General features: G+C 45.2%; 42 protein-coding genes and 2 pseudogenes (1 of these 44 cut by a window edge). 33 read left to right on the forward strand and 11 right to left on the reverse strand.

The window, feature by feature from the left end; genetic code table 11:
* From BCT11_RS05845 to nirD, 10 genes and pseudogenes are all read left to right on the forward strand, one after another.
* Positions 1–1108 carry the 3' portion of a nitrate reductase gene (locus BCT11_RS05845; RefSeq protein ID WP_102387578.1) on the forward strand. The gene continues 1556 nt to the left of window position 1, outside the view, so 1108 of the gene's 2664 nt are visible here — the last part of the coding sequence; its start codon lies off the left edge, out of view; the stop codon is at positions 1106–1108.
* Between the two features lie 20 nt (positions 1109–1128).
* On the forward strand, positions 1129–2034 hold the full coding sequence (gene cobA / locus BCT11_RS05850; RefSeq protein WP_102387579.1) for a uroporphyrinogen-III C-methyltransferase: 906 nt from the start codon (positions 1129–1131) through the stop codon (positions 2032–2034).
* Complete coding sequence (locus BCT11_RS05855) at positions 2031–2984, forward strand: glycosyl transferase family protein (protein WP_061034606.1); 954 nt, start codon at positions 2031–2033, stop codon at positions 2982–2984. Before cobA ends, BCT11_RS05855 begins: the two co-directional genes overlap by 4 nt.
* 228 nt (positions 2985–3212) lie before the next feature.
* Entirely contained in the window at positions 3213–4130 is a 918-nt protein-coding gene (locus BCT11_RS05860; protein ID WP_005375880.1) for a dienelactone hydrolase family protein, read from the forward strand.
* 73 nt (positions 4131–4203) lie between these two features.
* Complete coding sequence (locus tag BCT11_RS05865) at positions 4204–4785, forward strand: ANTAR domain-containing protein (protein ID WP_198593921.1); 582 nt, start codon at positions 4204–4206, stop codon at positions 4783–4785.
* 281 nt (positions 4786–5066) lie between these two features.
* Positions 5067–6431 carry a CmpA/NrtA family ABC transporter substrate-binding protein gene (locus BCT11_RS05875; protein ID WP_102387581.1) on the forward strand — a complete coding sequence of 455 codons (1365 nt, stop codon included), beginning with the start codon at positions 5067–5069 and terminating at the stop codon, positions 6429–6431.
* A gap of 80 nt (positions 6432–6511) precedes the next feature.
* A complete protein-coding gene (locus tag BCT11_RS05880; RefSeq protein WP_102387582.1) occupies positions 6512–7477 on the forward strand; it encodes an ABC transporter permease in 966 nt (321 codons plus the stop codon).
* 11 nt (positions 7478–7488) lie between these two features.
* A complete protein-coding gene (locus BCT11_RS05885; protein ID WP_102387591.1) occupies positions 7489–8325 on the forward strand; it encodes an ABC transporter ATP-binding protein in 837 nt (278 codons plus the stop codon).
* 10 nt (positions 8326–8335) lie between these two features.
* A pseudogene (nirB, locus tag BCT11_RS05890) lies at positions 8336–10856 on the forward strand (nitrite reductase large subunit NirB).
* Entirely contained in the window at positions 10857–11192 is a 336-nt protein-coding gene (nirD, locus tag BCT11_RS05895; RefSeq protein ID WP_102387592.1) for a nitrite reductase small subunit NirD, read from the forward strand.
* Positions 11193–11294: 102 nt separating this feature from the next.
* On the opposite strand, the gene BCT11_RS05900 is transcribed toward nirD, so the two are convergent.
* Together BCT11_RS05900 and BCT11_RS05905 are read right to left on the reverse strand one after the other, a co-directional pair.
* Positions 11295–11699, reverse strand: coding sequence for a PPC domain-containing DNA-binding protein (locus BCT11_RS05900; protein WP_102387593.1), 405 nt, complete (start codon positions 11697–11699; stop codon positions 11295–11297).
* A 1-nt stretch (position 11700) separates the two neighbouring features.
* Entirely contained in the window at positions 11701–12276 is a 576-nt protein-coding gene (locus BCT11_RS05905) for a TetR/AcrR family transcriptional regulator (protein WP_102387594.1), read from the reverse strand.
* A 283-nt stretch (positions 12277–12559) separates the two neighbouring features.
* Here BCT11_RS05905 and BCT11_RS05910 point away from each other — a divergent pair, with 283 nt between their 5' ends.
* From BCT11_RS05910 to BCT11_RS28320, 5 genes are all read left to right on the forward strand, one after another.
* Positions 12560–13174, forward strand: coding sequence for a glutathione S-transferase (locus BCT11_RS05910; protein WP_005450075.1), 615 nt, complete (start codon positions 12560–12562; stop codon positions 13172–13174).
* A 254-nt stretch (positions 13175–13428) separates the two neighbouring features.
* A complete protein-coding gene (locus tag BCT11_RS05915; protein ID WP_038878106.1) occupies positions 13429–13689 on the forward strand; it encodes a hypothetical protein in 261 nt (86 codons plus the stop codon).
* 26 nt (positions 13690–13715) lie between these two features.
* On the forward strand, positions 13716–15374 hold the full coding sequence (locus BCT11_RS05920) for a SpoIIE family protein phosphatase (RefSeq protein WP_102387595.1): 1659 nt from the start codon (positions 13716–13718) through the stop codon (positions 15372–15374).
* A 47-nt stretch (positions 15375–15421) separates the two neighbouring features.
* Positions 15422–15697, forward strand: coding sequence for a hypothetical protein (locus BCT11_RS28315; protein ID WP_241908987.1), 276 nt, complete (start codon positions 15422–15424; stop codon positions 15695–15697).
* A gap of 78 nt (positions 15698–15775) precedes the next feature.
* The gene (locus BCT11_RS28320; protein ID WP_241908988.1) at positions 15776–15982 is read left to right on the forward strand and encodes a hypothetical protein; all 207 of its coding nucleotides are present in this window, start codon (positions 15776–15778) and stop codon (positions 15980–15982) included.
* A 93-nt stretch (positions 15983–16075) separates the two neighbouring features.
* On the opposite strand, the gene BCT11_RS05930 is transcribed toward BCT11_RS28320, so the two are convergent.
* The 3 genes from BCT11_RS05930 to BCT11_RS05940 all read right to left on the reverse strand — a co-directional run bounded on the left by BCT11_RS05930 (position 16076) and on the right by BCT11_RS05940 (position 19678).
* Positions 16076–17077, reverse strand: a complete 1002-nt coding sequence (locus tag BCT11_RS05930; protein WP_102387603.1) for an NADH:flavin oxidoreductase — start codon at positions 17075–17077, stop codon at positions 16076–16078.
* Positions 17078–17351: 274 nt separating this feature from the next.
* Entirely contained in the window at positions 17352–18344 is a 993-nt protein-coding gene (locus BCT11_RS05935) for a cytochrome d ubiquinol oxidase subunit II (protein WP_102387604.1), read from the reverse strand.
* A gap of 2 nt (positions 18345–18346) precedes the next feature.
* The gene (locus BCT11_RS05940) at positions 18347–19678 is read right to left on the reverse strand and encodes a cytochrome ubiquinol oxidase subunit I (RefSeq protein ID WP_102387605.1); all 1332 of its coding nucleotides are present in this window, start codon (positions 19676–19678) and stop codon (positions 18347–18349) included.
* A gap of 766 nt (positions 19679–20444) precedes the next feature.
* On the opposite strand from BCT11_RS05940, the gene BCT11_RS05950 reads away from it, so the two are divergent.
* The 6 genes and pseudogenes from BCT11_RS05950 to BCT11_RS05975 all read left to right on the forward strand — a co-directional run bounded on the left by BCT11_RS05950 (position 20445) and on the right by BCT11_RS05975 (position 29118).
* Positions 20445–21002, forward strand: coding sequence for an ATP-binding protein (locus BCT11_RS05950; RefSeq protein ID WP_102387606.1), 558 nt, complete (start codon positions 20445–20447; stop codon positions 21000–21002).
* A 216-nt stretch (positions 21003–21218) separates the two neighbouring features.
* Positions 21219–22538, forward strand: a complete 1320-nt coding sequence (locus BCT11_RS05955) for a peptidoglycan DD-metalloendopeptidase family protein (RefSeq protein ID WP_102387607.1) — start codon at positions 21219–21221, stop codon at positions 22536–22538.
* A 224-nt stretch (positions 22539–22762) separates the two neighbouring features.
* On the forward strand, positions 22763–23641 hold the full coding sequence (locus BCT11_RS05960) for a helix-turn-helix domain-containing protein (protein ID WP_102387608.1): 879 nt from the start codon (positions 22763–22765) through the stop codon (positions 23639–23641).
* A 123-nt stretch (positions 23642–23764) separates the two neighbouring features.
* Positions 23765–24626, forward strand: a pseudogene (locus BCT11_RS05965) (hypothetical protein).
* An 832-nt stretch (positions 24627–25458) separates the two neighbouring features.
* Positions 25459–28347 (forward strand): Ig-like domain-containing protein, encoded by a 2889-nt coding sequence (locus BCT11_RS05970; RefSeq protein ID WP_102387609.1) that lies wholly within the window; start codon positions 25459–25461, stop codon positions 28345–28347.
* Positions 28348–28485: 138 nt separating this feature from the next.
* Positions 28486–29118 carry a cytochrome b gene (locus BCT11_RS05975; protein ID WP_102387610.1) on the forward strand — a complete coding sequence of 211 codons (633 nt, stop codon included), beginning with the start codon at positions 28486–28488 and terminating at the stop codon, positions 29116–29118.
* A gap of 119 nt (positions 29119–29237) precedes the next feature.
* Here BCT11_RS05975 and BCT11_RS05980 read toward each other — a convergent pair whose 3' ends face one another.
* Positions 29238–29810, reverse strand: a complete 573-nt coding sequence (locus BCT11_RS05980) for a YceI family protein (RefSeq protein WP_042602864.1) — start codon at positions 29808–29810, stop codon at positions 29238–29240.
* A gap of 308 nt (positions 29811–30118) precedes the next feature.
* Here BCT11_RS05980 and BCT11_RS05985 point away from each other — a divergent pair, with 308 nt between their 5' ends.
* From BCT11_RS05985 to BCT11_RS06005, 5 genes are all read left to right on the forward strand, one after another.
* Positions 30119–30748 carry a DJ-1/PfpI family protein gene (locus BCT11_RS05985; RefSeq protein WP_039977452.1) on the forward strand — a complete coding sequence of 210 codons (630 nt, stop codon included), beginning with the start codon at positions 30119–30121 and terminating at the stop codon, positions 30746–30748.
* Positions 30749–30983: 235 nt separating this feature from the next.
* Positions 30984–32114 (forward strand): AI-2E family transporter, encoded by a 1131-nt coding sequence (locus BCT11_RS05990; RefSeq protein WP_042603037.1) that lies wholly within the window; start codon positions 30984–30986, stop codon positions 32112–32114.
* A gap of 360 nt (positions 32115–32474) precedes the next feature.
* Positions 32475–33800, forward strand: a complete 1326-nt coding sequence (locus tag BCT11_RS05995) for a diguanylate cyclase (protein WP_102387611.1) — start codon at positions 32475–32477, stop codon at positions 33798–33800.
* 120 nt (positions 33801–33920) lie between these two features.
* Positions 33921–34607 (forward strand): winged helix-turn-helix domain-containing protein, encoded by a 687-nt coding sequence (locus BCT11_RS06000; RefSeq protein ID WP_054755272.1) that lies wholly within the window; start codon positions 33921–33923, stop codon positions 34605–34607.
* Positions 34604–35065 (forward strand): hypothetical protein, encoded by a 462-nt coding sequence (locus BCT11_RS06005; RefSeq protein WP_038878050.1) that lies wholly within the window; start codon positions 34604–34606, stop codon positions 35063–35065. The genes BCT11_RS06000 and BCT11_RS06005 overlap by 4 nt, the downstream gene beginning before the upstream one ends.
* Before the next feature lie 68 nt (positions 35066–35133).
* Here BCT11_RS06005 and BCT11_RS06010 read toward each other — a convergent pair whose 3' ends face one another.
* Positions 35134–35739 (reverse strand): transcriptional regulator, encoded by a 606-nt coding sequence (locus tag BCT11_RS06010; RefSeq protein WP_038871729.1) that lies wholly within the window; start codon positions 35737–35739, stop codon positions 35134–35136.
* 375 nt (positions 35740–36114) lie between these two features.
* Here BCT11_RS06010 and BCT11_RS06015 point away from each other — a divergent pair, with 375 nt between their 5' ends.
* Positions 36115–36555: a YtoQ family protein gene (locus BCT11_RS06015; RefSeq protein WP_042604139.1), complete on the forward strand. Its 441-nt coding sequence runs from the start codon at positions 36115–36117 to the stop codon at positions 36553–36555.
* A 65-nt stretch (positions 36556–36620) separates the two neighbouring features.
* Here BCT11_RS06015 and BCT11_RS28325 read toward each other — a convergent pair whose 3' ends face one another.
* Together BCT11_RS28325 and BCT11_RS28330 are read right to left on the reverse strand one after the other, a co-directional pair.
* Entirely contained in the window at positions 36621–37196 is a 576-nt protein-coding gene (locus BCT11_RS28325) for a zinc-binding dehydrogenase (protein ID WP_241908989.1), read from the reverse strand.
* Positions 37193–37606: an alcohol dehydrogenase catalytic domain-containing protein gene (locus tag BCT11_RS28330; RefSeq protein WP_241908990.1), complete on the reverse strand. Its 414-nt coding sequence runs from the start codon at positions 37604–37606 to the stop codon at positions 37193–37195. The genes BCT11_RS28325 and BCT11_RS28330 overlap by 4 nt, the downstream gene beginning before the upstream one ends.
* A 326-nt stretch (positions 37607–37932) precedes the next feature.
* On the opposite strand from BCT11_RS28330, the gene BCT11_RS06025 reads away from it, so the two are divergent.
* Together BCT11_RS06025 and BCT11_RS06030 are read left to right on the forward strand one after the other, a co-directional pair.
* Entirely contained in the window at positions 37933–38778 is an 846-nt protein-coding gene (locus BCT11_RS06025) for an enoyl-CoA hydratase/isomerase family protein (protein ID WP_102387615.1), read from the forward strand.
* A 205-nt stretch (positions 38779–38983) separates the two neighbouring features.
* Entirely contained in the window at positions 38984–39613 is a 630-nt protein-coding gene (locus BCT11_RS06030; RefSeq protein ID WP_102387616.1) for an SGNH/GDSL hydrolase family protein, read from the forward strand.
* A 186-nt stretch (positions 39614–39799) separates the two neighbouring features.
* Here the strand turns inward: BCT11_RS06030 and BCT11_RS28230 are convergent, their stop codons facing one another.
* A complete protein-coding gene (locus BCT11_RS28230; protein ID WP_162998339.1) occupies positions 39800–39961 on the reverse strand; it encodes a hypothetical protein in 162 nt (53 codons plus the stop codon).
* A gap of 347 nt (positions 39962–40308) precedes the next feature.
* On the opposite strand from BCT11_RS28230, the gene BCT11_RS06040 reads away from it, so the two are divergent.
* Positions 40309–40659, forward strand: a complete 351-nt coding sequence (locus tag BCT11_RS06040; RefSeq protein ID WP_005440716.1) for a DUF3147 family protein — start codon at positions 40309–40311, stop codon at positions 40657–40659.
* Here BCT11_RS06040 and BCT11_RS06045 read toward each other — a convergent pair.
* A complete protein-coding gene (locus BCT11_RS06045; protein WP_102387617.1) occupies positions 40646–41485 on the reverse strand; it encodes an AraC family transcriptional regulator in 840 nt (279 codons plus the stop codon). The genes BCT11_RS06040 and BCT11_RS06045 overlap by 14 nt on opposite strands.
* 110 nt (positions 41486–41595) lie before the next feature.
* On the opposite strand from BCT11_RS06045, the gene BCT11_RS06050 reads away from it, so the two are divergent.
* The 3 genes from BCT11_RS06050 (at position 41596) to BCT11_RS06060 (ending at position 43660) form a co-directional block, all read left to right on the forward strand.
* Positions 41596–42072 carry a YHS domain-containing (seleno)protein gene (locus BCT11_RS06050; RefSeq protein ID WP_102387618.1) on the forward strand — a complete coding sequence of 159 codons (477 nt, stop codon included), beginning with the start codon at positions 41596–41598 and terminating at the stop codon, positions 42070–42072.
* Between the two features lie 276 nt (positions 42073–42348).
* A complete protein-coding gene (locus BCT11_RS06055) occupies positions 42349–43098 on the forward strand; it encodes a phosphatase PAP2 family protein (RefSeq protein ID WP_102387623.1) in 750 nt (249 codons plus the stop codon).
* Positions 43099–43282: 184 nt separating this feature from the next.
* Positions 43283–43660 carry a VOC family protein gene (locus tag BCT11_RS06060; RefSeq protein WP_045405248.1) on the forward strand — a complete coding sequence of 126 codons (378 nt, stop codon included), beginning with the start codon at positions 43283–43285 and terminating at the stop codon, positions 43658–43660.
* The last annotated feature ends 119 nt before the right edge of the window (positions 43661–43779 follow it).

Genomic DNA, 43779 nt, shown 5'->3' on the forward strand with positions numbered 1-43779 from the left:
ATTGAAGCTAGATCTTTCTCAATACGCCAACTTAACCGAACAAGAATACGAAGAGTGGGTGCCAACACAATGGGGAGGAGAGCGTCCTTTTGCTGATGACGTCTATTCGCACCCAGATGGTAAAGCGCGTTTTGTCGTGACCAGTGAATCTCCAACGCGTTTAGAGAGAACAAAAAGCTGGTGGCTCAATACGGGCAGGCAACGCGACCAATGGCATACCATGACGCGCACAGGGCATATCGTACACCTTGCCGCCTCTGAGTTAGAACCAACCGTGTACATGAACACACTCTCTGCTACTCAAAACCGCTTAAAAGCAGGACAACTCACCAAGCTGTTTCAGCCTGCTTCAAACACTGGTATTTATGCCAAAGTTGCCATTGATGAGGGTTTGGGTTTTCAGGAGCTGTTTATGTCAATGCACTGGGCGGGTCGATATGGCGGTGAAAGTAGTGTTAACGCGATAGTAAACAGCGCAAAAGACCCTATTTCCGGGCAGCCTGCGTTTAAGTCATCTTATGTTGAAGTGCAAGACGCAGCGGTCAAAACCTACGGTATGTTCATCGGTACGCAGTTTGATTCCGGCAAGTTTCTCTACAGCGCATTTCAAGCAGAAAGCAATTTGGGCATTTGGCGCTTTGCACACGATAAGAGACCAAAGAAGCAGAGTTTTTGTCGAACGGAAAAGAGCCGCAGAATTACGATAGATATTGCCCAAGGTTGGCTAGCGGTGGATTACGACCTTGTTGGAGACGTTCGTATCATTCGCTCTGTTTTGGTGGTGTCTAGTGAACCGATTCAAACCGACTACACCAACTTTACCGGCTTGATTGGCAAACCGATGGAGCTATCGCAACTGCTTACCATCACTCAATCGCAAAGCAGTGCCAAACTGGTTTGTAGTTGTTTCCGTGTTACTGATAAACAAATACATGACGCGATGGAGAAACAAGACTGCACGTCACTGACTCAACTTCAAAACAAACTCAAATGCGGTACTAACTGTGGTTCGTGCGTCTCTCAAATCAAACAAATGCTCGACAGCCATCAGCATCAAAAGGGCAAACCGCAAGCGAATCAGCAAAGTTTGGCTATTCAAATAAAGTAAGTCTTAAAGAGGATAAGCACATGGAAGCGCCTTATCAAAAGTCTTGGTTTAAGAAAGGACAAGCGAGTCAGAAACAAGAACGCTCGTCTCGCTTTTCTAAGCATGATCAAGCAAGCAAACTGAACCAACTTTTAGAAAATCACTCCACAGATCTAGATGCGAACCACAAAGGTTTTGTCTCGATTGTCGGAGCAGGGCCGCACGATCCTGACTTGTTAACGGTAAAGGCTGTAAAAGCGATTATGTCGGCAGAGGTTCTGCTGTACGACCGTTTGGTTAACAAAGATATTTTGGAGTTGGCTTCGCCACAAGCCGATTGGATTTACGTGGGCAAACGATGCGGACAACCTAGTATTGGTCAGGAAGAAATCTGTGATTTGATGGTGTCGCTCGCTCAGCAAGGAAAGCGAGTTGTGCGCTTAAAAGGGGGAGACCCATTCGTATTTGGCCGTGGAGGTGAAGAGGCATTAGCACTCGTCAAACACTCAATCGCTTACGAAGTCATCCCCGGTATTACTGCTGCGATTGGATGTTCAGCAAACAGCTTGATTCCGCTGACTCATCGTGGCGTTGCTCGCAGTGTTACCTTTGTTACGGGGCAAGTGGTAACAGGTGCATTTGAAGCGTGGAGCCAACTGATGCAAAGCGGACAAACGTTAGTCTTCTATATGGGGTTAGAAAAGTCATCGCAAATACAAACGGGTTTAATCAATTCCGGTTTGAGAGCAGATTTCCCAGTCGCGATCATCACTCATGGTTGCAGCCCTCAGCAACAAGTTCATGTTACCCAACTCAATCAGCTCAATGATTTATCGATTACACTTAAAGGCGTGAGCCCAGCATTGATTGTGATGGGAGAAGTTGTCAAACTGCGCGAACAACTAATAGAAACCGTACAGTCAGTGACGGAATACGAGGGAATATGAGCAGCATTTTGGAATGTATTAGAACAGTCGGTCGTGGCGAACGTGGTAGAAAACCACTGAGCTTTGACCAAGCGTTTCGAGTTATGGATGAATACCTAAACGGTGAGTGCGACGACGATCAGATGGCAATGCTGTTGATGCTGATCCGCGTACAGAACGAGACTCAACAAGAAATCGCTGGCTTTGTGAAAGCATTCCAATCCCGCATGCCAGCTATTGGTGCAGATATTGATTGGCCATGTTATGCAGGCAAACGTGAAGCGGCAGGTCAGCCTTGGCATCTGTTGGCAGCGAAGATCCTTGCCGATAATGGCCATAAAGTGCTGATGCACGGCTATCACGACCGTCAATCTGGTCGTTTACACGCTGAAGACTACCTCGACAAATTTGCTATTACGAAAGCGGAATCAGCAGAAGAAGCAAAGCGTGTGTTAGAAACACAAAACATTGTGTATCTACCGCTGAGTGCGTTTGCTCCTCAAGCAGAAACCATGATCGGTTGGAAGAATCGTTATGGGCTTAGAACGCCGATTAATACCGTGGTTCGAGCATTGAATCCGGGGCAGGCGACGGTTGGTATTCGTGGTAGCTTCCATCCTGGGTTCCAACAACTTCATGCTGAAGTCGAATACGAGATTGGTCAAACCGCTCACGCCGTTGTGTCATTCAAAGGACAATCGGGTGAGTCAGAATACAACCCGAAAGTAAGTCAAACCGTATGGTTAAGCCAAACAAGCGGCGTGACATCGCACTACTGGACGGAGCAAATGCTGTCTGAGGTGCCAATGCCTGCGAACTGCCCGTTTGGGACGTCAGAAGACGACATGAACCAAATGGCAAATACGGTTCTCGCTACCATGACAGTGGTCTTGTTTGCACAAATGCACGACAGAGAAAAAGCATTCGAACGCGCTTTCTCTTACTGGCAAGCCTATTGCGGCCAACAATAACGCACTATTGTCAATTAGTGTAAAACCAACGACGCAAAGTTGTTGAATCTGAATCCATTATCTATTGTTTGAAGAAGGTAAAAGATCCTAGCTCGCCAATGATGTGTTCACCACCTTGCTCCGTATCAGAGTGGTGAAACCGCAGTTTTAGCCTCGATAGCGTTCGTTTCTCGCTGCGCTTTTGAGAATGAGAAATTCCCATATGGTAAGACACAGAGGACATGGATAATGGTTCTAAAGCATACCACTCCTAGTGAAAAGGCTTCTCATCCGATCCCGCAAGAAGCCTTCGATTGGTACGATGAATACGCCCACGGAAAAATCACGCGCCGTGAGTTTCTAAATAGGCTGGGTGGCCTTGCTGTGCTTGGCTTTAGCATGACAGCACTGGTCGATGCGTTAACCCCGAATTACGCACTCGCAGAACAAGTTTCATTTAACGATCCTGACATCAAAGCAACTTACGAAACCTTTCCATCTCCAAATGGGCATGGAGAAGGGCGTGGTTATTTGGTGATGCCACAGAAGAAGACCTTGAAATCGCCGACCGTGTTGGTGATTCATGAAAACCGAGGTCTGAACCCTTATATCAAAGATGTCGCAAGACGACTTGCAAAGGACGGCTTTATTGCTTTCGCTCCAGACGCGCTTTATCCACTCGGCGGCTATCCGGGGAACGACGATGAAGGTCGCGCCATGCAGAAAGAGATGGACAGAGCCAAGATTGAACAAGACTTTATTGCAGCCGCTAACTTCCTCAAACAATACGAGGGTGGCAACGGTAAATTGGGCGCGGTTGGATTCTGCTTCGGTGGATACATAGTCAACATGCTTGCAGCGGTAATGCCAGAAGAGCTCGATGCAGGTGTGCCTTTTTATGGAACACCAGCTGCGCAAGAGATCCAAAAGCAAGTCAAAGGACCGTTGATGATTCACTTTGCAGGGCTCGATAAGCGTGTTAACGACACATGGCCTGCTTATGAGCAGCAATTGATCGCAACCGACGCACAGTATCAAGCGTTAATGTATGAGAACGTCAACCACGGCTTCCATAACGACTCAACAGCACGCTACGCACCGGAAGAAGCAGCACTCGCTTGGGAGCGCACACTCGGCTTCTTCAAAGAACATCTCGCCTCTAGTTAAAACGCGTCTACTTTAGTTGGCACATACCTTGTTATGTCTCTCTTAGTGAGAGAGATATAAACAAGGAATGTGCATGACTCAATCAACGTCAAAAACACCCATCATAGTATGTTGTGATAGCCTCCAAGAGCAGGCTCGATTGTCCGGCTTATTGAGCAAAGATTACGACAACATCATCGGCTGCCAATTGGCACAACTAGAAACGTTAATGCAACGAGAACCGTCGACAAGCGTTGTGGTTGGATGGCAGCAACCAACCGCGGAACTGCGTTTGATCGTCGATTTCTGCCGCAGAAAATCGGCACCACTTCTTATTGTTTTAAAGCAGTTATCATCCAATGATATCAATCGGTTATCAGAAAAAATGGACTATGTGCTCATGCCGCACGATAGTGAATTTGCACTTCAACCTTGGATTGAGCATGCGACATTAGTGAGAGCGAAATTCGAAAGTATGCAATCGGAAATTGAATCGCTTACCCATAAGATCGAAGAGCGCAAGCTGGTGGAAAAAGCCAAAGGTCTGCTGATGAAGATGCACAGCGTTGATGAAGAACAGGCTTATAAAGCGCTTAGAAATTCAGCCATGCAATCAAGCCAAACGCTCGCACAAGTTGCCAAGAATTTGATAACAACTTTGGAGGTGTTGGATTAGTTGCTCTACTACTTTGGGGTTAGGGTGCACTTTCTAACGTGGTGCGTGTTGCACTATCAGCAAGCAATAACGGGTGATAACGAACTGCGGAATATACTAATTTATTGTATTTACTGTGAAAAATAAGTTGGCACAGTAATTGATTATCTTAATAGTGAAAAAGTTAGAATTGGGTTTATTGTTGAATCGCTTATCTCAATTATCAACGGCGGTAATTGTAGACTTAGCAACGGCGCTACTGCTCTTCGGAGTAGTGGCGCTTTTTTTATGGGAGCAAACCAATGAAATGGAGTTCGATGCTGAAAGTGTCAGCAATTTCGTTATCGGTATTCACCACGGTCAGCGTAAAGGCAGAGTTGGGTGAGCCAGAAATTGAAGACCTGAAGTTTGGTTTTATTAAGTTAACCGATATGGCACCGCTGGCGGTTGCTTATGAGAAAGGCTTTTTTGAAGACGAAGGCTTGTACGTCACTTTAGAAGCGCAAGCAAACTGGAAGGTGCTTTTAGACCGAGTCATCGATGGTGAGCTTGCTGGCGCGCACATGCTGGCTGGTCAGCCACTAGGCGCGACGATTGGTGTTGGCACAAAAGCAGAAGTGATTACTGCGTTCAGTATGGATTTGAACGGCAATGCAATCACGGTTTCCAATGATACTTGGGAGCAAATGAAGCAATACATTCCAAAGCAACCAGATGGCAAGCCAGTTCACCCAATCAAAGCGGATGCACTGAAGCCTGTGGTCGACAGCTATCTGGATAAAGGCAAACCGTTCAACATGGGGATGGTGTTCCCTGTATCGACGCACAACTATGAGTTGCGATACTGGTTAGCGGCAGGTGGGATTCATCCAGGCTTTTACGCACCAGACTCAGGCGATAACAGTGGCCAGTTGGATGCTGACGTTCTTTTGAGTGTTACACCGCCACCACAAATGCCAGCCACAATGGAAGCGGGCACGATCAAAGGGTACTGCGTAGGCGAACCATGGAACCAACAAGCTGTATTCAAAGGCATTGGTACGCCAGTCGTGACCGATTACGAGATCTGGAAGAACAATCCAGAGAAAGTATTTGGTGTTTCCAAAGCTTGGGCTGAGAAGTATCCAAACACGCACATTCGCGTAGTGAAAGCCTTGATTCGAGCGGCACATTGGTTGGATGAAAATGACAACGCCAACCGCCAAGAAGCAGTGAAGATGTTATCAAAAAGCGAGTACGTTGGAGCCGATGCCGAAGTTATCGCCAACTCAATGACCGGTACATTTGAATACGAGAAAGGCGACAAACGAGACGTGCCAGATTTCAACGTGTTCTTCCGTCATAACGCCACTTATCCGTATTACAGCGATGCGATTTGGTATCTGACCCAAATGCGCCGCTGGGGGCAAATCTCAAGCGAGAAATCCGATGATTGGTACATGGATGTGGCGAAAGAGGTTTACCGTCCAGATATCTACCAACAAGCGGCTCAAGCACTGATTGAAGATGGTGTGTTGAGCAAAAAAGACTTCCCAGATTTCAGTGCTGAAGATGGTTTTCGTACGCCACAAACACACTTTATCGACAACATCGTTTATGACGGTCGCGAGCCAAATAAATATCTAGAGAAGTTCTCTATCGGGCTTAAAGGAAAAGACAAAGTTTAGGGTTAGCCGTCCTACAAAAAATACAGCGGGCAGGTGAGTCTGCCCGCAATAACAAGGATGTAAATTTCTTAGGAGTGAGTATGTCTAGTAATGTCATTTCCCTTTTTCCTGCTAAGCAGGTAGTGAACCGAAGTCGGTTGGTGCTTTTGCCCGCCATTGGTTTGCTGATCTTTTTGGCAATGTGGCACTTAGCGGCGAGAGAAGTGCAAACTTCATTAGGTACGCTACCGGGACCAGTGCAAACTTTTCAGCAGTTTAGCAACCTTGTCGATGACCATTGGCAAGAGCGAGAAAAGGAACAAGCGTTTATCGAGCGTCAGGAAAAGCGCAATGCTGCGAAGTTAGCCAAGAATCCAGACGCGGAAGTGAAGATTCGTCCTTACACAGGTAAACCGACATTCTTCGACCAAATCATAACAAGCTTAGTGACTGTAACTGCGGGCTTTTTGTTGGCGACGATTATCGCGATTCCGCTTGGCATCGTGCTTGGTCTGAATCAAGGGCTGTATCAAGCGTTCAACCCAATCATTCAATTGCTCAAGCCCGTATCACCTTTGGCTTGGCTGCCTATCGTCACTATGGTGGTGAGTGCCACTTATGTGAGTGATGACCCGATGTTTGCTAAGTCGTTCATTAACTCTCTGATCACTGTGGCGCTGTGTAGCTTATGGCCGACGCTGATTAACACCGCTGTGGGTGTAACAAGCGTTGATAAAGACTTAATCAACGTGAGCAAAGTGCTCCAACTTTCGTGGTGGCAGCACATTCGCACCATCGTTTTACCTTCTGCCATTCCAATGATCTTCACAGGTTTACGTCTCTCTTTAGGTATCGCTTGGATGGTGTTGATTGCGGCAGAAATGCTCGCTCAGAACCCAGGGTTAGGCAAGTTCGTTTGGGATGAGTTCCAGAACGGCAGTTCAGCATCATTGGGGCGCATCATGGTGGCAGTCATCACCATTGGTTTTATCGGTTTGATGCTCGATAGAGGCATGCTGCAACTTCAAAAGTGGCTGTCTTGGAATAAACAACAAGCGTTGAGATAAGGGAAAAGATCATGGAAAAAGCATTATTAGATCTAACGCGTTTAGGGATGCGATTCCCAACGCCAGATGGCGAGTTCATCGCGCTTAAGAACGTTGATTTACAAATCAATAAAGGTGAGTTTGTATCGCTGATTGGCCACTCTGGCTGCGGTAAATCAACGGTATTGAACTTAGTCGCAGGGCTGCACATGCCAACAGACGGCGGCGTGATCGTCGATGGACGAGAAGTAGCTGGACCAGGACCAGACCGCGCAGTGGTGTTCCAAAACCATTCATTATTGCCTTGGTTAACCGTGTATCAAAACGTTGAGCTCGCAGTAAAACAAATTGCCGGCAAAAAGGGCAAAGCGTGGATTCAGGAAGAAGTGAATCACTATTTGGAGTTGATTCAAATGCAGCATGCCGCGCACAAAAAGCCGGATGAAATCTCGGGCGGTATGAAGCAGCGGGTCGGTATTGCCAGAGCACTGGCACTTCAACCGAAGGTTCTACTGATGGATGAACCATTTGGCGCGTTGGATGCGTTAACACGTGCACACCTACAGGATGCACTGATGAAGATTCAAGCCGAGCTAAACAACACTGTCATCATGATTACCCACGATGTGGATGAAGCGGTGTTGCTATCTGATAAAATCGTGATGATGACTAATGGACCGGCGGCAACTATTGGTGAAGTGTTAGAAGTGAATCTACCTCGCCCTCGTGAGCGTGTCGCACTGGCGGATGATGCGCAGTATCAGAAGTGTCGACAAGCAGTGCTGAAGTTCCTTTACGAGAAGCAATCCAAAGTCGAGATTCCTGCTTCGAAAGAAGACAAACCCAAAACCGCAGCGCAAACGGCATAAGGAGGCAGCAATGAACAGTCCTTTAACGATTCCAGTTAAGAACGCATTGAGCCACATCGTTGTGGTTGGCAACGGTATGGTCGGGCAACACCTCGTCGAGCAATTAGTGCAGAAAAACGCGCATATTGAGCACCGAATTACCGTGATTGGTGCAGAGCGCTTTATCGCGTATGACCGTGTGCAATTGTCGTCTTTGTTTGCGGGTAAGTCTCATGATGATTTGATGCTGAGTAATCAAGAATGGTTCGACATGCATGGCATCCAACTCGTACTTGGCAGCCAAGTAACAGGCATCGACAGAGAACAAAAGCGCATTCTGCTTGATGGTGAAGATGTGCTGGGTTACGACACAACTTGTGCTCGCGACTGGTTCTTACCCGTTTGTGCCGCCAATTGAAGGTAAAGACCGCGATAACGTGTTTGTCTACCGCACGCTTGATGACCTTTCACAAATCAAAAAGGCATGTGAAGGCGCAAGAACAGGCGCAGTGATTGGCGGTGGCTTGTTGGGTTTAGAAGCGGCAAACGCACTCAAACTATTGGGGCTAGAAACTCACGTCATTGAGTTTGCACCTCGCCTGATGCCCGTACAGTTAGATGATGGTGCTGGCTTAGTGCTAAAAGAGAAGATTGAAGCACTAGGGCTAACCGTTCATACCTTAACGGGTACGGAACGAATCTGCGATGGTGAAACGGCTAAGCATCGTATGGTGTTTAAAGACAAAGATCCTCTCGAAGTGGATGTGATTGTCTTCTCCGCAGGCATTCGTCCTCAAGATGAGCTGGCAAAAATGGCTGAGCTAGAAGTCGGCGAGCGAGGCGGTATTGTGATTAACAACCAATGCCAAACCAGCGATGAGAATATTTACGCGATTGGCGAATGTGCTCTTTGGGAGCAGAAGATCTTTGGTTTAGTCGCACCCGGTTACACCATGGCGAGAACCACTGCCGATGTCTTGACTGGTATGCCAAGCGAAGGTTTTAAAGGCGCAGACATGAGTACCAAGCTCAAGCTGCTTGGGGTGGATGTGGCGTCTATCGGCGATGCACAAATGCAGACCGAAGGCGCACAAGAAATGGTATTGCAAGATGCGGTTGCAGGCATCTACAAAAAGCTGGTGGTTGATGCGAGCGGCACCCAATTACTTGGTGCGATTCTCGTCGGTGATAACAGCGATTACGATGCGCTCTTACAGTGTTATTTGAACAAAACAGTCTTGCCAGACCACGCGGCGAACCTGCTATTTGATACTGGAATGCTAGATGGAGAGATGCCAGACAACGCCATTATCTGTTCTTGTCACAACGTCACAAAAGGTGACTTAGTTGCCGAGATACAAGCTGGCACCACCAACCTGACGGACCTTAAAGCCAACACCAAAGCCGGTACTGGCTGTGGTGGGTGTAGCAATATGGTGAAGTCGGTATTGGATACTCAACTGGCAGCCATGGGGGTAGAGGTCAACAACCACCTTTGTGAGCACTTTGAGCTCAGTCGACAAGAGATGTTCCATATTTGCCAAGTGGAACAAATCAAAGACTTCGACACCTTAATTGCACTGCATGGCAAAGGGCATGGGTGTGATATCTGTAAGCCGACAGCAGCATCTGTGTTTGCTTCTTTGTGGAATGAACACATCATGGAGCTGCAGCATCAATCTCTGCAAGATTCTAACGATGCCTTTATGGCAAACCTGCAAAAAGATGGTTCTTACTCGATTGTACCTCGTGTTCCGGGCGGTGAGATCACGCCAGACAAACTTATCGTGCTAGGCGAAGTCGCTCAGCAATACGATCTGTACACCAAAATCACTGGCGGTCAGCGCGTGGATTTATTTGGCGCGCAGTTAGAACAGCTTCCTGAAATCTGGCAAACCTTAATTGATGCCGGTTTTGAAACAGGGCACGCCTACGGCAAGTCGGTCCGCACCGTGAAATCTTGTGTGGGTTCTACTTGGTGTCGTTATGGTGTTGATGATTCAGTTGGATTAGCCATTGAGCTAGAGAACCGCTACAAAGGATTGCGAGCGCCCCATAAGCTTAAGTTTGCCGTATCGGGCTGTACTCGCGAGTGTGCAGAAGCGCAAAGTAAAGACATTGGGGTGATCGCCACCGAAAACGGCTGGAATCTATACGTTTGCGGTAATGGCGGCATGAGACCAAGACACGCGGATTTGTTTGCATCCGACCTATCCAAATCAGAGTTGATCACCATGATTGATCGAGTTTTGATGTTCTACGTCAGCACCGCTGATCGCTTGCAGCGCACGTCGGTGTGGATGGAGAACATGGAAGGGGGCCTAGATTACCTTAAACAAGTGATTTTGGATGACTCTCTGAATTTATGTGATTCTTTGGATGAACAAATGGCGCGCGTCGTAGATACCTATCAATGTGAGTGGAAGAGTACGCTGGATAATCCTCAAAAATTGCAACGCTTCCGTCCTTTCTTGAACAGCACGTCGGGCAGCAAAGTCTTACCGTACCAACGTGTGCGCGGTCAGCGTATTCCCGTGAAACAGGAGGTGTAAATGGCAGCTTTAACCAAAGTGAAATTGTGTCAGCTTGATGACTTAATGCCGTTTATCGGTGCCACTGTATTGATTGAAGGCGAGCATGTCGCGTTATTCTACATTCCTGATAGTGGTGTTTACGCCGTTCAAGATTGGGACCCAATCGGTAACGCTTATGTGATGAGTCGAGGGATTGTCGGTGATATCGATGGTGAGATGTGTGTTGCGTCACCACTGTACAAACAGCATTTCAGCTTAAAGAGCGGGCAATGTTTGGAAGACGAAGCGCACTGTCTAAAAACGTGGCAAGTAATGGTCGACGACAATCAGGTTTGTTACTTAGCCGAGGAATGATTTCCGAATATTACTAGGTTGCTAGGTATCAATGAATTCCTAGCGTAAGAGACAAGCGAATAAAGCTCCAGAGACAGTACAGTATGGCTCTGAAGCTTTTTACTATTTGGAAGGATTCACTTGTAGTTCGATATAGCCAGTCGAGTCGTCCATCGCTCTAGTGAACTCAAGTTCTGAGTAAGAATGGATGATCAATTCTGCGGTGGTATCAATAACCGTGCCTTCCATTAAATGCCCGCCCCAGACTCGTCCTTCACGATCAGACACCGAGATATGAACGTGTTGATGTTCAGGCGTTAGGGTTCCCATCACAGAGACGATTTCAAATGGCTCTTGCTTGGTTAACGTACTCTCTGCACTTGCCAAACGAAGGTTGAGGTCAGAGACACAGCCAACGCATGAGGCAATCGAGCCAGCTTTGATACCATGCTGCTCGACCAATTTCGCAAGGCTGAGCTTTAAGTCCATGCCTTTGGTAAGACGTACCGCTATCACTTCAATCGACATGTCATTTCCTAATCAAAACCAGCAAGCAGGAAAGCGCCGTATCCAAGTCGGCATAACGTTTGGCTTTGCCAAGTACGCGCATGCCTTGCATGTTGTTGAGAACAAAACGAGCAAGCTCTTCTGGTTTCAGCGTTTTCGGCACTAAGGTTTCTTTTTGTGCATTGGTCAGCGCATCCGCAATGATGTCGATAAGATGGTCAAACAAAAAATGCCCTTTGCGCAGTACATCACCGTCTTCCCCAGCGTGCTCAATCAACGCATTTTGGATAAAACACCCACAGTTGCGTTTGCGCTGCAGCTCAGCAAAAGATTTAAGGAACGATTCCAACTCAGGTAAAGACGCGTCGTCTTTTTCCAAATCATTCAGTGACGGTAGCGAGACCTTTTTCAAGTAGGTATCGAGCGCTTCGTAGTAGAGCTGTTGCTTGTCACCATAGGTGTTGTAAAGACTGAAGCGGTTGATGTTCAACTCGTCTGTGAGATCCGAGATAGACGTGTTCGCAAAGCCCTTGCGCCAAAACACATCCATAGCCACGAGAAGCTTTTCATCTCGGTCGAAATTGGCTTTTCTTGCCATAAATTACCTGCCTGGGCCTGCTTATCGGATAATTAAATTGCTTTGGAGGGATGGTACAGAGAACCTCTAGCGTTCGAACTGAACCAATATGATGAATACCCATCTATTTTGGGTATCAGCCCCCAAATTCATGTGAACTCACAAACGGCATCAAAAATCTCGCTCAGCAAACAGACCCACAGCTGTTTGAAAATTTTTGATAGTGAAGTTCTTGACTGATCGTTTATAAACTGGCTACAGTATATCCTAACCAATCGGTTAGAAAAAGATAAAAGGATGTGAAATGAAGCTCTATGAAACCGCAATGACTCCAAGTTGTAAGCGAGTTAGCATTTTTCTAAAGGAAATCGGTGGCGAGGTTGAGCGAATTGCGCTGAACGTTCGTGAGGGCGATAACCTATCTGAACCGTTTAAATCGAAAAGCGTGAATGGCAAAGTGCCTCTGCTAGAACTGGATGATGGCACGACGATCTGTGAAAGCGTGGCGATTTGTCGCTACCTAGATGAAGCGTTTGAAAATGATCTGGCGCTGTTTGGTGCTAACCAACTCGAACGTGCTCAGGTGGAAATGTGGCATCGCGTTGTCGAATTCCAAGGCTTGTACACGGCTTTTCAGGCGTTTCGCAATATCACAGCAATTTACCAAGATCGTGAAAACTGTGTTGCTGCGTGGGGTGACGAGTCGAAATCTCGCGTATTAGAATTCCTGCCAATTCTCGACAAGCGCCTATCAGAAAGCGAGCATATCGCCACGGACAACTTCACCATCGTAGACATTACCGGCTACATTTTTGTTGGTTTTGCCGTAAATGGCTTGAGTATTGAAGTGTTCGAAACCTACCCAAATATTGCGCGTTGGTTTGAACAAGTATCGGTGCGTGAAGCGTTTCAAGGTTAACTTCTAGCGTGATTTTTCTGAGCAGCAAGGCTTTTGTAGACTTGCTGCTTTTTGTCGTTTTAAGCGCAAAGATCTTCAATTTTATCGGGTTTTCTCTTCTTTTTCTGCCTTTCTCCTATAATTAACTCTATTAATGAAACAACATCAATTGGCTCTCACGGCGTTTTGGAACCTTGAGTTCTTAGTTTGTAGACGTCCCAATCATTATTGGACTTCACCAAGTAATGAAGGACACCAAGCGACAAGGAGAGGTTATGCGTGTTCGAAGTAAAACCATCAATGGCGTGTTGTGTACGCTGCTCGTAGCGTCTGTGTGTGGATTAGTTGCGATGTATCAAAACCACACTCAACAACATCAACAAATTGAATTGCTGCGCGGGCAACTGGTGGAAAAAGAAAACCAAATCGTTGTCTCGAATGAGGCGTTGTCTTATACCCGTTACCAACACCAACTATTATCAGAAGATTACACTCGATTTAGAGACGAACAGTCCACTAACGCCATCCTTCGTTAGGCACTGCGTCATAAGCAGGGAGCATTATGAAATCAATTTTGTTGGTCGATGACAGTAAAACGGTGTTGCTCTATATGACCAGCGCACTGCAAAAGCAAGGGTACGAGGTCATTGCCGTTGAAGATGGTGAGTCTGCGTTAGAAGTGCTGACTCACCGAACTGACATTCAGTTTGTCCTCAGTGATTTGATGATGCCGGGCATCAGTGGCATTGAGCTTTGCCGTGAGCTTAAATCGTCGGCGTTTTCTCGCTATATCTTCTTTGTGCTTCTCTCTTCCCGTAACGATCAAGAATCCATCATCAAAGGCATGGACGCAGGCGCCGATGACTTTGTCGACAAGAAGACATCTGTAGAGGAACTACAAGCGCGCATCCGAGCGGGTTTTCGTACCTTAGAACTGCACAATACGCTCACGACAAAAAACCAAGAGCTCGATTTAGCCTATCAAACTATTCAACAAGATCTCGACGCTGCGAGTGATTTGATGACTCAGTTATTACCAATGGAAGAACAAATTCACACGGCAAAATTCAGCTTTACTTATGTGCCTTGTTCCAAGATCGGTGGCGACATGTTTGGTTATGTCGAGCTTGATGAGCAACATGTTGCTTTCTACGTATTTGATGTATCGGGCCATGGTATTTCTTCAGCACTGATGGCATTTTCAGTCCAGCAAACTTTGTCACAACGTCACCAATCGGAGTCCATAACGTTAGACTGGAGCGACAATGAATACCGCATCAGTGAGCCTGCCGCTGTGATTGAAAGGCTTAATCGGCGCTACCAACAAGCGCAAAACAGCAAGCTTTACTTCACTATCGAATACGCCGTGTTGAACACCGAAACCGGTGAGCTGAATTATTGCACTGCAGGACACCCTAAATTCGTTTGGCAACAGACGGAACAAAACCGCTTGGAACTTGTTGGCGACAACAACTTCATTGTCGGGGCATTAGAGCCGATGACGTACCAAGGTGGACGTATTCAACTTAAGCCTAATGACGCCCTTTGGTTTTTCTCCGATGGCCTAATAGAGGCCAAGCAAGGTGAGGAGCTTTACGGCATTGACCGACTGCTATCCAACATTGAAGGGAGTCAAGCGATGCCAGAAAAGGCACAAACCAATGCCGTTTTGGAGCAAGTGCAAAACTGGCAAGGAAAACTGGAACTCGACGATGATGTGAGCGTGTTGAAAGTGCAATGGTTGCGTTCTAGGCAGTCGCAAGCCGTCAATTCGCCGAGTGCGGTATTCCAGAAATCCTATCAAGCGTCTTTAGAAGTTTCACGCCAAGCGAGTCTCGAATTGGTTGAGTTCCTACAACAACATTCGGTTTCTTCTCATGCCATGCAAACCCTAGAGTTGTGTGTGGTTGAGTTGATGAACAATGCTTTCATCCATGCCTATCAAGAACAAACCGGAAAAACGGTCGAGTTAGAGTGCGAACTAACACAAGGTGAGCAGCACAACATAGAAGTGCGTGTATTTGATTATGGCAATCGCATTTCTGATGAAACCTTCCAAAGTTACACCTCAAAGCAAATTGAGACGCCAAATCTATTTGATGAACAGAGTTGGATGCCTTCAGGGCGAGGTTTGATGCTCATTGCCCAGATGACGGATGCGTTTACAGTCTCTCATAAAGCGGGTCGAAGTTGTTTTTCTGTAGTTAAAAAAGTCAGTTAACTCACAACAACTATACTCTCTACATGTCATTTATTGGAGCTGGGGCCATGTCCAAAATTGAGATAATAAAAGAGCGGCCGCGTGTTGAATTGCTGTTTGCTAAATATAAAGACCAGATTGGTGATGACTTTCCTGGCTATCGAAATCATGTTTATCGAACCATTACGTATGCAATGCATTTTTTGGGGAACGATGAGCAATATGAACAGCTGGTGGAAACGGCGTTTGTTTATCACGATATTGGATTATGGACAGATCATGAACTTGCGTATTTGGAGCCTTCGGAAGCATGCGCACTTGCTGACAACGAACATTTTGAGTGAGGACTTGACCCGGATGCTCTTAGTGGCGCGATTCATTGGCATCACAAGATATCGCCTTATAAAGGTCCGAATGAGAAAGTGATTGAAGCGTGTCGGAAAGCTGATTGGGTAGATGCAACCAAAGGCAGTGCACGTAAAGGATTAAGCAAAGAGGTCATCGCAGAAGTAGAGGCGGCCTTTCCGAATCTAGGCTTTCACGACACTTTGCTGCGCTTGGCGAAAGGCTATGGTGGCTCGACGTTGGTTGGCGGCATTAAAGTTACGTTGGGCATTGTGAAGTGGTAAATCTTCTCTTGCATTTAGCATGCGAAAAAAACATGCTGAAGTGATGCAGTTCGCTTCGGCATTTACGTGTTTTTTGGGGAGAAGAGCTTACTGTTAAGCACTGACCTCTTTTTGCATGATCTGCTGATTAAAGGCGAGGGGATCTTTCAATATGGCACGACCGACGGCAGCCAAATCGAGCCAACCGTTGTTGACCGCTTGGTCGAGGTATTCGGCACTCTCGATACCACCCACACCAATGATTGGGATACCCAAGTCAGCTTGTTTTAGAAAAGCGGATTCTGAGACTAAAAAGCCTTCGCCGCGGCGGTCTTTAGGACGGTTCCAACCACCAATACCCGATGAGACGTTAATCAAATCCAAGCCAGCGTTAATGAATAACTTACACACTTTCACCATGTCTTCTTGCGTTAATCCTTCTGGGTAAAGGTCCTGACCTGGAATGCGCACCATCATGCCAATATTGCTCTTGGCTTTGATTGCTTCGATGATCTCGACCACTAAACGAGAGCGGTTCTCTAATGAACCACCGTATAGGTCATCACGTTGGTTCGTGACTGGAGAGAGAACTTGGTTTAATCCATAGCCGTGTGCGCAGTGCAGTTCAACAAAATCAAAACCGGCTTTGTCGGCACGAAGCGCTGCATCGATGAACTGCTTACGCCAAATATGCATGTCTTCCAACGTCATCGCTTTCGGTTGCGGTAACACACGGTCGTAAGCGGGTACGGTTATTCCGGAAGGTCCCATTAAATTTGGACAGGTTTCTAACGTTGCCTTGCCACCGCAATGCGTGATTTGAAAGCCTGCTTTTGCGCCGTGATCGTGGATAACTTGGGCGATCGCTTTCATTCCTTCCACGCAGTCATCACTGTGCGCGCCCAATTGGTTCGGTTCACTTCGTCCAGAAAAATCGACAAAACTGTATTCAACCATAACAAGACCTGCACCGGATTGTGCCAGTTTGCCGTAGTGTTTTATGGTGCTTGAAGTTGCGAGACCTTCGGTAGTGGAGGTTTGAGATGCCATTGGTGGCACAACAACGCGGTTTTTCAAGTGGTGGTGCGCAACTGTCAATGAAGAGAAGCGGGTCATACGGTCCCTCGTAATATCTGTAATTCCGTCGTCATTTTAAGCCAGAGAGTGTTATTCATTAAGTGAAACTTAAGAACTAAAGGCCTAGCGTTATTACCCAAGAATTTTGAGGTTACTTGAGTATAATCAAAAAGCAGCCAATATTGACTGCTTTTCAGAGGCTTATCTTACGTAATCAGCGTTTCATGAGATCACCAGTTAATCGTTGAGCTATCAAAGCTTGAAAGGGTGTTGTTAAAACGCCGCTAGATCAGCGGCGTGTCTACTATGGTCGTTATTTGTAGCTGAGCTCTGTCGCTTTGCCCTTGAAAATTCGGTACACCATGAAGGTGTAAAGCAATATCATCGGCATAACAATCATCACACCGTAGCCCACAATCATTAACGTTGCCGGCGAGGAGGCTGCTTCTTGTGCGGTCATCAACCCCGGCACAACTTCTGGGAAGAAGCTGTACGCAAGACCGAGAAAGCTCAAGGCGAAAATGACGGTGACACCAAAGAAAGGCCAGCGCACACCCAGATCATTCACCATTGGAACCTGACGCAAATAGCGATCAACGAGGAAGATAGTTGCCAGCACAATCAACGGAATGGGTGCAAGCAACAAGACTTCTGGGAAGCTGAACCAACGCAGGGCGACTTGTTGATTTACAATCGGGTTTACAACGCTCACGACTAAGATTCCCAAAGCCGCCAACCAACCAGCACGACGAGACCAACGGGCCGAACGTATCTGTAAATCACCTTCCGTTTTTAGTACCAACCATGCGCCACCAATGTAAACGTACGCCGCTGTTACACAAAGTGCGCTTAACCATGCAAAGCCAAATGCTTCGGTTGATTGCTCAAAACCCATGATGTAACGACCGACCATGTAACCCTGAGTCAGAGCAGTGACTAACGAGCCAATTCTAAAACACCAATCCCAATGAGGTTTATGATCCGAGTTCGCTTTGGCGCGGAAGTCGAACGCCACGCCACGCATGATCAGAGCGATCAGCATGATGGCGGTCGGCATATAAAGCTCAGTCAAAATCAAGCTATGAGCGGTAGGAAAGGCAATCAGCAGAATACCAACGGCTAACACCAACCACGTTTCGTTTGCGTCCCAGAAAGGGCCAATAGACGCTATCATTCTGTCACGCTGAGCTTCATTGTCGCTCGGTAAAAGGATACCGACGCCAAGGTCGTAGCCGTCGAGCACGGCATACATAAAGACCGAGAAGCCAAGCAGCAGAAGATAAATTTCTGGTAGATAGTCGAGCATGATTAGGCCTCTTGTTGTGTCAGTGGGACTTCATGGGCTGCAACGTCTTTGCGCGCCAAATAGAACAGGGTATGGATGTACGCAACCAGCAGTGCAGCGTAAATGGCCAAATACATAATGAGCGAAGTCATCACGCTACTGCTCGCAACCGTGGTGACCGCCTCTGATGTACGTAGCACCCCGCTGACCAACCAAGGTTGTCGACCAATCTCAGTAACATACCAACCCGCAAGTGTGGCTATCCAACCAGAGAACGTCATGGTTAATACCGTGTACAGGTAAGGTTTAGGTAGCGCTTTTTTGCGTGCCAGCTTCACCGCGCCATACCAGCTAACCAGCAACATAAGGACACCTACACCAACCATCACGCGGAAACCAAAGAACAAGGGCTTCACTGGCGGGTGGTCAGGCGCAAACTCGTTAAGTCCTTGGATTTCGCCTTCTAAATCATGAGTAAGAATCAAACTCGCCAGCTTAGGGATGCCCACTTCAAAATCATTGCTGCGAGTTTCTTCATTTGGCATCGCAAACAGAAGAAGAGGCGCGCCTTGCTCGGTCTCCCACACGCCTTCCATTGCTGCAATTTTTGCAGGTTGATGTTCAAGCGTGTTTAACCCGTGAAGGTCACCGACAAAGATTTGAATTGGGATGAATCCAGCCGCAGCAAACAGCGCGACTTTTAGGCCAAGTTTGGCTGAGCGATGATCTGGCTTTTTCATTATTTGATAAGCCGAGATACCTGCAATCAAGAAGCTGGCAGTCAACGCCGATGCTAATAGCGTGTGTAGAAGACGGTATGGCAAAGAAGGATTGAAAATGACCTCTTTCCAACTGGTTACATGCACAATGCCGTCAATCACCTCATAGCCACTTGGGGTGTGCATCCAACTATTGAGAACCAAAATCCAAAATGCGGACATGCTCGTACCGACAGCGACGAGAACGGTGGCAAGAGTGTGAACCCATTCTGGCACGCGTCCTCGCCCAAAAAGCATCACGCCAAGGAAGGTCGCCTCCATAAAGAAGGCGGTCATGACTTCGTATCCGAGCAATGGTCCTGCTACGTTTCCGACTCGTTCCATAAAGCCTGGCCAGTTGGTACCAAACTGGAAACTCATGGTGATGCCAGACACCACGCCTAGGGCGAAGGTCAATGCAAAGACTTTGACCCAGAAGTAATAAACATCAAGCCAAACGGGGGCTTGAGTGCGGATATATCTCCATTTGAAAAACACCAACATCCACGCCAGTGCGATCGTGATGGTAGGGAAGAGAATATGAAAGCTGATATTGGCCGCGAACTGGATCCGCGACAACATGAGGGTATCTAACATCTTGGTTCCTCAAAAACGTGCCGTGCTAAAAAATCGTGTCTATCTGTAATTTAGTTACGAAAAATCGGGCAGTTTGGATTCATGTATAGAGAAATACAGGTAATTCTGTTTTCTTCTAACCATGATTTATATCAATTAAGACATAGAAAGGAGTGTAGGAAATTGTCTCAAAATGCCGCCAATAGTCGCGAGAAGTGAGTAAAAGAAAGGAAATGTAACGAGGTGGTTTTTGATGATAATGGATTCGAATTATCCTTAGTCTCACTTCGTAATATGTGAAATAAAATTACAAAAACAAGGTTTTTAGTAAGGATATTTCGCTTTGGGCTTTCATTTTCTACTCGCACATACGCTTGGAGTTGCAGCAAATATAGGGTTACATAGCGATAGGTTGCGAAGGAAAGTCAAATACTCGTGTTCTCTTATCAAACGGGACGAGCAAGATTATTTAAAATGAATAAATAGGGGTTGAAATCCGATTCTTCGAAGGCTAACTTCAACGCTCATTAATATTCTGATGCCTTCTTCCCAGTCGCCATTGTCATGACGACAGTCGCTATTCATCCTACGGTTACCTCCAGCACAGGCTTACCCAAGCAAAATATGGATGTGTACGCCTATTACCTCTATCAAACTCAAGATACCCCATTGATTAACTGGCTTCTTTCAGAGACCAAACTTCTTCTACAACACCGATTCGAGAATAACCAACGACCGATATAAAAGGGCGGAAGGCGAACATTACGCTTTAACAATCGAGGTTTACATGAACAACCTAATCGTATTTACAGGTGGCCCAGGTGCGGGCAAAACCTCTGTAATAGAAAAACTGATTGAGCTTGGCTACGTTTGCGCGCCAGAGGTGGGGCGCAAAGTGATCAAACATCAAGTTGCCATCGATGGTGACGCATTACCATGGAAAGACAAAGTCGCTTTTAGAGATGAAATGATAGTAGAGGAAAAGAAAAATCATGAGGCTTACAAGTGCCGTGATGATTTGGTCTTTTTCGATCGTTGTATTGTGGATTCATACGGTTATAGCCAATTAGAAAACTTACCCATTCCACAAGCATTAATGGATGCGTGTCAGCGTATACGTTACGCCAACCCTGTCTTTATCTTTCCGCCTTGGGAAGCCATTTTTGCTAATGATAAAGAACGAAAACAAGACTTTGCTGAAGCCGTAAGAACTTATCAAGCCATCGTAGCGGCATATCAGCAATATGGTTATGAGTTGATAGAGGTACCGACGGTGAGTATCGAACAACGCGTAGATTTTATTCTCGAACGCTTAAAAGATCGGCAGTTGATAAAGAATTCATAGAAGTTGCGAGTAGTAGAGTGAACTAAACCGGGATCACGCAATCATAGAGAGGGTAAGAGGAATTTACCCTTTTTACAGTAAGGTTTATTTAAGCAAAATAGGCGCTTAGCGAGACTAGAAAAGCTTAGAAACAAAGTTCTCAAATACGCAATGTTTAAATTTTTAGATTCAGATGTTATAACATAACAATTACTGTTTCCTATTATCCCAAGTACTATGAAGTTTGTTCGTTATTCACTCATTGCTGTCGCTGCTACCGCATTCTCTCTTGCAGCTTATCTCACCTATCAAGCAGAAACGAAACCAGAAGAAATCACCATTAAGGTCACGCCTTATTCCGAGCTAGAGAACGCTCACGTATATGAGGCTCAGACAGACGACACGGCACCAAGCGCCGAACTGGCAACACAAGATCACGACAACATTGCACGTATTCACTACTTCGTTAAAGTAGGTGACACACTCAGCACTATCTTCTCCTCATGGGGCGTCCCATACGACACCACGCAAAAGCTTCTTGAAGCCGATTTAACCTCCTTGAAACTCGACACCATCAAACCTGGTGACCACCTTGAGTTTGTGGTGGATAGAGACACCAAGACACTGCAACAAGTGATCTTCCACGAAAGCCTTGTCGAACGTTCGATTTATACACAAAACGACGATGGCACATTCGCTTATGACTTTGTTGAAGAGCCGGGTGAATGGCGCGAGGAAATGTACTCCGGTGAAATCAACGGCAGTTTCTCATCTTCTGCGCACCGACAAGGATTAACTACTACCCAGATTGCCAACATTACGCGCGTGCTTCGTGACAAAGTGAATTTTGCCCGCGAGCTGCGTGCTGGCGATAGCTTTCATGTGTTGGTGCGTCGTCAGTACGTGGATGACCACTTAACCGGCAATACCGAAGTGCAGGGCATTGCCATCAAGATGCGTGGTAAAAATGTAGAAGCGTTTTTGGCTGAAGATGGTCGCTTCTATGACCGTGATGGAAACAGCCTAGAGCAAGCCTTTAACCGTTATCCAGTCGACAAACAATTCCGACGTATTACGTCTCCGTTTAACCCGAACCGAAGACACCCTGTAACAGGCCGAATTCAACCGCATAATGGCACCGATTTCGCGACGCCTGTGGGTTCGCCAGTTTACTCAACGGGTGATGGCAAAGTGATTGCTGTTCGTAACCACCCTTACGCAGGCAAATACTTGGTGATTGAGCACAATAGTGTGTACAAAACTCGTTATCTGCACTTGAGCCGTTTCTTAGTGAAGAAAGGCGATCATGTTAAGCGTGGACAAAAGATTGCGCTTTCGGGTGCGACAGGTCGTTTAACAGGTCCACACTTGCACTTTGAAGTACTTGTGCGCAACCGTGCTGTGGATTCGATGACCGCCGATTTGCCGTTGGCAAGTTCGATTCCAAATAAAGACAAACCAGCCTTCTTAGCACGAGTTTCTGAGTTTGATGACATGGTTGCTACCGAGCAAAATGCAAGCAACGCAAAAGCGAGCGAGGGTAAAAAGACGTCTTAGACTCTTTGCATAGATCAATGAACAAAGGCAGGCTTCGGCTTGCCTTTGTGTTTTAAGAGCCATGTGTTTTATGAACTGGCTTATTTTAAGCAGCGTGTTGGTTTAGGGAGATTAGACAGACATTCACCACCTCAAACTCTATCTTGGTTGCGCGATGTGATACAGTTCGATTCGCATTCCTGCTGAAATTGACCAAAATACAAGTAGTAACGAGTGGAGGGTGAATGCAAATACCAACCGTAGGCTTTGACCATAAAAAATCGAATCAAGCAGAGATTGAAATCTTCGATCTAGAAAGCTTGCATGGCCAAGAGTACAAAAGCCACTCACCTCAAAAACCGCATCGCATTACCTTCTTTATGATGGTTTACATCGAAAAAGGCAGTGGTGTGCACATGGTGGATTTTAAGCAGTATCCGTTTGAATCTGGCAGCATCCTCTTTGTTCGTCGTGAGCAGGTGCAAGCCTTCGACTTGTCCAACAAGCCCTCCGGTAAAGTGATCATTTTCACCCAAGCGTTTTTAGACCAAGTGCATGCCAACATGCGTTTACCTAACTACACACCAACGCACTTAAACCAAGCTCGTTCACCATTATTGAACTTAGACGAAGCTACCTGCCAGAGTGCCAAACTGCTTATTGGTGAGGTTATCAAGGAAATTGAAAGTCAGCATTCCGACCCATTGATCGTCATGTATCTTTTCTCTTCTTTCGCTCTAATGCTGCATCGCCTAAGACCTGAAGAGAGGCACGATAAGTTAACCAAAGAGCAGAGCTACAAGCTTGCACGTTTCTTTGATTTGCTCCAGGCTAATTATGAACATATCCGTGATGCGAACTGGTATGCGGGGCAGATGGGGTCAACGTATAAAACGTTAAATGTTATCTGCAAGCTGGCAACCAACTTAACCGCAAAACAGATGATCGACGCGTTTGTCACAATAGAGATTAAGCGCCGCTTGGTGGTGAGTAACGTTACGACACAGCAGTTAGCTTTTGACTTTGGTTTTGAAGATGCGAGTAATTTTGTTCGATATTTTAAAAATCAAACTGATTTGACACCAAGCCAATTCCAGAAGCAGTACGCCGAACCACAGTTATGATGTTGAGTATGAACGCCTTTTTGTGTTCATGTTCGATATTGACCATTTTCCGACGCACATCCACACAGACGAGTCTTTGATTCATTCCTATTATTGTTCTCAAGCCAACAAGAGGAAAATAATATGAACAAATTGACTCGCTTTTTCGCTAGCTCTGTTATCGCATCCACCGTTTTTGCTAGTGCTTCTTTCGCTGTAAATGCCGATGAATTGTCGAATCGTGATAAAGCCGTCGCGGTTATCTCAAGCATTGAAACGGGCGACCAAAACGCGATTTCATACATCAATCCAAATAAGTACATTCAGCATAATCTTGCGGTTGCAGATGGTTTAGCGGGCTTTGGCGAAGCATTGAAGATGCTGCCAGAAGGCAGTGCTAAAGCGAAAGTGATTCGTACCATTCAAGATGGCGAATACGTGGCATTGCACACGGAATACGACTTTTTCGGACCGAAAGCGGGCTTTGATATTTTCCGTTTTGAAGATGGTTTGATCGTCGAACACTGGGATAACTTACAAGACGTGGCGAAACCTAATCCAAGTGGTCGCACTCAATTTGACGGTGCAACAGAAATTACAGATGTAAACAAAACGGACGAGAACAAAGCGATCGTTTCTGATTTTGTACAAACCATTCTGATGAAAGGGGATATGTCTCAGATCAGTAAGTTCATCGGTGATAAAGACAGTGACTACATCCAACACAACGTTGCGGTGGCCGACGGTTTGAGTGGCTTGGGTGTTGCATTGAAGCAATTAGCGGAAGCGGGCATGCCCGATGGTATACAGCAAGAACCATTTGATTATCGGTGAAGGGAACTTCGTGTTATCAGTAAGTGAAGGTCAGTTCATGAACCAACATGTCGCGTTCTATGACTTGTTCCGCGTCGACAATGGCAAGATTGTAGAGCATTGGGACACGATTGAAGCGATTCCACCGAAGTCTGAGTGGAAGAATGGCAATGGTAAGTTCGGCTTTAAATAGCATCTAAAGACAACATGCACGAAAAAAGAGAGTCACATTGTGGGCTCTCTTTTTTCGTTTAAGCGAGTTACATACCCAATAATAGTTCGAAAATAAATCAATGTGATACAGGTGTAAAATAAAAATAGCGTAACTTTGGCTTTTGTTTGTACAGAAATTAACGACATTAAGTGATAACTGGATTATTAAGGCATTTATGAGATATGAATAGAATTAAGGCTCTATTTTTTCTCTTTCGTATTTTTGTTGTAGCGCATGAAAAATGTGTGACTTTAATTCCAGATAATTTTTTTAAAATCGATTTATTTGATTTTTTTCACTTTTACACTCCTGTTATTTGTGCTGGCTATTAAATTAGTTTAATTATATCTTCCACTTATTTATTGTGCGAAAAATACTACAACAAAAAAACAGTTAAGTTAATGTTTTTACGGTTTTATTTAACTCAGAGGTAGTTCTTTTTGTTGAATGTGAAACGAGGCTTTTGTTGCTATCTTGCTGTTAGAACTCTAGAAGTTGCTGTCTATTTTCTCAAAACAACGCCTTTCTTTTGATTGTGGCAAAGCTACTGTGAGTTAAATTAAAATAAGCTAATTAAGTTTATTCTTTAACATGAATTTAAACATGCTTGATATAATAATTAGCTTTATAAAATGGAGTGATTATTCGCTATGAAAGATAAAGTTTGATATTTATCCCAGAAGTAAGAAGGAATTTTTGCCTTGGTTATTTTTATTTATAAATTAAGTGTGCTTGCAAAAAATAAATGAACCGTTAATTGCAGGTCTTTGTGCAGTACCTAAATAATTAATATAAGACTAAGGACTTAATTATGTATCTAAGAAAGAGCAGTGCTACGCAGGCAAACTCCATTGGTTATCGCACGTTAGGGTTAACAATGCTTTGTTCTGGTTTATTGTTGAATCCGATTTCACAAGCCATGGCAGCGGAATTCAGCACCGATGCGGTTGCACAATCAGAAAGCGAATACTGGAGCACCTATAAGTTAGACATCAAAAACACTGGCTCAGACAGCGCAGACATGCGTGAGGCGGTGATTGAGTTCGTACTGCCTGTCGCAATTAACGACATTGGTTGGGCATCAAATCACCTTTCATACCCATCATGGGAGATTGCTCATACAACACAAGCTGACGGCGTATTGAACGCTGTGACGCTCAAGTTCCCAGCAGGCTCTTGGGTAGACAGTGAGTTGGCGTCTGGTGAGTCGGCTGCCTTAACCATCTCTTTTGGCGGTGAACTGAAGGATCTCGATGCGTTTGAAAAGTCCGTTGTGGTGAAAGTCGATGGTGAAGTTGTTCCTCCACCAGAGTTCTCATTGGATATCTTAGCGCCGGCACAAAACTCTGTGGTTTACACTGGCTCGAATGTAGACATCATCACGAGCGTAGAGGGTGAAGGTGCAAGCAAGCTAGAGTTCTGGGTCAACAATACCAAGCTGGCAGAACAACCTGTAGTAGACGGAACGACCGAGTATCAACAAGCTTGGCTACCAGCGGAAATTGGTGCCGCTTCAATTGCTGTCATGGCGTTCAACGAGAGTGGCGAAAAGCTGACTGAACAATCGGTACAAGTCACGGTTGAATCAGAATCTACCGCGCCGAATCCTCCTGTGATTGAGTTTATTTCGCCGGATGCAGGATCTTCTCACCAAAAAGGTGACACGATTACGATCTCAGCCAATGTCAGCGATGCGGATGATGACTTAGCAACCGTAAAATTCTTTGCTAACGATGCTGAAGTATGTCAGTTAGACGCGAAAGTGACTCAAGACTTCTCATGTGATTGGACTGCACAAACTGCGGGTTCAGCAACGCTTCGCGCAGAAGCCCAAGATGACGAACAACATGTTACTCGCAAGAGCCTAACCATTACTGTGACGGACACGGGCACCAGTTGTGGCGATGTTCCTCAATACGAAGATGGCGTGCCATACAAGGTGGGTGATGAAGTTACCAATATCGGCAACATCTATTCATGTACCGTAGCCGGTTGGTGTGGAAACCCAGTTTGGACGCCGGGGACAGGTCACCCAGATTATCCGGATGCGTGGAAAGACGCGTGGGACGAAGTAGGGCAATGTGATCCTAACCCAGTTCCAGTGGTGGATGTTCAATCTCCTCAAGATGGACAAAAAATTGCACCAAACCAAGCGTTCGATGTGATTGTTGATGCGACTGACGATACTGAAGTTGCTCGTGTTGACGTTCAGTTGAATGGTCAAGTGGTGGCAACATCAAGCACTCCTACACAAGGCGATACCTACACCATTACAGTTCCTGCACAAGACGAAAGCCAATATACGCTAACCGTTGTCGCTTACGATGACCAAGGTGCCAGTGCAGAAGCCGCACCAATTTCTCTGGCGATTACCGATAAAGACTTGGTGGTTTCGCTGTCTTCTCCTGTTGATGGCTCGAGCTACTTTGAAGGTCGTGCGATTTCAATCAAAGCAGACGCGAAGAGCTACGAAGGTGATATTACTTCAGTAAGCTTTATCGCAAATGGTAATGAGCTATTCAAAGACACTGAAGCGCCATACGAATACGAATGGCTAGGTGCACAGAAGGGCGCTTACACGATCACGGCTAAAGCGGTAAACACAGCAAGCCAAGAGCAAACTTCGGCAACGTCGAACATTACGGTCAAAGAAAGTACAGGTGGCGGCGGTTTAGCCGATAACCCAGATCGCTCTATCAGTTACCTAACATCTTGGGGGTTGAATGACTACGAGCAGTTGTTCAATTCAGAGGGTGATGGTTACCTATTGTCATTTGGTAAGTGGGACGCGAGCGGTAACATCACGATCTCTGATGGCATGCTAACGCCACCAGATTACAATCCGGATTGGATGCCAACACAGTACCTAGCTTGGTCAACGCTTAAGCATGACAATGAAAACGTGACTATGATGGTGGCATTTGGTGGTCAAACGTACGAAAGCATATGGTCAGCGATCAGCACGCCACAAAGCCGTGAAGCGGTCGCAACTGGATTGATTGATTTGGTACATACGCCATTCCCTGTGTACAAAAAGAATCTGACACCAGAAGAGATGGAAGGTGAATGTCTTGCATCAAAACCTGATGGCAGCTGTGATTACAGTAAGTACCAGCTAGCAGGCTACGTGCACATTGACGGTCTAGATTTCGACTTCGAGAAAGCCGCTCGTATTACGGATAAAGAGAACCAAGATCTGACTGCTCTGATCAAACTGATCCGTGAGAAAGTAGGCAATACGAAAGTGCTGTCTCTGACGACTTACCACGTAGGTGCAGACCCAGTTGAGTGTATGGATGCGAGTGTGTTCGAAAATTGTTCTTACATTGAACCATCAGGCCGTTCATCTCACCACGGTGAAGTGATCGATTTGCTGAAAGCAACCAAGAACGACTTCGATTTCTTCAACGTAATGACATATGACGCAGGTCGAAACTTCCTCTACGACGTCGCGATGGCGAACTATGCTGAATATATTGGAGACAAGTCGAAGATTGTTTTAGGTAACACGATCAACAGCCAATGGGCGCCAGGTGGCAACTTTGTTGAAACGCGTCAAAACAACCTAGACCGTGCTAAGTGGCAGAAAGATAACGGTTACGGTGGTTTCTTCATGTGGACGCTAGGTTCAAACAACCAAGGTTTGAGCATGGCAGAACAAGTTGACTACTTTAACGACATGATCAGTGTAAGCAAGTAGTACTCACCTCATCTTGTAACCTGCTTGAACGACGGAAGGCTCTCATGCCTTCCGTTATTTCTTCAATCTTCATCATGGGAACGCTTCTCGCTCGCCGTATTCCCATGCACATTCCAATTGAAATTCAGTGGTGACAATATGTCAAAACTAGATTCTGGTCAGCACCAGAAAGCGATTCCGCACGCCCAAAATAAAGCATTCAAACCGAAAAATGACTCGCCCCAACGCCAAAACAATACGTCACAACACTATGACGCGTTCAGTAAATGGTTACATTGGATAATGGCGGTGATCATCATCTATGCCACCATTGCTGGTTATGGCATGTTGTTTGTGATGGATATGCCGCAACTGTTTCATGTGTTGTCGACGCTCAACATGTCATTCGCGACCATTGCGGCGGTGTTGCTCATCGTGCGTTGGGGTTGGTCATTCTTTCGGAAGGCACCAGAGTTACCAAGCACTATACCTAGTACGCAGAAAAGCATCGCTAAATTGGCCCATGGCACCATCTATCTTGTGATGTTTGTTGTCTTTGTCAGTGGATTTTTAATGCTTAAGCACGAGTACCCATTCTTTTGGCTGTTTACCATTCCAAACCCAATTTCTAATGCCGAAGTGAATGAGTTTTTCTTTATGGTTCATCGAGTTGGTTGTGCCACATTAGCGACGCTGGTGGCATTGCACGTCGCAGCTGCGTTGAAACACCACTTCGTAAGTAAGAATGATGTGTTAAGAAGCATGGCGCTGACTACGTCGAAGCAAAATTGATAGCAGGGAAACCGGCGCTTTAACGCACATTGAATAAAGCGTTTTAAACCACAAGAAAAAAGGCTTGGTGAGCCTCCAAGCCTTTGTTTCGCGTTATCAAGCCGTTTTGGGCTAAATAACTACTTTTTAAAGGTGAGATTCAGAGTAAGTGGAACTCGGTCTGAAATCTTAATCCCACCAACTGTTGCTGCAAGGTTCGTTAAGTTGTCAGTCGGGATACCAAAATCGCCAGCACCGATGATGACAGGGGCACTCGAACTGACCATTACCGTATTACCTGCATTGAGTACCACGACTGGGAATTCGACGGATTTCGTCTTACCAAACAGCGTCACTTCAGCCGGTACTTTTACTTTGTGTGAGCCTTCACCCAGAGATGCCCAATCTACTTTGCCTGTCACTGTTACTGGCGCGTGTTTTGCAGATTCAAAGAAGATCTCGTTCAGGCGCGTATTACGAATTGGAATGCCTGTATTGATGCTGTTTAGGTCGATAGCCACATCAAACTGCCCATCACTGTTGAGTGTGCCGGAAAGGGTGTCAATGGTCGCGGGCTCAACAATATATTGCTTTTTGATTGTTGCGAAACTTAGGGAAGATAGATCGGAATCAAGCGTGTAGCTGTCTGCAGCAAATGCGGCACTAGAAAACAGTGCGACCGCGATGCTTAGTGTTGAGAAAGCCTTTTTCATTATTGTTAACCTTATTTATGTTGAACGATGGTTCCACTTGATAGTAGTTCGGATTTATAAAAGTTAATAAGGAATTAAATCGATTGATTTGGGTGATTTTTTCGATGTGATTGAGTGCTCAAATGTCATGGTTTGATATCAATACAACTGATGTTATGTCTGCTTTGAATGTCAAAAATACGCTAATTAGCAATAACTTAATAAGCAGGTGCGAATGTGTGAATTTATTTCTAATTGATGATTCGCGACTTGCTTAGGTTGCCGTTACACTGTTCGCACATTTTATCATTCGTTAGGTTGGTTGGCTTATGTATACCGTTGGGATTGTGTTGTTTGATGATTTCACAGACGTAGACTTTTTCTTGATGTATGACCTGTTAGGAAGGACGCAAGACAGTTGGACAGTCAAAGTGCTAGGGACCAAGCCAGAGCATGTTTCTCATCTAGGTATGACGGTAAAGACGGACGGTCATATCTCTGAAGTTGCAACGCAAGACGTTGTGCTTATCGCGAGTGGCAAGAAAGGCATACCAGCAGCGCTTCAAAATAATGAGTTCATGTCCGCGATGAAGCTCAACCCAGACAGGCAGCTAATTGGCTCTATCTGCGCGGGTTCTTTTATCTTGCATGAATTGGGCTTGCTTGACGGTAAAAAGCTCACAACCAACCCAGATGCTAAAGCGGTGTTAAAGGGCATGGGAGGAGACGTTCAAGATGTTCCTTTGGTTATTGAGGGTAATATTGCAACGGCGGGAGGTTGTTTATCATTGATGTACCTCATTGGTTGGTTAGCAGAGCGCCTGTTTGATTCTGATAAGCGACGCGAAATCCAAAACCAGTTGATACCAGCAGGGCAGTTGGAGATATTCGAGTCTCTTATCGCGAACACAATCATGGAAGCAGAAATGCTTAACCAAGTGACTTGCTCAGCGGAATAAGCAATAACTCTGATTTTCCCTTTGTGACTGAACACAAACTTGTTCACTAAACCGTTGAATGTACGGGGAAGTGTACTAGGTTTTATATAAGCGCTTGTTTTATGTGACCGCGGCTATCTAAGCCATCGGTCTTTCATTAGGTGCGGATAAATACTGTGTTGGGTCCATCAACGCGTCATCGATTATCGGATTACCGATAAATAAGAATATGGCGCGAAACCAAAGGGAAAAACAGTTGAGCAATCCAAATGAAAATTTAGAGAAAGTACTGGCCAAAGCGTTTACCACGTCTTTGATTCGATTCTCAGTCACGACGCTGATCGTTATTGTCTGTTGGTGGGCGTTTTTACCATTTCTTCCTATCTTACTTTGGGCGCTGGTGCTTGCCATTGCGCTCTATCCAGTCAAACTCGTCATTGAAAGAAAGCTTGGATTAAGCTCGGCTCGTGCTGCAACACTAATTGCCATCATTGGTGTCTTGATTCTTGGCACGCCAACGGCCATGGTGGGTAATTCTTTTGCATCGAAAACACTCGGTGCATTTGAATCTTATCGAGATGGCACTTTGGTCATCGCTAAGCCTGCAGACAGCGTCAAAACTTGGCCTTTAGTTGGTGAAAAAGTTCATGCTGTTTGGTATGAAGCTGCGGATGACTTACCTACATTTATCGAGAAACGCCAGCCTCAAATTAAAGGTTTCTTTAGTTGGTTTGTCGATAGTGCAACGGGGGCCGCTAAAAGTGTATTCATGCTCATCGGTGCTATTATCATTGCGGGTGTCATGCTAGCTTGGGCACAACCTGCTGCAACGTCGATACGTAAGATCTTCATTAGTTTTACGGATGAGGTGAGAGGGCCAGATTTACATCAACTCACCACGGCCACCATCAGACAAGTCGCTGTAGGGATCATTGGTATAGCGTTCTTAACGGCAATGGCATTTGGTGGTGTAGTTGCGTTATCCGGTGTGCCAGCAGCGGCTTTGTTTACACTCATTGCGTTGATATTTGCGATTGTGCAACTGCCAGTCACCATTATCGCGCTAGTTGCCGTGGGTATATTGTGGGCAGGAGATAGCGGCACGGTTCATAATGTTGTCTTCACGGTTTTGCTCCTTGCTGCAAGTTTAATAGATAACTTCTTAAAGCCGTTAATTCTTGGCCGCGGCCTCGAAGTTCCTATGCCTATTGTTCTTATTGGTGCAGTGGGCGGTATGATGTCGGGTGGTATTCTTGGCATGTTCATTGGTGCTGCGTTCTTAGCGGCGGGTTACCAAGTATTTATGAAGTGGGTAGACACAGAAACCCAAGACGTTGCTGATGTGATTAAGGATGCAGGAACACAAGGACAAGAATCTAGGAAGTAGAAAGACGAACGAGATACTCAATTGAGCAAAAGACGGTACTGATGGCCGTCTTTTTTGTTGTCTGTGAATTGAACCGTTCCACACAAAAATTTACCGTTTGGATCAATCTTTTTAATCAACGCAATCGATCGTGTCGATCAATGACATCGATCGATAGAAAATTAATCAATTTTGATAAAAAAGTTTTGTCTTAACGATACTCATTGGGCATCGACGGTTATTCTATTATGCGTATAATCCCTGTTTCTTGATTATCGTAATCATAATAATTGTGATAAGAAAAGAAATAACTGAAATATAGATGGAATTTTGAGAATCAAATAAAGGATATGGAGAACGACACGAACTGGGAAGGTTACAGTGAACAAAAGCATCAAAGTAGTATTAGTCATGTCGATACTAATATTAACCGAATTCCTTGCGACTGAGTTGAGTCGAATTAATAACCAAAAAGAATCTGCAAATGTAATCAGTACGATAAACAAAGAGATGAAGAAGGTTTTTAATGACGCGTTAATCACGGCTGAAGTCTTGAAAGAAGTCGTGGTGCTTTCTGAAGACAGCAGCATCTCACTTGAAGCGTTTAACAAACTGAGCCGAACTCTGTTGTTTTCCTATAGTAACGTTGATTCTTTGCTCTATTTGCCACAAGGCGTCGTGACGCTTGTCTACCCATACGAAGAAAACAAACGAGCGATTGGTCACAATGTGCTTCAAGATCAAAGCAGAAGGCTAGGAGCAGAGCAGTCGATTAATTGTCGTAAAAATACGGTAATTGGTCCGGTTAAGCTTGTTCAGAATGGTAAGCAAGCCTTTATCCTTCGTAAAGCAATTACTAATGAATCTGGATTTATTGGTTTTTCGTCTTCCATTATTTATTTAGAAACCATTCTAAATTCATTAGAAAGTATTCTGGAAGATAAAAATATATCTAATTATTCGATTGTTGGGTTCGATCCGGATAATCGTAATTTTCATGAAAAAGTGATCAGTAGTAAAGGTCATATTGATTGTGATGTTGATATCAGCATAGTGACAATATTTAATACCAACTGGCAGGTCTCAATTTCACAAAGCGACTCGGGATTACTGGGTAGAGCCGCTATATTCTCGACGTTGTTTATTACATTGCTTTTAATTATGTCTCCCGTGAAGTTTTTCAATCAGTATCGACGGTCTGAAAAACAGCGTTTCGATCTACAAAACGAAGCATACACAGACTTCCTTACTGGCTTGTTGAATCGCCGTGGCTTAGAAAATCGATTTTATGCGTTAAAAGAGCAAGAGGTTTCCGGTTCTATTGCCGTTTTTGATATCGACTTCTTTAAAGCCATCAATGATACCTACGGCCACGAAATTGGCGATGTGGTTCTGGTTCAGTTTGCTTTACTGTGTGGGGCGAAGACCGATTTGAATTTTACTTTGTCACGTACTGGTGGCGAGGAATTTGTTCTTCTTATGCCTGGTGTTAAGAGCTCAGAAGCAACGTTGTTCTGTGAGGAGCTTCGACAAGAGGTCGCTGCTACTCCAATTCTTATTAATGATTTGAAGATAGAAATCACCGTGAGTATTGGTGTTGCTCATTTTGATTCTGCTGATGGTATAAGAATCGCTTTAGCTGAAGCGGATGAAGCGCTATACAAAGCTAAGCAATCTGGCAGAAATCGGGTTTACGTGAAAGCTTGATAAAGCCCCCCGGATATTGGTAGTAAAGCTGGTCTGATGAGTTCTTGTATCCTAGATGTGCGGTAGCCATTTCTACTACAATGCTCGGCCTTTTAAGCAAGACCTCTCGGGCAAAGTAAAGTGAGTAAGCAGTACACTTGTGACGATTTGGTATTCGACATCGAAAAGATGAGCGTCAGAACAGATCGTTTAGAACGTTCATTAAATTACAACGAATGTCTTTTATTTAAAGCGTTTCTGGACAATGCAAGTCAAGTTCTTGATAAAGAAACGCTCAAACAAGCAGGGTGGCCGGATACCATTGTAACGGACTCTTCCCTGCAAAAGTCGGTGCAAAAGCTGAGGCTTGCCATTGCTATCTCTGATTGCGTAGAGCTACGAACCATTGCGGGTGTCGGATACATGCTCTATTGCAGCTGTGCGGGAGCCAATGAATCAACGTCAACTCGTCGTGCTTTCAATTCACTTACGTTAGCGAAAGCCTTGCTGGCGTCTGTTTCTCTAGTTCTCATAGTGTTGTCTTTCTTCAATTTCTCTAGGGTCACCAACACGCATTTGGTTTCTTATCGCCATGATGGTTATGAGATCATGGAACTCAACCACCATCGGGTACTTAAGCCAAAAGGGATGGTATTACCATTGAAGATAGAATCTTTAATTGAACATTCCAAATGTGATTGTTTCTATTCTGTGGCACAAACAGAAGGACTTTACACCCTATCGGTTTACGACAACGTGCACCGACGTAGCGAGAACTATCTGTTTGAAGTGGAGACACTCCCTAAGGTAATTAAGGAGCTCGGATGATACGCAGTTTGAGACCTTGGATTGGTTTGTTTTTACTCGCTTCTATGCTTTACAGTGTTTCGTTGTACGTGAGTGGTAAGAAGCTTCTGCTTAGTGGAAGATACACCACCACCGTACAACAATACTCAGCGGACAACGGTGTTTGGAAAGAACGCATAGAAGTTGATTTAAATAACGAAAACCTAGAGTCAACGATATCCATAGAGGGAGATGGTCTAGAGGGCGTTGCGCTCTTTGCGGTCACAGGTAAAATCACCAAGTCATTTAATGGCGAATTTGAGTTTTTCTATAAGACTGAGCCGATTCAAACGACTAAGGTATTGGATGGTTACCAAGCGGCGAGCTACAGCTCCCTGTTTCTTTCTGGTACGTCTAAGAACCAACTCATCTATCACGATGAAAATCTTGATGTGATAGCGAGAGAACGAAACCACTTAATGCTGAGCCGAGTTTGGTAATTATTTACTTTTTAAAACGAAAAAACTCCCGGTTTCCCGGGAGAAGAAGCCAACTAAGGTTGTTGTTATTAGAAGTGGTATTTCACATTTGCTGTTAGCAGTACTTCGTCACCAATCTTATATGATGAAGTATGTTTCTGGCCGTTGTAGGTCTCTGAATATTCGACCTCATTTGTGTGGTGCAGGTAGCTTACTTCAGTACCCACGCTCCAAGCGTTAAAGCGGTAGTTTAGTCCTGTTTGCGCGCCCAGAACGACGCCATTTAGCTCGTCCGCACCATCAGAATCTGAGTTATACATCTCGTAGCCAAGCTTGCCACCAATGGTCCATGCCAGTTTTTGCGTGATAGGTACAAGGTAATCGTATTGTGCGTATAGCGTGCCAACTTCAAGGTCATCGTCGCTGTAGTCAAGACTTACTCCGCGGTAGTCGTAACCGATGCTGAACTGATGCGCTTGGTTAAGGATTACACCACCTTCCACGCCAAATACCATTGATGATTTTAGGTCTAGGTGCTCTTCTTTTCCGTCATATTTCGATTCAGCTTGACCACTTAAGCGTGCGCCAGCATCAATACCAACAAACGGTTCGTATTTTACTGCTGCGTTAACGTTGAACGTTGTTGCTGCTGTTAATGCTGCTAGAGCGAAAAGTGCTGCTGTCTTATTTTGCATCATGTATTTCCTAGTGTAATAGCTGCTAATTGATAACTCGTTGTTACCTTTGTGCTCTTTCACATCGTGGTGAAAGTGGTGGCTAAGCTAGATACTGATGAACAAAAAGAGAAACGAATTGCGCAGAATGTTGCGGAAAAAAGGTCAAAGTTCGTTTTTATAATAATTTATGGTTTTTTGCGCTTTGGTAAGCGGCTGAAAATTCGTACTTTTAATGCTTCCTACGCAAACCTATCGTTGTAATACGGGAAATTCCGTTGCCTGTTTTTAACTTGGCATTTAATGCCAGATTCACAGATATGCGCTTAGAACCTTGTAAATGGCGTGTGCATGCGGTTTAAATTCAAGCACATAACAAAAACAATGTGAGTGATTATGAAGTTAAAAGTGTATTTGTCGGGTGAGATCCACACCGACTGGCGTGAGCAAATCATCAAAGGCTGTGAAGCAAAAGATCTGGCTGTGTCGTTTATTTCTGCCAACACGCATCATGAATCCAGCGATGCAGCGGGCGATGGTTTGGGCTCGGAAGACAATCCTTTTTGGCGCGATCATAAATCAGCGAAAGTAAATGCGATTCGAATTCAGACCGCCATTAAGTCTTGTGACCTTGCCGTGATTCGATTTGGTGACAAATACAAGCAGTGGAATGCGGCGTTTGATGCAGGTTTCTGTGCCGCTTTAGGTAAGCCTTACATCACTTTGCATGATGAGAATATTGTCCATGCACTTAAAGAAGTTGATGCTTCAGCGCAAGCATGGGCAACAACGCCAGAACAGATCGTCGAGTTAATTGCATACACAGTGACTCCATAACTGAAAAAAGACCTCCATCACAGAGGTCTTTTTGAATTGCGCTCTTAATATCACTAAGACAAAACTTAGATATTCACGACGACTTTACCAATCGCTTGACCACTGGCTAGACGATCATGCGCAGCGCCAGCTTGCTCAAGGGTAAACTCGTGTTCATCGAGAACCGGTTTTAGTGCGCCTGATTCTGCAATCTTGGCTAATTCTTTTAGGATGATGGCATGTTCGCGTCGACCAACATTGTGGATCATCGGAATTAGCATAAATACAACGTGCAATGACAAGCCTTTCATGTGAACGGTACTTAAATCTTGCTCATGCAAAGACACGGTTGTTGCAACTTGGCCGTTGAGTTTTGCTGCATCAAACGAGTTAGTTAGGTTTGCACCGCCAACCGAATCGAAGACTACATCAAAACCAGCACCAGAGGTGTGTTTTGTAACGTAATCGGCTACAGACTCAGTACGGTAATCAATCGCGGTTGCACCGAGCTCGGTAATCAAGTCATTCTTCACACCTGTGGAGCCAGTTGCGAAGACTTCAGCCCCCATGTGACGAGCAAGCTGCAGTGCAATATGGCCAACACCACCTGCGCCGCCATGAACCAGTACTTGTTGACCTTGGCGAACACCAGCACGAATCAACCTTCGTAAGCCGTAATGCCAACCAATGGAATTGCCGCCGCTTCATGCATAGAAAGGTTGCTTGGCTTGTGAGCGATAAGATCCGCGTCTGCCACCATGTATTCCGCTAGAGAACCTTGAAGATCACCAAGGCCACCCGCACAACCATAAACCTCATCACCAACCGTATATTCGGTAACACCTTCACCTACGGCTTCAACCGTACCTGCGAAGTCCATACCTAGAATGCCCGGAAGTTGTGGGTGGAAGGGTAAACCTTCGCCCATTTCACGCAGCATCATATCAACGGTATTAACGCTTGATGCAGCGACTTTAACTAAGACGTGGCCCGCTTTAACTTCCGGTTTTTGTACGTCTGCTGTTTCAAATACTTCTGAACTACCAAACTGACGAATTACGGCTGCTTTCATTATGATTTCCTCGGTTGTGCGTTTGTATGGATTCAGTATAGGCGCAATTTCAAAATTGATAATTGGGCTGAAAAAGAAATCAGTTTTAAGTTTTTGTTGATAATACTACGAGTAGTAAACCGCAGAGTTACTTACTCACCAATTGAAAGTAAAGATCAGATCAGGGTGATTTGTTGCTAGCCGTTATTGAGGAAATCACCTTTTAGTTTTCGTAGATACTGTTTCTTTTTATGCGTCATTGTTTGATGTTTTTTAGAGGCGTAACGTTAATTGCGTTGCTTTGAAAAATGGCAACTTAATGATTTTATTGGAAAAAGGAAATGGATATGGCTTACGAAGGCTACAAAACATTTACTGCAAAGCAAGAAGACGCAATTCTTTATGTCACGTTTGATTTTGGTACGGTAAACGTGCAAGGGCAGGAAATGTTGGCGGATTTGAATGGGTTAGCACTGCGATTGGAACGTGATCGTAGTGTCAAAGTGGTTGTATTCCAATCAGCCAACCCGGAGATTTGGGTTTGTCATTACGATACCGAATTGCTGAAAGAGATGTCGACAGAGGCCGTTTCTCGCGAGGAAGCAAAGTTACTCGATCTTCAAGCGGTTCTTGAAAGAATCAGCAAGCTACCACAAGCCACAATTGCGAAGCTAGAGGGTTTTGCCCGTGGTGGCGGTCATGAATTTGCATTGGCCTGTGATATGCGTTTTGCCGCTCGCGGTAAATACAAATTCATGCAAATGGAAGTGGGTATGGGCATTTTGCCTTGTGGCGGCGGTGCATCTCGTATGGCGCGTCAGGTGGGATTAGGTCGTGCCCTAGAGATCATCTTGAGCGCCCGTGACTTCGATGCGGATGAAGCAGAAGCGTACGGCACCATCAACAAAGCGTTAGAACCAGCTGAAATTGGCCCTTATGTTGATGCATTAGCGCAGCGAATTTCTAAGTTCCCGGCTGAATCTATCAATGCATGTAAACAGATGGTGTACGAGTCAATCGACAAGCCAATTGATGAAGCATTGAAAGCCGAAGCCTACTGGCTTTACCAAGCAACGAGCAAGACGCCAGCAGTTAAGCGTTTTCAAATTGCCGATGATCAAGGCTTAGAGCATGACATCGAAAACCAACGTAATTGGGAAGACTTGGTGATGAAGGTACAAGACATCAACTAAGCTGTTGCGTTAGTGTCTTATTAAGGACTAGAAAGGCGAGCCAAGTGGTTCGCCTTTTTGTGTTCAGCTGCTGGTGCGTTTATCGTTCTTAAATTCGCAAGCCAATCGAGCTTGTTTATGGGCATGAACTTTCGAATTAAATCACAGACTCGATAAACGTTTTTGATAGACTGCAAAGCAACAGTTTTAGTGAGGAATACGTTTAATGCCGACCATACTTTGTTTTGGCGATTCAAATACCTGGGGCGCAGTACCGAATGAAGATCGCCGTTACGGACCAAACGAGCGATGGCCATCCTTGTTACGAATGTCTCTACCGGATGGTTATGAGGTCATAGAGGAAGGGCAACCAGGGCGAACAACTGTGCACGATGATCCTTTTGAAGGTGAGAAAAATGGCCTTCGCTATTTACGCCCTTGCTTGGAATCTCATCTGCCTGACTTGGTCATCATTATGCTCGGCACGAACGACATGAAAAACTGCTTGGGTTTATCCGCTTTCGATATCTCTCGTGGGGCAGCTCGCTTAGCACAAGAGGTTCTTAACTTTGATAACTGGGCAAAGCGAGAAGCGCCGCAAGTTCTATTAGTCGCGCCGCCACCCGTGCATGAGATTGGTTTCTTCGGGAGTATGTTTATCGGTGGGGCGGAGAAATCCAAAGAGTTTGGTTTTCATTATAGAAACCGAGCGGAAGAGCTGGGATGTGCATTTTTTGATGCCGGAACCTTAGTGGAATCTTGTCCGAACGAAGGAATTCATTGGCAGCAAGACCAGCATGAGAAATTGGCGAAAGCACTGCAACCCATCGTGTTAGCGGCTTTTCAAAGGTCATAGTTACTAAAAGATTACAGAGTCAAAAGGCTTTTCGTCTAAGGAAAAGCCTGTATTGAAAGGGTTGAGAAGCAGGGCGAGTATGCCTGCGCCCTAAAGGCGGTGACGTAAGCAGTTTGGTGCTTTATCCATGCGTAGAGTGTTTACGCCAAGGAAAAACCGCTGTCTGGGCTTTCGTGTGCTGGCATTCTATGTATCCTTGCGGGACTGCCTTTTACGTGCGCCCACATCCGCAACATCGGACGCTTTGCAACAACCTCCGCCTTTGATTGGCCTACGTGAAAACATCACGCCAATTGCGAGCATCGCAATACAACTTAGGAAAATAAGAACGGTAAGAACTAAAGTCATAACACCACCTCCTATAAATCGCTGTATTGTCATCTTTCTCCAATTTTATAAACAAAGCAATGGTCGTTTTGTAACCACTTATTATTTTTATCAATAGTCAGACCTTTGCTGTATCTTAGCAGTTTACTCTTTCAGTTCTGGAACAAGGTTTTCCAAAGCCTTTATCTGACGACTGACCACGATGGTCTTTATGAAAAATTTGGTTGGGATAGAATAGAGGACGCTTACGACCCGTCTGGTTATGTGACAAAGGTGTACCGTAAGTCTTTAGAAAACATCTAGAATCAACTGGAGTAGGTTTCTAGAATGTCGATTAATTAGTGTCCGAAGTAAGCAAGGAAGCGAAAATGCTATGGATTGTGACAAAGTACTTAACCACCGCCGCGATTGTGGTTCTCATTTCTGAAGTCGCGAAGCGAAGTGATAGGTTAGGTGCGCTTGTGGCTGCATTGCCAACCGTGACCATATTGGCGTTGGTATGGATGTATATCGAAGGGCAAGGCACAGAGAAGCTGTCTAACCACGCGTTTTATACCTTTTGGTTTGTTGTACCAACACTGCCAATGTTTCTTCTTTTCCCTTATCTACTGAGCAAATATTCCTTTTGGATTACCTTGCTTATTAGTTGTGTTGTATCCGTAATTTGTTTTGCGATAACGAATTTGATCGCGAAACAATTTGGTATCAACTTGCTTTAAGCTCGTCTTCCTTTTGGTTTTGTATCCATTGGCGAGGTGACATACCAGATACATTTTGGAAAGCACGAGAAAAGCCCGAGTAGCTGTGGTATCCCACCTCGTCAGACACCCAGTTGAGCGGTTTATTTTGCAGTAATAAAGACTGGGCGACGGATACACGCCATTTTTGTACATAATCTCCTGGAGTTTCCCCAACGGCTTGTTTGAACGTCTCAATAAACTGAGTACGAGACATGGCCGCCAATGACGCCAATTCATTAAGATGAAAATGACGGGCAGGGAGCTGATGAATGGCGGTCATAACGGGAGCTAGACGTGGGTGGGCGAGCGCAGCAAACAAGCCGTGTTCAATTTGCTTCCCCTCAATAAGATAACGAAAGATCAACGCCATTAAGGTATCACTCAGCTTATCTAATAAAAACTCTTGCCCGATACCGTTTTCTTTTGCCTCCAAAGACAGCATATCCAAGACCGGAGTTAGATTCGGTGCGTCTTTAAAAGGGATAGCGACGACATCGGGCAAGACAGACAACAGAGGGTTGATCTGCCCACCTCGATAATCCACATTGGCACAAACCAATTCTGTTTCTTCGCTTCCTTCAATTCTATGTGGCGTATTGTTTGGCAGATAAATGATGCAAGGCTCTGTTAGCTTTTGAGCCTTCTCATTTGCGCTTGTCAGTATCAATTCACCAGCATTCAAAACATGCAAATGGCCTCTGTTACGGTGCTCTGCTTGGAACGAGGAGATGCCACACAAGTGTCCAGAATAGAAAACCCCTGTACGTATTGAGAAGTGCTTCATCAGCTGTGACAACAAATCCATGTTACCTCCGAACGATTCGTGTACTTTTTTGGTCTTTTGTCCCTCTATAGACCGGAAGAGTTGGCTAATTTATTCACACAAGGCAAACAAACACAGACAAGGAGCTTATTATGTCACGCATTAAATCAACTGGTCGAAAACTCACTTTAATGACCGCTTTAATCGGAACCAGTTTTTCACTGATGGCTGCGGATGTAAGCATGAGCGTTGATGCAAATGATCTCGCTATCAAGGGTTACGATCCGGTGGCTTACTTCACGGATAATGGCCCGACTCAAGGAAAGGCCGAATATTCAGCGACGTACAACAATGCGATTTATCACTTTGTGAATGCAGTAAATCGAGACCAGTTCAAAGCTGATCCTCAAGCGTACGCACCGCAATACGGTGGTTACTGTGCATTTGGTGTTGCTATGGGTAAGAAGTTCGAAACTGACCCAGAGGCATGGAAGATTGAAGGTGGCAAACTCTACCTAAACTTGGATAAATCGGTACAAAAGCGCTGGCTAGAGGATACGCAAGGCTTTATTCAAGATGCCAACACCAACTGGACAACGATTAAAGTTGTTGATGCAGATAAGCTGTAACGGACGTCGTTTTTATCCTTTCCTCACATATTCAAGGCGAGCCAATTGGTTCGCCTTTGTGTATTGGCTCGAGGGAACGGACGTCCAACGACCATCTACGGCAGTGTTTTGTCACAAGGTTGCCCAAGTGGAAGTATGATTTAGTTGCTTTGCTTCATTCCATTATTAACTTTTAGGAATAATCGTTATAACTTCCAGCACTAAAGGGCTGCGGATAATATTGGATTCAGTTGTTAAGAATATTCCTACAATCCTTTAATTCTGGAGGGAAAGTAAATGAAGAAAGCTCTAATTTGCGTAGCGCTAACTTTGCCTGCATTTCACGTGTTCTCTGCGCCAACAGACATCAATTCGCTTGAACGTATCGACTACGGAAACTATCAGTTTTATCAACCATACATTGAAACAGTACACACGGTAGATTTGATTGCACCGCCACCAACAGAAGGCAGCAAACAAGATCTCGAAGATAAGCGCTTGGGTGCTATCGACTTTTCAGTTGATGACCCAGCGAGAATGGCTCAAGCGACACAAGACGCGCGTATTACTCCAGAATACTTTGCCAAGATATATGGTGATGTTCTAGGCGTGAAGATTACTAAGGAAGACACCCCAGCGATGTATACCGTTTTAGGACGTAGCATTGCTTCTTTTGGTCTTGCGACATCTGACTCTAAAAAGCACTACAACAAAGCGCGTCCATTTGCGGTAAACGGCTTACCTTCTTGTACACCTTATGCCGAAGACTACTTATCTAAAGATGGATCTTACCCTTCTGGTCATACTGCATCAGGCTATGGGGTTTCACTCGTTGCGGCCGCAATTGCGCCGAACAATGCAAAAGCACTGACAGAGAGAGGGGCGGATTACGGCTACAGCCGAGTCGTTTGTAACGCACACTGGATGAGTGATGTGGAAGCAGGGCAAAAAGTGGCGCACATCGTGTTTGATAAGCTCAAGGCAGATAAACAATTTGCTGAGGACTTACAAGCTGCGCAACAAGAGTACATTGCGCTAACCCAATAACGATAAATCGATACAGATACAGGCGGCCACAGTGCCGCCTTTTTCATTTTTAGCTCTTGCTATATAGACTTCAAACAACGGCTGAAATCATTTCTTGACCTTAAGTTAGCTTGAGGTTTTATCTTCGTAACCTCAAACACAACCCACACAAATCGGTAAGAAACCAATTGGAAAAGGAACTTCTATGAATCTAAATCAAGTGCTGTTAACCGTTAAAGACATCAAGTCATCTATCGAGTTTTATCAAACGCTAGGATTCAACCTGATTGTTGAAACAGAAAACTATGCGCGCTTTGAGTGCGTTGAAGGAGATGCCACTTTTTCACTTTATCTCGGTGATCCAGAATCAAAAAGCAACAGCGTGATCTATTTTGAACACAAAAATCTTGATGCGTTAGTTGATAGTTTAAAGAGAAAAGGCATCGAGTTTGTTCAAGAACCTACAGACAAAGATTATCTGTGGAGGGAAGCAATGCTTAACGACCCATCAGGTAATGAGCTAAAGCTGTATTGGGCTGGAGAGAACCGAAAGAATCCGCCTTGGCGAGTCGCTAACAATTAAGATTCCTAAGCATATTAGCAGAGGTGAGCGAGGCAGTGCGTGCTCACCTTTAACAGGGTTTCTGTTGCCAATTGACTTCTACTAATGTACATGTCTGCTCGACAAATCGACAAATCGAC

This window comes from Vibrio sp. 10N.222.52.B12 (assembly GCF_002875385.1).
In the GTDB taxonomy this organism is placed as follows: Bacteria; Pseudomonadota; Gammaproteobacteria; order Enterobacterales; family Vibrionaceae; genus Vibrio; species Vibrio jasicida.

What these genes read in the sequence shown, in the direction of transcription:
- cobA (WP_102387579.1), top strand. Translation starts at nt 1,129, where the DNA reads ATGGAAGCGCCTTATCAAAAGTCTTGGTTTAAGAAAGGACAAGCGAGT.
- BCT11_RS05855 (WP_061034606.1), top strand. Translation starts at nt 2,031, where the DNA reads ATGAGCAGCATTTTGGAATGTATTAGAACAGTCGGTCGTGGCGAACGT.
- BCT11_RS05860 (WP_005375880.1), top strand. Translation starts at nt 3,213, where the DNA reads ATGGTTCTAAAGCATACCACTCCTAGTGAAAAGGCTTCTCATCCGATC.
- BCT11_RS05865 (WP_198593921.1), top strand. Translation starts at nt 4,204, where the DNA reads ATGACTCAATCAACGTCAAAAACACCCATCATAGTATGTTGTGATAGC.
- BCT11_RS05875 (WP_102387581.1), top strand. Translation starts at nt 5,067, where the DNA reads ATGAAATGGAGTTCGATGCTGAAAGTGTCAGCAATTTCGTTATCGGTA.
- BCT11_RS05880 (WP_102387582.1), top strand. Translation starts at nt 6,512, where the DNA reads ATGTCTAGTAATGTCATTTCCCTTTTTCCTGCTAAGCAGGTAGTGAAC.
- BCT11_RS05885 (WP_102387591.1), top strand. Translation starts at nt 7,489, where the DNA reads ATGGAAAAAGCATTATTAGATCTAACGCGTTTAGGGATGCGATTCCCA.
- nirD (WP_102387592.1), top strand. Translation starts at nt 10,857, where the DNA reads ATGGCAGCTTTAACCAAAGTGAAATTGTGTCAGCTTGATGACTTAATG.
- BCT11_RS05900 (WP_102387593.1), bottom strand. Translation starts at nt 11,699, where the DNA reads ATGTCGATTGAAGTGATAGCGGTACGTCTTACCAAAGGCATGGACTTA.
- BCT11_RS05905 (WP_102387594.1), bottom strand. Translation starts at nt 12,276, where the DNA reads ATGGCAAGAAAAGCCAATTTCGACCGAGATGAAAAGCTTCTCGTGGCT.
- BCT11_RS05910 (WP_005450075.1), top strand. Translation starts at nt 12,560, where the DNA reads ATGAAGCTCTATGAAACCGCAATGACTCCAAGTTGTAAGCGAGTTAGC.
- BCT11_RS05915 (WP_038878106.1), top strand. Translation starts at nt 13,429, where the DNA reads ATGCGTGTTCGAAGTAAAACCATCAATGGCGTGTTGTGTACGCTGCTC.
- BCT11_RS05920 (WP_102387595.1), top strand. Translation starts at nt 13,716, where the DNA reads ATGAAATCAATTTTGTTGGTCGATGACAGTAAAACGGTGTTGCTCTAT.
- BCT11_RS28315 (WP_241908987.1), top strand. Translation starts at nt 15,422, where the DNA reads ATGTCCAAAATTGAGATAATAAAAGAGCGGCCGCGTGTTGAATTGCTG.
- BCT11_RS05930 (WP_102387603.1), bottom strand. Translation starts at nt 17,077, where the DNA reads ATGACCCGCTTCTCTTCATTGACAGTTGCGCACCACCACTTGAAAAAC.
- BCT11_RS05935 (WP_102387604.1), bottom strand. Translation starts at nt 18,344, where the DNA reads ATGCTCGACTATCTACCAGAAATTTATCTTCTGCTGCTTGGCTTCTCG.
- BCT11_RS05940 (WP_102387605.1), bottom strand. Translation starts at nt 19,678, where the DNA reads ATGTTAGATACCCTCATGTTGTCGCGGATCCAGTTCGCGGCCAATATC.
- BCT11_RS05950 (WP_102387606.1), top strand. Translation starts at nt 20,445, where the DNA reads ATGAACAACCTAATCGTATTTACAGGTGGCCCAGGTGCGGGCAAAACC.
- BCT11_RS05955 (WP_102387607.1), top strand. Translation starts at nt 21,219, where the DNA reads ATGAAGTTTGTTCGTTATTCACTCATTGCTGTCGCTGCTACCGCATTC.
- BCT11_RS05960 (WP_102387608.1), top strand. Translation starts at nt 22,763, where the DNA reads ATGCAAATACCAACCGTAGGCTTTGACCATAAAAAATCGAATCAAGCA.
- BCT11_RS05970 (WP_102387609.1), top strand. Translation starts at nt 25,459, where the DNA reads ATGTATCTAAGAAAGAGCAGTGCTACGCAGGCAAACTCCATTGGTTAT.
- BCT11_RS05975 (WP_102387610.1), top strand. Translation starts at nt 28,486, where the DNA reads ATGTCAAAACTAGATTCTGGTCAGCACCAGAAAGCGATTCCGCACGCC.
- BCT11_RS05980 (WP_042602864.1), bottom strand. Translation starts at nt 29,810, where the DNA reads ATGAAAAAGGCTTTCTCAACACTAAGCATCGCGGTCGCACTGTTTTCT.
- BCT11_RS05985 (WP_039977452.1), top strand. Translation starts at nt 30,119, where the DNA reads ATGTATACCGTTGGGATTGTGTTGTTTGATGATTTCACAGACGTAGAC.
- BCT11_RS06005 (WP_038878050.1), top strand. Translation starts at nt 34,604, where the DNA reads ATGATACGCAGTTTGAGACCTTGGATTGGTTTGTTTTTACTCGCTTCT.
- BCT11_RS06010 (WP_038871729.1), bottom strand. Translation starts at nt 35,739, where the DNA reads ATGCAAAATAAGACAGCAGCACTTTTCGCTCTAGCAGCATTAACAGCA.
- BCT11_RS06015 (WP_042604139.1), top strand. Translation starts at nt 36,115, where the DNA reads ATGAAGTTAAAAGTGTATTTGTCGGGTGAGATCCACACCGACTGGCGT.
- BCT11_RS28330 (WP_241908990.1), bottom strand. Translation starts at nt 37,606, where the DNA reads ATGAAAGCAGCCGTAATTCGTCAGTTTGGTAGTTCAGAAGTATTTGAA.
- BCT11_RS06025 (WP_102387615.1), top strand. Translation starts at nt 37,933, where the DNA reads ATGGCTTACGAAGGCTACAAAACATTTACTGCAAAGCAAGAAGACGCA.
- BCT11_RS06030 (WP_102387616.1), top strand. Translation starts at nt 38,984, where the DNA reads ATGCCGACCATACTTTGTTTTGGCGATTCAAATACCTGGGGCGCAGTA.
- BCT11_RS28230 (WP_162998339.1), bottom strand. Translation starts at nt 39,961, where the DNA reads ATGACTTTAGTTCTTACCGTTCTTATTTTCCTAAGTTGTATTGCGATG.
- BCT11_RS06040 (WP_005440716.1), top strand. Translation starts at nt 40,309, where the DNA reads ATGCTATGGATTGTGACAAAGTACTTAACCACCGCCGCGATTGTGGTT.
- BCT11_RS06045 (WP_102387617.1), bottom strand. Translation starts at nt 41,485, where the DNA reads ATGGATTTGTTGTCACAGCTGATGAAGCACTTCTCAATACGTACAGGG.
- BCT11_RS06050 (WP_102387618.1), top strand. Translation starts at nt 41,596, where the DNA reads ATGTCACGCATTAAATCAACTGGTCGAAAACTCACTTTAATGACCGCT.
- BCT11_RS06055 (WP_102387623.1), top strand. Translation starts at nt 42,349, where the DNA reads ATGAAGAAAGCTCTAATTTGCGTAGCGCTAACTTTGCCTGCATTTCAC.
- BCT11_RS06060 (WP_045405248.1), top strand. Translation starts at nt 43,283, where the DNA reads ATGAATCTAAATCAAGTGCTGTTAACCGTTAAAGACATCAAGTCATCT.